Here is a 44,617-nt window from a genome sequence, read left to right on the forward strand (position 1 = left end):
TTTTCCACTATCTTTGAAGCGAATACCAACGACAACCGGCATAGTGTATCTTTCCTTAAGGAATGTCTTTCATTCCTATAATCGTGGTAGTAGTGCACTTGCTGCACAATTATGGCCCGGTATAGGCAATCGTTGCCTGTCCACCTGGTTTAGATCGTCGTCCTAGCACTTTATAAGCACGAACCCGTTGCTGCTTCCCCTTCAATTGCAGCTCACCCATCTCTTGCAGTTCAAACTGGTCACTAACCAGACGTGCCGTATCTTCACCGATAAACACGGTTCCCGGTTCGGCGGCTGATTCCAGGCGCGATGCTGTGTTGACCGTATCGCCGATGGCCGTGTACTCTAGCCGATGACGGGTACCAAAAAAGCCGGTAAACGCCGGGCCGGTATTCACCCCAATCCGAATGGTAAAGGCTTTATCAGGATCAAGTTTGCGTACCAGTCGTTGTTGCGCCTGTTGCATTTCAACCGCCGCTGACACTGCACGGAACGCATGTTGTTCATCGAGCGGATCTTCCGGTAACCGTGGTGCACCGAAGATCGCCATAATGCCATCGCCGATATACTTATCAACCGTGCCATTGTAACGGAAAATGACATCGGTCATTTCATGTAAATACTCATTGAGCAAGTCTTGCACTTCACGCGGCGAGAGACGTTCAGAGAGGGCCGTAAAGCCCTTAACGTCGGCAAAGAGAACGGTGACGATCTGTTCTTGCGCTTCCCAGAGTTTCCCGTGTTGGGCGACGTAACGGGCCAGGGCCTGGGCAACATTTGGCGAGAGGAAACGCTCGAGATTCTGCCGCACCTGACCCTGTACTCGCAATTCTTCGGTCAGACGGGCGCGCTCGATGGCAACGGCAGCCAGATTCGCGATAGCTACAACCATATCACGGTCGCGTACGGAAAACTGTTCACGGCCAGGCGAATCGAGCAAGATCACCCCAATCGCTCCGCCCTGGGTCAGCAACGGCGCACAAATAGCTGAACGGATGTTAGCGGCAATAATGCTCTTTGAACCGGCAAACTCGATCCGGGCATCGTGGGTCAGAACAGCTTCACCGCGTTCTATCGCTTTGCGCACAATACTCCCGGCAATCGCCACGTCACCGAGGCCGGGTGGGAAGATGACACGGGGAACCAGTTCATCGCCCTTTCGCAAGAGTAAAAAGCCACGCTGCGCGGGAACTAAGCGGATGATCTCTTCCATCACCAGATCGAGGAGTTCGCGGTAGTCTAGTGCCTGATTGATCCGCATACTGATCTGGTAAAAGGCCTGAAGGTCAGATGGTTGCAACTGCAACTCATGAGCTGCTACCACTCGTGATTCCGACGTTACCGGAAAATAGCGGTTATCGTCAAGAACAACACTTTGCGCAGCGCGGTCTTCGTAAATCAGCTCGAATGGGCCGATGCCGATCACATCACCATCGTTCAGTTGCTCTTCTTTTACCCGCAGCCGGTTAACCGTTACGCCGTTACGGCTGTTGAGGTCGATCACCCAGGCGCGATGACCACGCAGTTCGATCCGGGCATGCTTGCGCGAGACAATCGCGTGGTTGAGCACTATCTCGTTATCGAGCTGCCGGCCAATAGTCAGGCCGCGCTCGGTGATCGGGAAGGTATGCTGTTCACCCTGAATGGTGACCGTAACCCGCGCCATTCGTTCTACTCCAGCCTCTCTCGTAATCTGGCGGACAATCTTGCCAGGTAGCGATTACTGCTCTTCTTCAACATCACCCCAAATGAATTCGGCGATATGGGCTGGAACGGTAATCGACAGACCTGGCCGCTGCAATGTGACACCGATGGGAGTAGCGTTGTCTGCTATGGTGAAGCGTGCGCCAGGTACCAAACCGTTGGCTTCGAGAAAGGCTACAATTGGTGTCTCTTCCTCGGCCTCTTCGGCGATCCGCCTGATCGTAAAGACCTGACCAGCCTTCGTTGTATCGAGACGGATTTGACCGGCATACCCTTCATTCTGACCAGGGATCGGATTACCGTGCGGACATGTTGTTGCCTGGCCGACCAGCGCCATGATCCGTTCTTCCATCACCGGTGAAAGGGCGTGTTCAAGGCGAACTGCCTCCTCGTGAATCAGGTGCCAGGGTAATCCCATGACATCAACGAGGAATCGCTCTAATATTCGATGGCGGCGAACCATCGCTTCGGCTAATTGCAGGCCGCTCGGTGTGAGCGTGATTTCACCGTGTGCGTTACGCTCGATAAAGCCCTTTTCAAGTAAGCGGGTAACGATATGAGTCACCGTTGGTGGTTGAACCTTCATCCAGCGTGCCAGGCGGGCCGCGATCACCGGCTCGTTGCGCGACGCAAGATAATAGATGACTTCAAGATATTCCCGCTCTTTTGCGGTCGGCTCGCCAGCAGTACTGATGTGGCGGCGACGCAAGGTGGTGGTCGATTGCGAAGTACTCACACCTGCCTCCTTTTCGTCAGCAGTGTCGTTCTGACGCCAGCTCAACAGCGGCACGATCCACAATGTTGGCCGGGATTGAACGGATAAATAATACGCTGTTTTCCATTATAGCAGACGCAAAAGGCTTGCGACAGAGTGGTATACTGAAGTTGTCCAGTTTTGGCGCACATAAAGAAAGGGGCCTGAGATGAGTTCAGCCAAGACACTTGTCGACTTGATCCGCGAGAAGACGGGCGTAAGCGCCGAGCAGGCGCAGCAGGCGATTGATGTGGTGGTTGGCTTTTTGAAGGAGAAGCTACCCGAACCAATTGCTGCTCAGGTCGATACGGTGCTCAAGAGTGATGTCAGTGCGATTGCCGATCAGATCGATGCCGCCAAAACGATGTTAGGTGGATTGTTTGGGGGTAAGAAGGATTAATCAGAGGAATGTCTGACTTCCTCTTCCTTTCCCCTTAAGTCGGAGAGGAAGAGGATGGAATGTTGAGTTTCTGTAAATTGCTTTATCTATTTTTACGTGATCAACAATCAGTTTTTGGTATTTATTCGGTAAATAGTAAGGCGGATGATTCTACTTATCATGTGTTACAGGTTTCTGAGGAATTCACATGAGTGTACTTGTTTTCATCGGAATAGTATTATTAATCTTGTCTGTTCCCTTCTTGTTTGTAGCTCGCGCAAATGCCAAGTTGCTACACAGGCTTAATACAGTAGAAACATACGATGCAGCTACGTTAGACGAAATCCATCGTCGCATTACCACATCGCTGGGAGCAAGTTACTTTATTCGACCTTGTGAAGTCACCGGTATTATTGAGTGCGACACTCCTTTGATTGGTCCTGTCTCCGGTAGAGCATTTGTTGCGTACAAGTACAATGTTTACGAAGAGGGAGGAAGTCACAACGAGAGATGACGAAGGTCGTGAATCTACTACCACCGAGCGGCGTAGTACGTCAATTGAATCGGAAGAACGGTGCATACCGTTTTTTGTCCGTGATGATACCGGTAGGGTACTAGTATTACCGGATGGTGCAACTATTGATCTCATTGAAACGGTGAACCGTTTTGTCACAACACCGCAGTCACCGTCGTGGACGAGTTCCATCAATACGCTTGGGTGGCGTCAGATAGAGCGAGGTCTTGACGTTGGGACGCACGTGTTCGTGTCTGGAGTCGCAATTGACCACGATGGAAAACCTGCTGTTGCCAGCTACACACCTTATGGAAAGCAACCGCTCTTGATTAGTCGCAAGAGCGAGCAAGAATTAGTTGCTTCAGCAGCATTTTGGGCACGTAGTATGAGTTTTGCTGCTGTTGCCAGTGCGGTAATTAGGATGGCGCTTATCGTCGGTAGCTTTCTGATGGGTTGGTAGTGGTCTGTTCTCGACCTATCAGTTTGAATAAACGTACTGGCATTCAGGCATCTGGCTTCACCAGCACATACTGGCTTTCAGATCGGATGAAATCTACGACCACATAGTTCGCTGCGAAAGCTGCTTCAGCACAGGCCCGCACGTGATAGCGCCACGCCTGCGCTGCTGATGGATCATGCTGTTGGAGCTTAGCAAAGTCAGAAGGAATACGCAATCGCAGTATCGGCGCACCGGTGATGTGCGGTGGCGCGTCGAGTGAAGGATTGATCAGCGGCGCTGTGGCAATCAGCTCGGCTGCGGGACGAGTTATTGGCGATTGTACCAGCCACCATTCAACTTGGAAACGATCACTCGGTAGGATACCATCGACCAACTCTGGCTCAGGGCCATAGACATTTCGCAAATAGGTGCGGCAGATCGCACCAAGCTTGTGAATATTAAAATGGGCGTTGCGCGCCAGCAATGGATCGAACGTCCACGTCATCAATTCAAGGTCTTGCGCTAAGGCAAACTCCCGTTGTGCCCGTTTGAGCCGTTCACCGATCCGAGAGTCGCGCAGATCAGGACGAACTGCGGCCATATGCGAGGCATGCTTGAGCCGACCATCAGCAGTACGGGCAAGAAAGCCAAAGACGAACCCGACCAGCTCTTGACCGATAAATGCTCCTAGCACCAGCCCGCCGTTGCGTTGCACGGTGGTCAATACGTTCAAAGGGACGACAAATTCATCTCCCCAAACCAGTTTCTGTAGTTGTTCACACGCTCGATATTCGGCATAGGTTTCGATTGGTCGGATATCAATGTGCATAGGTATCCTCGTGACGGCTATTCATGAATACAGTATCAGAGCAGCAACGGGCGCGACGACGAAACGTTCTGGGTCTATTATACGCGGCCACTTCAATTTGTTTGTCAGTGGACAGCTACGTTGTAGGACTTTCAACGTTCTTTTCCTACACAGATAGGATAGAGGGGTAGGGCGGGTTTGGAACTCGCCCCTACAGTGAGGGAAGCGCCGCATCGCCGCGTCCCTGGTGGTGGTATCTCGGTTATTGAACGTAGCCGATGTGTTATAATCCAACTCTCGGTAGCTGCATGTATGAGGCGGGCACGACTATCGTGTTCGTCAGGGAGTCTTTGGTGCCTGCACGTCCATTTCTCAAGTGGGCTGGTGGTAAAAGTCAGCTTCTACCAGAGCTTTCGCGGCGCATTCCAGCGCGCTTTGGCCGCTATTATGAGCCGTTTGTCGGTGGTGGCGCCTTGTTCTTTTATCTCTGGAATAATGGATTGTTACGGCAAGGGGCATCGCTGAGCGATCTCAACGCCGAACTGATCGACTGTTATATTGCCGTTCGCGATGAAGTTGACGAGTTGATCGAACTCCTCTATCGTCTGCGTCCTTACGCAACGGATCGCGATTTCTTTTACGAGATTCGCAGTTGGGATCGCCGACCGGATTTCGGTCATCGGCCACGGGTAGAACGTGCAGCGCGTACCATCTTTCTGAATCGCACGTGTTACAACGGCCTGTATCGGCTCAACAATAAAGGCCAATTCAATGCCCCCTTTGGTTACTACAAAAATCCACTGATCGTTGATAGCGAGAATCTTCGTGAAGTAAGCCGGGCCTTGCACAATGTTGAACTACGAGTTGCCGACTTCGCTACGGTGCTTGATACGGCACAACCGGGCGATTTCATCTACTTTGACCCACCGTATGTACCGGTTAGTTCAACAGCATCGTTTACCAGTTACACCAGGCGCGGCTTCGATGAAACCGAGCAGCGTCGATTAGCACAGGTTTTTCACCAACTGGCTGCCCGTAATTGTCTCGTCATGCTCTCCAACTCGTCAACCGCGCTGGCTCGTCAGTTGTACGCCAATGCCTGCCAGGTCGATGTTGTTTTAGCCAGTCGTAAAATCAATTGCAACGGTTCTCGTCGCGGTATGGTTGAGGAGTTGATTGCCTGTAGCTTCTCTACCGCATCTCAGAGCCAGTATGCGGACGACACCCGCGTGGCCCTTCTTGCCGGTGACTGAACCACGTTGATCGTTGACTAGACTACTTGTGACCGTATTTGTTCCAGATAATGACTGAGAGGTATCCGGCAACGCCAATTGCGACTCCAACTGGCCACGAGTTACTGACCTGCGAACCGACCAATCCGACCAGCAAAGGACCTACTGCCGCCAACAGTGGGCGTAGATCGTCATCTGGAGGCGGATGCAGCCGCGGGCGCCGTGGTGCTGGCGGCGCCTCTTCAGCCTGCCACTCCGGTGCTGATGAATCCTCCTCGTCTTCATCCTCGTCGGTCTCAAAAATTGCCGGCGGTAAGGGATTATCTACCGGCGGCTGTTCACGCAGCTCTGCCCGATATGCCTTGCGCCAACGGTAAGTTGGTCGACGACGGGTTTCGTACAGATGGTAGGCAGCACGCTGTAAGAAGGCCGGTTGACCGGCACTGAGCGCCATAAGTTCGCGCACCTCATCGGCGCTAAAGAGTGGTTCACCTTCGGCGAGGTAACTGTCGAGCAGCAAGCGAGCTTCGGCGAAACTGAGCGGACCGAGACGCACCGTGGCGAAGGGTTCACTCAGCAATGGTGGCGTGCCACGCACAGCACCTACGACCATCAGATCGTAGGCCAGGCTCTGACCGGTTGGCCCGGCTACACCGTGGTAGCCAGGAGCACTCCGTCGGGCCAGTCGGCCTAGCCGTTCGAGCAGTTCGGTTCCCCAACCGGCAGCAATCGCCGATTCTACACCGTCAAGACAAATCAACACCGGACGACCACTGGCTGCCAGCCGTTGTTCAAGGACGGTGATCGTCGGTTCGTTGCCACCGAGGGCACGCACAATCAGCCCATAGGTAGTAGTGGCATCGGGAAGCAGTGACAGATCGAGGTAAAACGCATTGAGGTTAGGAATTTCCAGCACAGCGCCTGCCGCCTGAGCCAGATGAGTCAATAACGATGAACGGCCACTTCCGCTCGGCCCGTACAGCAACAGTGGCCGTCGCCGTTCGAGCTGTTCACAGGCAGCACCTAACTCGCGCCATCGCCCAACAAATCTGGCAGGATCGGTAATCCGTCCACGTTCACTGAAGGGATTGGTCATTCCTGTCTGCCTCCACCGGTGTTACCGAATATACCAGCGCTCAATATTCCACAGATAACGCGGCGTGGTCAGATCGATTGGCCCGTCAAGCGTGTGCAAGCGGGTATCGACAATGACTGCCGTGCGGTCAACCCACAAATACAGATACGGCAACGTCTCGGCTAGTCGCGCCTGGATCTGAGCAATCGCGCTACGCCGTTCGTCGCGCGTGTAGAGCTGACGGGCAATCAGGGCCTGCTCATCGTAGATCGAGTCATTAAAACCAACGAAATTCCGTGTCGCACGGGTATCTCCCGGCCCTTGTTCGAGCTGACTGGAATGGAAGAGAGCAAAGTCATCGGGATCGTAGAACATAGTATCAGCAAACAAGGGATCACCGGCGCCATTAATCCAGCTTCCCAGCAAGAGATCAAAATCGTAAGGCGCAACGTAACGCGCTAAAATCACTGTTGCGAAATCAGCCGGTTCGACCACGATCTGAATGCCAATGCTGGCCGCAATTTCGGCAATTCGGCGTGCTGCTACCAGTCGCCGTTCATCATCGTTGCGGACATAGAGGCGGGCAATTAAGGGCACTCCTTCACGTTGTCGTATCGTGGCGCCAGAGGGGAGCGTCCATCCCGCCTCATCAAGCATAGCGCGTGCAGCAGGCAGATCGCCGCTGGGAGGCGGTGGAGTGACATCGGCCCAACTTCCAGGCAATGCGCCATTGCCAACCGGAATCCCAACCCCTTTCGTCGCAGTTTCGACCAGTCGAGGCAGATCAATGGCAGTTGCCAGTGCCTGGCGCAGACGTACATCGGCAAATGGTCGGCCCGGACGCAGATTGAAGGCCAAAAAATAGACACCATTTTCAGGAATGCTACCACTGCGCAGGGTGGTCACATCGCCGAGCGCGTCTTGGCTTCCCCAGGGTAGCTCAGCCACCTGCAATTGCCCATCACGGAGCGCACGTTGACTAAGGGCAACGTCAGAAACAACTTTTAAGATGACTCGATCCAGGAGTGGTGTGCCATGGTGATACAGATCGAATCGTTCGAGCGTGAGACTCACACCGTCCTGATGTGCAGTCAGACGAAACGGCCCACTCCCGATAGGTTGATCAAGAAAATTGATCTGACTCAGATCGCGTTCGGCGAACAGGTGACGTGGGAGCACCGGCACAGCCAGCAAGCTCAGGATAGGGGCATAGCGGCTGCGCAGCTCGATAATGACAGTGCGCTCATCAGGTGCGAACGCGGTGGCGATGTAGCGCAAATCGGCCAGCAGTGCTGTACTGGTTTCAGGGATGTTACGCAATGCTTCGAGCGTAAACAGCACATCGGCAGCGGTAAGCGGTTCGCCATCGTGCCAGCGCAGATTTGGGCGTAAGGTAAACGTCAATCTGCGTCCGTCGGCATCGATATCCAATCGCTCGGCCAGATCGGGCGTTGGCCACAGATCGGCATCGAGTCGCATCAGACCGTTGTACAGTAAGCTGATAAGATGCTCTTCATCACGTGAACGAGGTTGCCACGGACGCAGGCTGGTAATGTCGGCGGCGATGCGGATCGTTATTGTTCCACCACGGGGGAGCGGTGTTGCGGTTGGCGGCGGGGTTGCCGTTGGTAGAGGGGCAGTTGGTGTTGGCGGCAAAGGTGTCGTGCAGGCAGTCAGCCAGAGGCTCAACCCAATCAGCCAGATCAGCAGTAGTCGGTTGTGATTCGCAAACAAATGATGATCCATACGATTATTATACCAATGCTCATTTTATCAGGCTGCATGTACCGAAACCTTGTGGTACAATACAGTAGCAACACAGCAACAACAATCCGGCCAGATACCAGGGCACGGAAAGGGAACGTACTATGACGTCACGGTTGTCTGAGTCAGAAGCGATCGTCTGGGAACGTCTGCGACATCTCGGTCAGGCACAGTCATTTCGCAGACACAGTACAATCTACACGCCAGCCCAACCGGCCCAAACCCTTTACCTGCTGGTAAATGGGCAAGTCGGTTTACACCTCGCTTCACGTGAGGGGCGATTGCTCACCGTGCGCGTCGTTGAGAATGGGCAGCCTTTCGGTTTAAGCGTCGTAGAGCGTGATGTAGCCTACGATACCTTTGCCGAGGCCTTGACGCCAGTGCGGGCATTAGCCGTGCCACGGGCTGAACTACTGCGCGTTTTAGCCAGCGATGGCGTGCTGGCGACCGCAATGCTTGAACTGGTTGGTCAACAACGACTGGTCGTAAGTCGCCGGATCGAAGAGGTGGCCTTCAAGTCGGTTCCGGCTCGCCTGGCCTCAGTGTTGCTCGAGATGTCAGAGACTCAGCAGGTTGCCACCCCCCAACCTCCACGTTTACCGCGGCGTACCCATCAGCAGCTTGCCGACATGATCAACGCTTACCGCGAGACGGTTACTAAGGTTATCAATCAGTTCCGTGACGCACGGCTGCTCGATGTCGATAGTTCAGGAATTACATTACTTAATCCGTCGCGGTTGCGCGAACTGGCTCAAAGTTAGGAGCGCGCTTCCTCGACGGCGGCACGTTTCTTCCGCTTGCGCATGTGTTCGCGCCGAACGACTAGCTTCCACCACAGCCCAATAAGTTGGACAAAGGTGCGCCACAATCTTGGAAAGTTAAAGAACTGGCTCTTGCCATACGTGCGATGATAATGGTGCACCGGTACTTCGGCAAAGCGGTATCCGGCATCCTGTAATTTCTTGACCAGTTCAAGACAGATCGTTCCGCTATCCGACTCCAGTTCAATATCGTCGAAGACATGACGTCGAATCAGACGGAAATCACAATCAACATCCCGCAACTTAAAGCCGAAGAGCAATTTAACCGTGTGATGATAAATGCGCCCAATGATGATCCGATGGAGCGGATCACCTCGATCAATCTTCCAACCATTCACCACATCAACATCATCGCGTAACGCCGGTAGGAGCAGTTTCAGTTCACGCGGATCGTATTGTGCATCACCGTCGGTGTAGAAGATCAGGTCTTTCGTTGCTTTGGCGAAGCCCACTCGCAATGCACCACCGTAGCCTAGCGCTTGACGATAACTGTATACTTTCAATCGATCATAATGTTTCGCCAGCGACTCGAGAACGTCTAGGGTGTAATCGGTACTGCCATTCTCGACCACAATTACTTCGTAATCATCAGTGAGTTCTTCCAGCGTCTCGATAGCCGCTACAACCATACTGCCAATGGTACCGGCATCGTTACAAGCGGGAAAGAACACGCTAATACTTGGTCGGTTTTCCATGCCTGAATACTCCATATGTCTGATAATCGCTCGCTGATTATAACATAGACGATTTGCATTTCATCTCAGACTAGGTGGATTCAGGTATTTTCAACGTTTTTAGTGATCAAGGAAGCAGTGTGGTGGAAGTCAGCACAACCTACGCCCATTCTGGATTGCTGAAGCATAGGCTTCGCAGTTTGAGAATGATGTCTGGTATTAACCACTCCAGAGTCACCAGTGCACATTCTAGCGAGTGAATGAGGAACCTGTCCTTCCTGCTCACTCCTCTTTCCTACATCACCACTGACAAGGAGAGAAAGAACGTTGAAATGCGCTGGAGTGTGTTATCATGCCCTTAACAACTCGAGTACAAAGTCTAGGGGGCACGTATGGCTGATCTCCTTTCCTGGTTACTGATCTTGATGATCCTTGTATCGGTCTGGTATATGGTGGCCTATACGGTTGCCTTCTTCCATATACGCGAGCGGATGTTGCTCTTACCGGTTGGCCAATGGTTACTGGTGGGAATTGGCCTTGGCTCAATCGTGTTCAACGATGGTACGCCAGTACTGGTCTGGGTGATGACGCCGTTGCTCATCGGTCTGGCGCTGGCCGGTATCTGGCGGCGTCATCCGCGTGGGCTAGCGCTTGTGTTGCGCTCGTACCCACGAGGGACCTTTGATATTCTCAGCTTTCGTCGACCGGTTTTGGATTTGAAGCGTCGGGTGCGGACAAAATGACGATGCGTGATAATTTGATAGCTGCCCTACTCCAAGTTGTTGATCCATCGATCGTTTTGCGTCGTCCTGAAGAGCTGATGCTCTACGAATACGATGGATCGGCCCTTGATCAAGGAATGCCAGAAGTGGTTGTGGTGCCTCGTACAACGGCTGAAGTAGCTGCATGTGTGCGGGTTGCCGCGCAGGTAGGTGCGCCAATCGTTGCCCGCGGCGCCGGTACCGGTCTGGCGGGTGGCTCGGTTCCTGAACAGGGTGGTCTGGTCATTTCGCTGGCCCGTCTTAATCGTATTTTAGCCATTGATCCGGTGGCGCGCACTGCTCGCGTACAGCCTGGCGTGATCAACACCGATCTGAGTCTGGCCGCTGCGCCCTATGGTCTCCACTTCGCCCCTGATCCCAGTAGTCAGCGCGCCAGTACAATTGGTGGCAACATTGCGACCAACGCTGGCGGCCCCCACTGTCTCAAGTACGGCGTAACAACCAATCATGTTCTGGCGACGACTGTTGTTTTAGGTGATGGGCGGGTGATCGAGGTGGGCAGTGCAACACTCGATGCTCCCGGGTACGACTTGTTAGGGGTGGTTGTCGGGAGTGAAGGCACGCTGGGTATTATTACCGAGGCGTTGGTAAAGTTGACACCAAATCCTGAAGCGATCCAAACCTTTCTCGCTATATACGATGATCTCGACGCGGCCAGCGCCACAGTGTCGGCTATCATTGCCGCCGGGATTATTCCTGCGGCACTTGAAATGTTAGTCGGGCAAGGGATTGCTGCCGTCGAGGCCGCAGTACAGGCGGGCTATCCAGCCGACGCACGGGCAGTGCTATTGATCGAAATCGATGGCTTACGTGAAGAGGTGATCGTGCAGGCGCAGCAGATCGAGGCGATCTGTCGCACGTTTGGAGCGCGTGAGCTGCGTGCTGCTCAAGATGAAGCGCAGCGCGCCAGGTTGTGGGCAGGCCGTAAAGGAGCACTGGCCGCCTGTGCCCGTATTGCGCCCCACTACCACATCCAGGATGGTGTGGTTCCGCGGTCGCGTCTCCCTGAATTGCTCCGTCTGACTGAAGAAGTGGCGAAACGCCACCAAATCACTATTGTCAACATTTTTCACGCCGGTGATGGCAATTTGCATCCGCTCTTACTCTTCGATCTCCGTCACCCTGGTGCGCTAGATCGAGCAGTTGCGGCCAGTGAAGAGATTCTCCAGGCGTGTGTTGCGGCCGGCGGGACGATCAGCGGCGAGCACGGTATTGGTATTGAGAAGCGTGATTACCTGGGCTGGATTTTTGGCCCGGCTGATCTGGCGGCTTTTGCCGATATTCGGGCAGTGTTTGATGCAGGCAACGTGATGAACCCGTGTAAACTGTTGCCAAGTGGTAGCAGTTGTGCTGATATTCGCTATGCTCGTGGCGCGTTGCGGGCAATCGACCGTGGAGCGTGGATTTAACCCATGGTTCAGAGGGTGTCGTCCGCTACCTCTTCCACGAGTAGAGAGGCAGTGATGCAGCAGAAGGTGAAGGGAGCTGAATGAGCCGACCTGCACGAGCATACTTGGCTAAAACCGTTCACGTCAGGACGCTGGTCAGAGGATCATGCTCTCGAATTAGAGGCGTGTTGTTTTTCAGAAACTTGCTTAGAGGCAGTGATGAATGCATTATCTGACCGGACAATACCGTTGCCGGCAACGTATACCTTGGGGGATCGCCAGCCGCAACGAGTCGTGCAACCTGCAACCATCACTGAAGTTGGTGATCTGCTGGCGGAAGCAACGCACATGCATACTGCGGTCATACCATGGGGAGCCGGTACGCGCCAGTTTATTGTTGATCCGCCACGACGATACGATGTGGCTCTCGATTTACGGCAACTGCATCGCGTGATCGAGTATCACCCTACCGATCTGGTGGTAATGGTTGAAGCCGGTATGTCACTGACAGCCGTTCAAGCATTACTGGCTGAACGTGGTCAGTGGCTACCCTGGGATCCACCAGCACCCCCTACGGCTACGATCGGTGGTCTCCTGGCAACCGCCGCCTGGGGGTCGCTGCGGTTGGGGTATGGTGGCCCGCGGGAATGGATCCTCGGTATGCAGGTCGTGCTCGGTGACGGACGGATCGTGCGCAGTGGAGGACGGGTAGTCAAAAATGTTGCCGGTTATGATAGTCACAAATTGCATCTCGGTGCATGCGGTACGCTCGGTGTGATCGCGAGTGTAACTTTCAAGGTTGCACCGTTGCCAGCACAGATGGCCGTGCTGCACGCCACAGTACCCGACGTTCCCTCGGCATGGCGCCTTGCAATGGCTATGCGCCAACCTCCCTTGCAGCCGGTGGCTTTGGTTATCGAGGTTGCCGATACCGTCACACTGATGGCACGCTTCGCCGGTGTAGAAGCTGCTGTCGAGCGGCAATTGGCGCTGGCAACTGCCGCTTGTTCCGACGCTATTGCACTGATGACACGCTATGAAGATCGCACGCTGTGGAATAGTGGTTATCAAATGCCAACCACCGATCTGTTGTTACGGATCGGTGTACCTGATAGCATGCTACCCAGGGCCATTGATGCGCTGACACTGTTAGCCCCTGCTCGTACGCTGGTCTTTCCCGGTCTTGGTCTGATTGTCACCGGTTGCGCCGAGACAGCGGCTGCGCACCTGCCTGCTCTACGACAAACCCTCGGCGGGATAGGAGGGTATGCGGTTGTCGAACGTAGTTCAATAGGCGTTGATCGCTGGGGTATTGTGCCACCAACCATCGATCTTATGCGGGCTTTGCGTCAACGCTGGGATCCGGCTGGGATTCTCAATCCAGGCCGGTGGTTGATTGAATGAAGGGGAGCACGCTCCGTTTGTTGCTCGTGGAGGCAACTATGGCTTTACTCGGTTCTCTGATCGCATTGGGCGCAGCACTCGTGTTTGCTGTTCTGGCAATTACGACACTTTGGGGCGGTTGGCAGGCAATTCAGCGTGAATTACTGCGCGGCTTCATCAGTACAAACCCCTCATCTGGTGAGCGTGTCTGGAGTCTCTTACTGACCGTTGTTCCATTGTTGGGTGTCGCCCTGCTCGGATTGCTAGCAGCGTGGCGGATCGTACAAGTCGCGTTGGGTTTGGGATAAGGAGCACATACAATGACACGTCCACGTCCGGTGGTATTAATCATCATGGATGGCTGGGGGATTGCACCACCCGGCCCCGGCAATGCGGCCGATCTGGCCGATACGCCGCACGTTGATCAGTGGATGGCAACATGCCCCTTTACGACGTTAGGGGCTTCGGGTCTTGATGTCGGTTTACCAGCCGGGCAAATTGGTAACTCTGAAGTTGGTCATCTCAATATCGGCGCTGGCTTTGTGGTCTATCAAGAGCTGACCCGGATTAGTAAAGCGATCGCTGATGGTGATTTTTTCACGAATCCAGCTCTGCTTCAAGCTGTCGAACACGTGAAACGACACAATTCGGCACTGCATCTGATGGGATTGTTTGGCCCCGGCGGGGTACATGCTCACGAAGATCACCTGCATGCCCTGCTCGAACTGGCTCATCGCCATCACCTTCAGCGCGTCTACTTACACCTCTTCCTCGATGGGCGTGACGTTCTGCCACGGAGTGCATTGGGTTTCCTCGATACGTTGGAAGGTGTGATCGCCCGGCTGGGAGTTGGCACCATCGCTACCGTCGCAGGGCGCTACTATGCGATGGATCGCGATAAGCGGTGGGAACGTACCGGACGGGCATACGCTGCATTGGTTAACGGTGTGGGTGAGAAAGCGCTTTCGGCGCGGGCCGCTATTGAAGCCGCCTATGCCCAAGATATTAGCGATGAGTTTGTCTTACCTACCGTGATCGTCACTGCCAACGGTGAACCGACGGCAACGGTGCGCGATGGCGATGCAGTTATCTTCACCAACTTTCGCCCTGATCGCGGGCGGCAGTTGACCCGCGCCTTCGTTGATCCGGAGATCAACGAGCGTATCCGACAGCATTATGAACGGCAAAAGGCCGAAGGGCAGCCGCTACCGTCGCACATCTGGCAGCGTGAACGGCAATTACGCGATCTCTGCTTCGTCACAATGACCCAGTACGAAGAGGGATTACCGGTGCTGGTTGCCTTTCCCCCTCGCTATGTCACCAGCCCACTGGCCGCTGTCATCAGTCAGGCTGGCCTTCGCCAATTCCATATCGCCGAGACAGAGAAGTATCCGCACGTGACCTTCTTTCTCAACGGAGGGCGTGAAGAACCGTTTCCCGGCGAGGATCGCCAGCTTATTCCCTCACCGAAAGTCGCCACCTACGACTTGAAGCCAGAAATGAGTGCCCCTGAAGTAACCGAGGCGTTACTGGCAGCGATTCGTAGCAATCAGTATGATTTCATTGTCGTCAACTATGCGAACCCCGATATGGTTGGTCATACCGGTAGTATTCCAGCCGTCATCAAAGCCTGTGAAGCGGTTGACGCTGGTCTGGCACGTGTGGTTCCGGCCATCCTGGAACAGGGTGGCGTGGCGTTGGTGATTGCCGATCACGGCAACGCTGAACAAATGATCGATCCAGAGACTGGTGGGCCACACACGGCCCATACGACTAATCCGGCACCCTGTTTTCTGATCGGTGGCCCTGGTTACGGTAAAGAAGCGATCACCCTGCGCAGTGGTGGGCGCCTGGCCGATGTCGCACCAACGTTGCTTGAGTTACTGGAATTGCCGCCTGCTCCTGATATGACCGGTCAGAGTCTGATTGTACGTCACACGAGTTCGGTGTCGTGAGGGTATAGCGTTACAGACATCGTTCACCGCCAGATGATGAGGCCGCTGGTGTGCGTCGTGTGGTTATGCTGGGGCAGAACTCTTCAGGGGGCGAGTTCCCTCACCCCCTCGAAGCTCCTCTGGTGGGAGCGGAAAGGGGGTAGGAGAAGGTGTACCGTCGCTGCAAATCGCTGCTCCTCCCCACGTGGGAGAGACAAGTTTCCACACCCACTCCCTTCTTCTCGTTGAGGGGTCGCCGTAATCGCAGGCAACTGCGTCTGAAAATTGTTGCAAACCTCTACGAGCCTATCCGAATAATTGTCTCATAGTACAGCGGATGAAACCTGAGAGATGTACAGGCGCAGCGCCGCTGCGCCCCAACCGAATCTTCTTCTGCGACAGGGTATTCCGGGTAGGCTCTTAATTTCTCTGCATCAATTTACGCACTAGCTCACGTAAATCATCACGGCGATACCGTCCCTTTTGCAAAACGACCGCTCCTGCTGCGGCAAGCGCTTCCAGTTCTTCTTTCTGTAAAAGCCGTGCGGTGACGACCACAACTGGCGTGTTCAATTCGTTGCGTATTTCACGCAAGATTGCTATCCCGTCAGTATCAGGGAGTATCAGATCGAGAATAACCAATTGTGGTTGGGTTGTGCGCCACAGCATCGCACCGAGCTGACCGTTACCTGCTTCGATTACCTTCCAACCGTCAATCTCTAGGGCGCGTCGGATAATGAGGCGCGTCGATATTTCATCCTCAATGACGAGGATATGACGAGCGGATGGTAGTGTCGAGCGGCGGGATAACACTGTCTGGAGGGTCTGGATAACGTTATTTGGGTCTCCAGGCCACAATGCACAGGTGGTACTGCTATCGTCAATGTCGTTGGTTAACCAGATGACCGGCACCTGCTGCCAACCGGCCGTGGATAAGATACGTTCTGCCAGCTCCCGCTGCTCTACGTCAACAAGAAGTGCTGTTGGCGGTTCAGAAAGGTTCGTGATAGCGTCGGTAAGCGTTGTTTCACACTGTACTTGCCAGCCAAGTTGCTCTAGGGCAGCCTGCAACACATGAGCGTCCGTTTTAGTAATCACTAATACGTCGGCTTGGGACAGGAACGTTGGATACATCGGCTGAACCGTCTCGTCGGCACTGTTCACCGGGATACGGATATGAAAGGTAACACCGCGCGGTCCAGATGAGGTAAGCTGAAATGTTCCCCCCATTAAGGTACACAACTGATAGCATAGTGCCAGGTTATGACCGGTATCGATAGGACGAGGTGTTTCTGGTGGAGGAGCAAAAGGAGTGAGCAGCGCATTTATCTGCTCTTCACTTAGGGCAGCGCCGGTATCGCTTATTGTCACCTCTATGATCGCGCCGTGATCGTCGTCGGTAGAGCGTTGAACGCTTAGGGTAATGACCCCAAGCTGTGTTGTGGTGGCGACAAATTGTAAGGGATAGAGCAGTACCTGCCACAACCGGTTCAGATCGGCGACAATGGTTCCTACTTGTGGTGGACGTTCAATAGCGAGTCGGTTACGCTGTTGACGGATAAGCGGTGTCACCTCGGCCAACACCTTATCGAGCAGCGTATCGAAAATGAAAGGTTCTGGTCGTAACTCAAACGTGCCAGTTTCAATTTTGGCGCTATCGAGAAGTACGTTTAGACGTGCAAGCAAGCGCCGTCCGGCGTTGCCGATTTTCGCCAAGTCTTCGCTGAACACTGAATGTTCGGCGAAAGAATCACGCAGGGTTTCACTCAGGGCGATAATGGTATTCAGCGGGTTACGTATGTCGTGATCGAGACGCGCTAAAAGTTTACTACGTTCACGATTGGTTTCTTCAGCCCGTTCTTTGGCTTGCCGCAACGAGGCGATCAAGCGAATGCGAGTCAATGCTTGTTCGGCCAGTCGTGCGGTGATGCCCAGATGGTCAATTTCGTCATCGGCAAAGGCATGGGGCTGTGGACGATAGACGACGAGCAAGGCCTCTGGGTAGGGGTCGGTCGAGAAGACAATAAATATTGCCGATCCCGATACACCAGTCAAACTTTGCACCTCATGCTGTCGTAAGTCTGGGATATAGAATGGACGGTGTGCCGGTAGAGTGGACACCGGTAGGTGCAATACAGTTGATGCGTGTTGTTGATAGCCAACGACGGCGCGAGGTACCCATTCGACGCCATCTGGCTCACGGGTATATATCCCGATGCGGTCTTCGGTCTCTTTTGCAGTAGCCAGTGCTTCAACGACACGTCGGTATACTTCAGCAGCGTTAGGGGCTGTGCTCAACCGTGAACCGAGTTCAACCAGGGCCTGTGCTCGCCGCATCCGACGCTGTTCCTGTATCAAGAGTGCATCTTTTTCATTCAGGGCACGCCGTAGCTGAGCGGTTCGCTGTTCGATACGCTCTTCAAGGCTGGCAATCGTGTCATTTAGCGTAGCAGTCAGTCGGGTCAGTGCTCGTGCCAGATTGCCAATCTCATCGGTACCAATCAGGGGGATCGGTGTGTCACGCCAGCCGTCGGCTACCCGTTGGGCAGCGGTGGTTAATTCGATCAGGGGTTTGGTGAAATAGCGATTAATCAATCTACCAAGCACGATAAAGATCGTGGTACTACTGAAAACCATCCATAACACTAATCCTAAACCGATCCAGTTACTGGTTTCTGAGATATTCGTGATTTCACGTTGTTCATAACTAAGAATTTGATCAATGTTTTCTACAACTTTTATTAAATCTTCTGTTTGATACTCTAGTCGTGAAGTGTAATGAGATAGCTGTTGATCGAGTTTGGTCAACTGAGTAAACAATGATGTATAATCGGCAAGCTGCCGTTGCACAACCTGTTGCTCAGAATCGGGTAAGAGAGAAATGAATGCTTGTAAATTGTTGATCTGAATCCGAATATTATCAATGTATTCCTGGCGTCGTGTTGAGAGATAAGCTTGCTCTTCAAGTGCAAGTCTGATCAAAAATGTATTGCCCCCATTCCGTGCAAGGCTTTGCCAGAGTTCGCGACGCGCCTGGCGTAATGTTTGTTCAATGCCACCATTCCGCTGGCGCAGGTCGATCTGGTCAGTAATCTGCTTCACCGTCGTCTGATACTGATCAAGCAGATGGTTAAGCTGCTGCCGATACGATTCAAGTTCCGGCAAATCACTACTGACGGTGTTGAATCGCTCTACCGCGGCCCGTACCTCTGTCAGGGCTGCTGTGTGCTTCGCTATTACGGTTGGCTCCGACAGATTGTGGCTGACAATCTCGATAAGCTGATAATCATACTGATGAGCGATCAGAAAGACCGTTTTGAGGTTAAGCATCGCTTCACGTATCTGAGCGAGATGATGCTGGCGCTGCACCATCTGCTCGCGGAGTTTGAACTGCCAGCCTAGCCCGATCAGCGTGATCAGCAGCGAAATTGCAATCGCGCCAATGATGCTAATGCTAAGGCGACGACGAAGGGAAGGAGTTGGCGTTGTCACTGTCGCACCTCAGCCCAGGCAGCGCGGTAGAGTTCCTGTATCGCAGGTTCAACATCGGTCAGGTGAAATAGCAAACCAGCTTGCTCTTGAGCTATATACTGAGCGAGGGAGGCACGTAGTTCTGCATCGATAAGCGGTAATGCCGTTCGGTTCGGCGTACCGTAACGACTCATATTGACAAGCGCAGCGCTGTGTTCAGGTGTGAGAACGAAATTGATAAACTGTTCGGCAATAGATTGATGCACGGCATTGGCCGGTACACAGAGACTATCAGTGATAAGGATAGAACCCTCTTCCGGAATCGTAAATCGGATGTCAGCATCGTCACGGGCTATTTGCAATATATCACCACTTCGTGCCACGACAATATCAAGCTCATCACGTTGCAACAACTCCTGCTCATTACTGGCGGTAAAGCGATTGATCTGGTTGGCCACGCTCAACCACCAGTTGCGAGCAGTGGCAATTGCTGCCGGATCACTGGAGTTTGGGCTGAATCCTGATTTGATTAGGGCCATCCCTATGCTCAACCGTACCTCATCCGGTACTCCTATGCGATCAGTGTATGCGGGATCGAACACATCATCCCAATTGCTGATCGCACGACCGGTTGCTGATTGCCGGTGACCAAATCCCAATACGCTCCACCGGTGCGGAACACAGAAGCGATAATCTGGATCACCACTCGATCTGGCAAACATCGGATCAAGATGGACAAGATTCGGTAGTTGCGTATGGTTCAACACAGCCAACCGTTGTTCACGACGCAGCCGATGAACCAACGTATCGCTAACAATTATCACATCATACGCTTGATCCGCTGTGGTCAGAAAGCGGTACGCTTCTTCGCTCGTTCTATACAGATGAGACGTGATTGTGATCCCGGTTTTGGCACTGAATGTATTAAATACCGGCAGATCACTGGTCGAATAGCTGTCGAGCAAGTGTAGCTCAGACAGAATGGGAGTCGGTGAAGGTACTGGTGGTGTTGTTGTGCATCCCGTCAAGATGTAGCACAAAAGGATAGATGTCAAGATACGTGGCAGCATAGGCAAAAATAGGTGTAATTTTTTGTTGTAATGTACGATTCATATCATAGTACATCAATATTACCAGTACCGACAATCATGCGTGCAAAGGTCAGCAAATGACCGATCTCTGTTTGGGCAAACTGTATAGTATGCTCCTCACGGCAGTCCTTCGACGAGTAGCAGGTGGCGACCGGCCATGGAGGGCGCTTCAGTACTCCTCGGTAACCTCGTGGATTAGGGTGAACGATGTTTACCGCAAACCCACCAAAACCTGAAAACGCTGAACAGACTAACAAGAAGAGAGAAAGGGGGAGAATGACCAGGGAAAGAACGTCAAGTACCGCTCACTACCAGCAAAGAGAATGCTCTGCCACACGCTTAGCCTCTTCGGCTATACGAAAACGACGTATAATAATCACCGCTTGCTAGCGGGCACCTTGCTTCAGGAGAAGAGATATGTCAGCGCGCCGTCAGCGTTGGGAAATCCGTCCGGCAGCACCTGCTGCGTTTGTTGAACAACTCGGCCTTCATCCGTTACTCGCCACGCTCCTCTACCAACGGGGTTTGCACGAGCCTGCCACTGCCAGGGCTTTTCTAACCGCCGATTACAACACTGGTTTACACAATCCTTTCACAATGCGTGGCATGGCTGATGCTGCCGGCCGCATTGCAGAGGCTATCGAGCGCGATGAACTGATGGCCGTTTACGGCGATTTTGATGTCGATGGAATTACCGCTGTGGCATTACTAACCCAGGCGATCAGTGCCATGGGTGGACGGATCCGCCCCTATATTCCTCATCGTGCCCGTGAAGGCTACGGACTCAACAATCTGGCAATCGGTCAGTTAGCTGCCGACGGTGTCAGGCTGTTGATCACGGTTGATTGTGGTATCTCGAACTACGCAGAAGTCGCCGAGGCCAATCGCCTTGGCCTTGATGTAATCGTGACTGACCATCATCACCCGCCGGCCACGTTGCCACCAGCATTGACCGTTGTGAATCCGCGACAACCCGACTGTGCGTATCCCTTCAAGGGATTGGTTGGAGTAGGGATTGCGTTCAAGCTGGTGCAGGCCCTGGCTCGTTACGGAAAACGACCGGCCAACCTGCGCGGACGTGATCTCCTCGATCTGGTCGCCCTGGGTACAGTTGCCGATATGGGGCCGCTGTACGATGAGAATCGAGTATTGGTTCGTGCTGGTCTGATTGCGCTCAACGAAAGTAGTCGTCCGGGTATTCAGGCACTGGTGGCGGCTGCCGGACTAACACCGGGGATGATCGACAGTGGCGCGATTGCTTTTGCGCTGGCGCCGCGCCTCAACGCTGCCGGGCGGTTGGCCGATGCCCGACGTGCTTATGAATTGTTACTGACGACCGATCGTACCAAAGCAGACGTGCTGGCTGCCGAGTTAAATGCCACGAATCGTGAGCGTCAATCGCTTACGCGCCAGTTACAAACGACGGCTGAAGCATTGGTGTCTCAGCACGGTCGGGCAGATCATCCCTTGATCGTGATTGCCCATCCGAGTTTCAATGCTGGCGTGATCGGTTTAGTCGCTGCGCGCCTGGTCGAGACCTACCATCGACCGGTGGTCGTGATCGAGCAAGGAGAGGAAACTTCCCGCGGATCGGCGCGTTCAATTCCCGGTTTTAGCATTATCGATTTGTTTGATGAGTGTGCTGAACTGTTCGTGCGTTACGGTGGGCATGCGGCGGCGGCAGGTTTCACGATTGCCACTCCTCAGATTGCGATACTTGAGCAACGGTTACTGGCACTGGGCCGACAACGTTTGTCGGATGAGCAACTTGTTCCACGCCTGCTGATTGATGCCGCTGTGCCCCTGAGTGACATCTCATGGGAGCTGTACGCTGCCTTACGTCAGCTCGAGCCATTTGGTCAGGGGAATCCGCAGCCTGTACTGATGACTCCGAATGTGACTGTTATTGATCCGCAGCCGACCAGCGACGGTTCGCACTTACGGATGCGAGTACGGGTTGGTGATACGGTACTCGATGCTATCGGCTTTCACTTCGGACGTTTTGCCGAACCTTTACGGCGCCATTCCCAGATCGATCTGGCTTATCAGTTAGAAGCTGATGAATGGAACGGCCAGCGCCGGTTGCGCTTACTGATACGTGATTTTCGGCGAGCTGGACAAGCGGAGATGTCATAGGGGCGGCAGTGATGGGATGTTGCCGGAGAGGAAAAATGAGAAGTGCCAGTTGTGCCCCGATACGCCCGACGGGGCACGACATCGCTTGTGGTTTGTAAATGCCTCCGGAATACTCTGTCGCAGAAGAAGATCGGTTGGGGTACAGCGCCGCTGTGCCCGTACATCTATCAGGTGTCATCCGCCGTACCGTGGGACGATGATTCGGATAGGCTCTATGGTGCTGTCTCACTAGAATAAATCGCTCGCTGATCACGTCAGGGCGCCTGCGAGCAATGTAGGCGAGTCATGTCGAACTGACGATGGGTGCCCGATTACACTCTATGTGATCTCGTTCGTTACACTCATCACAGTCAATGATCGCTGACGCATACTTACCACTATGATTATTGCGGTCATGAAGAGGTAGACCAAAATACTTACCGCATTAAGCATGCCTCCCCAGCGTCGCCATTCGATTACCGGCAGCAAATCACCGGCAACACGCAAGAGCAGCGATAGGTGCAATAACCCTAATGGGACGTATGTCCAACCGCTAAAGCGGACGGGTAGGTTAAGTAGCGCCGGAATAATGATCGGTGCATGACCAAAAATCATGGCGAACACAAAACCAACAAAGATGCTATGCAGCACTGCATCGTAAAGGAGGCCACCGTAGGTTCCACCGACAATCGTCATGAGTAGACCGCCAAATGCGAGCCAGGCGCTGCCCGAAAGCATGCATGCCGCGCTGAAACGGGGTAAACCGGGACGATGAATAGTGCGTCGGCCAATGTCGTATGTTAACAGCCACAAACCACTACCGAGTAAGCCTGTTCCTGTTATACGTGATCCGTTAATGTAGTCAAACAACCCCCAGATCAGGCCCAGACCGAGCAGGCATACGCTCAGGCTAAAACTCCAGAAGGCACGGGTTGGTAATTGGCGTAATCGTCCCAGCTCGAGCCGCTCTCCGAAGATGGTTAGGGTAAGGAAGCCAACCCACCAGAGTGAGGCAACTGCTAATGGTTGACCACTGAGCCAGAGCAGGTTCCCACCAAACCATGCTAGTGCGCCAAGAGCCATCGTGATCAGAAACCGGGCTGGCTGGCGCTTGAGCAACAGTGCGAAGATGACCAACAAGCCGAGGCTTCCACCACTGATAAGCAGTGCACTAAAGGTCATCGGCAGGCCAGCCAGCAATCCTAATCCACCGAGAAGGGTCAAGATTGGTCCAGCAAACGCCCAGGATCGACCAATGGCAATGGCCCGCTCCAGCCCTATCACAGTTCCCAGCATCCCACCGATAAAGAGCTGTCCGTGCATTCCGGCCACTGACGATAGTGGGAGCGCCCATCCGATGCGCAGTAGTCCGGCCCAAAGCGCACTAACCATCATGACCATTACGCTGGCCGCAAATACGATTCGCCATACGATAACGTATATCGAACGGTTCATCATCAGCACCTTTCCCTCGAACTTGGAACCGTTTTGGGTTCGGCTAACCAATTCTGCTAGACCGATCTTGCGCCAAGGTCATCCACAAGTATAAGTCAACATAGCACTTCTTTCTGTGAAAAATGTCACATGGATCATTGGTCGGCCATTAACGTTACGTGGTCATCCAGGGTTGGTACGACCATAGCCGTTACTGCACCAAGCGTAACGATTCAGAGCTTGAATGTTCCGTATACAGGGACGAGACCAGTTGATCGACGATCCTGGTACGTGCGGTTATCATTGAGAAAGATCGATCTGAGCAATTTTTGTTGGTGATAGGGTAGAAGGAAGGTATGATTCTTAAGTTAGTTCAGCGACAGGAGTTCACTGCAACAACTTACCCCAGAGCGATAAGGATTCTCAAAGTTCTGTCTCGATACCGCAGTAGTGAAAGAGGAGAGATGAGAGTTCTGAGAAGAGCAGGAGATGCAGGTTCCCAATCCGTCTAGCAGCACGTTTCCGCACGCGCTGCTCCTAGGCGCGACGGCAATCTGCGACCAAACTCCATTATTCTCGTCGATTATACCTGTCAATACAGCGGTGGGGGCGGGTTTCCAGCCCGTCCGCGGCAATGCGGTTTTCTAGAACATCAGCCCATCAGCGCCTCAGAGAGACAGGTTTCCAATCCGCCCGATAGCGCGCTGATGAGCCAAACAATGATTTCCGGCCATGGACTGCACAGCGTGGGCTAGAAGACCGCACTTCCGGAGAAGCCTGTGGGTCGCGGATCATCGTGAATAGGTGTGTGATGTTGGTCGGCGTCGCTCCGTTGTTGAACCATTTCGAGCCTATCCGAAATGTTTCGCTCCAGAACATGCGGGTAAGCATCGTGGTCATTGTCGATGCGAGGGTGGGCAGCTCCTACCGGTAGGGGCGCAGCGCCGCTGTGCCCCTACCCGAGATGACATCGGTGCCAGGTCAGTCGTCCATCGTGTGGGAGCTACTGACAGGGTGACAGGGTTCACCACGTCGTGGACGTAACGACAAGATGTTCGGAGAGGTACTTAGACATGCGACTCAAGACCGCTGTAGGCGCTGCGGTAGCATATCTCTCTTACGGTACGTTCAAGCCTGAGATGCGCTGCGACGATCCCTTCTCCCTACTACCGGTTGGCCGATGACGATCCTCCTTCGCGGATGGGTACAGTACTACTGTGACGATGCGATCTCATGTTGATCGACCGTCTGCCTTCTGCTCCACAACGTCTTACCCACGCAGCTTCAGCAACGCCTCAACCGGTGCAAAATCCCATGGTTCCCCCATCCCGATAATGATATGGGTTGCCCCTGCTTCGAGGTACGGAGGTACGGCTCAATGGGTTCGCCGGCACGAGGTGATACACTGCGTTCAATAGTTGCCGGGTCACGGCCAATTTGGGCGCACCATTGATCGAGGATTGCATTCTTGCGCTTAAAGTTCTCAATCGGGCCAAAACCATGCCAGATGTCGGCATGTTCGGCTGTGATCCGCAGCGTCACTTTTTCGCCACCACCACCGATCAATATCGGAATCCGGCGTAGCGGGAGTGGTTGATCGACAGCCCAGCGCTCTTTAATAATTGGTAACGCCTTTCGCAGTGCTCGCAAGCGGTCGGCGGCTGTACCAAATTCGTAACCAAACGTCGTATAATCTCGTTCAAACCAGCCGGCGCCAAGACCAAGGATCAGCCGCCCGCCACTGATATGATCGACCGTCTTTGCCATATTCGAGAGTAATGCCGGATTGCGATAGCTGTTACACGTCACCAGACACCCAACCTCGGCCCGCTGAGTGATAACCGCCATTGCCGTAAGCAGAGTCCAACCCTCGAAATGGGGGCCATCGGGTGGGCCATAGAGAGGGAAAAAGTGATCCCAGTTCCAGATCGTATCACAGCCAATCTCTTCGGCGTAGCGAACAGCATTGCGGTACGATTCCCAGGTTGTGTGCTGGGGGTGGAGTTGAACACCAACGCGAAAGCGAGCCATTGATCATCCTTTCCTTCAGCTTCCATAAAAAATAAAATGACACTCTAAAAACCATTCACAAACTGCGTTTATGCTGTAAACTGTGAGATGCAGTGCTGTATTTCATTGTGCATCTGGTTTTATCAGCACGAAACATTGCATGGACGCATCCATGAGAGTTCGTATCTGGGGCACCCGTGGCTCATACCCTGTCGCTCATGCTCACATGTTGCGATATGGCGGTAATACAACCTGCGTTGAAGTCGAAGCAGAAGGTCACTGTATCATTCTTGATGCCGGTACCGGTCTGCGAATGTTGAGTGAGGCGTTGCAGCGATTGCCCGCGCAGCCGCGCCAGTACGATCTCTTGATAACACATACCCATTGGGATCATATCATAGGTTTTCCCTTTTTTGCACCGCTGTTTGATCCCAATGTGAGCCTCGATATCTACGGTCTGGCTCGCACGCAGTCGAGTTTACGAACTACCCTCGCGGGGGCTTTAAGCGATCCGCTCTTTCCCCTTCAATTCGATGACTTGCGTGCACAACTTAACTTTTTTGAAATTGGCGCCGGGTCTGAGTTCGAATTGGGACCAGTTAAGGTACGTACTGCGCTCGCCAATCACCCGTACCGCGCACTGGCCTATCGTCTTGAAACATCACGAGGTGTACTAACCTTTATCCCTGACACCGGCCCGTTTCATACCGTCTTGTTTGGCGAACAACGGATTGAGTGGGCCGGTCAACCCACAGCCCGCAGTCAAAGTGAATTGCGCGAACTGGCGGCAATGAAAGAGGCTATCCTCGAACTGGCTTATGGCGCCGATTGGCTGATCTACGATGCCCAGTTTACGGATGCGCAATACGCCCGCTTTCCGCACTGGGGCCATAGCAGTGCCTCTCAAGCCCGTGAAATTGCCGAAGCAGCCCAGGTGCGTCAGTTAATCCTGTTTCACCACGATCCTCATCGTACCGATACCGAGCTAGATCAGATCGTTGCCAAACAACAGTCGCTGGCTGCACCGGGATTACTGGTTACGGCAGCGTTCGAGGGCATGGAACTGGAGAGGAGACCATGAAGGTGCGCTTCTGGGGAGTTCGCGGTTATGTTCCAACACCCGATGCCGCAATGCTACGTTACGGCGGCAATACCTGCTGTACCGCAGTAACCGGTGATCAGGGTGAACTGATTGTCCTCGATACCGGTACCGGCTTTTGTATGCTGGGTGATGAACTGATGCAGGGCGAATTTGGCCGTGGCCGTGGAACGTTGACCTTGTTGATCTCTCATACCTATTGGGATCATATTCTCGGTCTCCCTTTTCCCGGTGTCGTGCATATTCCCGGTAATCGCCTTGACATCTATGGCCCTGATAGTACTCGTGGCTCGTTACAGATGGTCTACGACGGTATGCTCTCACCGGTCTATTCGCCGGTTTTTGGACTTGCTCATATCGGTGCTACCCATCGCTTCACGCCCATTTCTACTGAACCATTCATTGTTGGTCAACTGACTATTCGCGCCATGCCGCTCTCATACCGTCCGCACTCACCGATCTGGGCCTACCGTCTGGAAGAACGTGGGCGAGTGCTAGTCTACATTACCGATGTGCGTTATGGCGAAAGTGGGATTCGCGAAGCTGCGATTGCATTTGCCCGCAATGCCCACGTGCTGATCCATAGCGCCCCATACCTGCGTGCCGAGGAAGTGGAAGATTACGGTCACAGTCGGATCGAAGATGCGATTGAAACGGCTCAAGCCGCCGATGTAGAACGTCTAGTACTGTTCCACCACGCCCCTACCCGCACCGACGATGAACTGGATGCGATTGTTGACCGCTTGCGCCAAATGCTGGCTGCGCAGGGAAGTGCATTACAATTGCTTGCTGCTGCAGAAGGTATGGAGTTGGTAGTATAACTGCAATATTACTGCACAGTGAACAGTTTCTCACTGTTCGTATCTTGCGAGAGCAGCGATCGCGTAGTAGAATACGGTCAAAGCTATTAGATGAATGCTACGGAGTGGTAGCTTTCTCTTGAGACATGAGGCCTTATGACCACATTGGTCAGCCTGATAACCCAACTGATATCCTTTTGAGAAATAGCTCGGTCCTCGCCGCGCTGACGGCGGGGGCCGGGTTGTTTTTTATCGCCCTGCCCATCGTTGTAGATGGGCCTCAGCGGATGGAGGACACGATGGAACTAACTATCAAGAGCCGGAACGGCAAGATTTCAGATCGTCAACGTGCACATATTGAAGAGAAGCTCGCGAAGCTCGAGCGTTATCTTCACGGCATTACCAGTATCACCGTCGAAGTACAACACGAACAACAACGCAATGCTGGTGAGGTCTATCGTGTACAGACGACACTGGTTGCCGAGCACGGCGTGATCCTGCGGGCTGAAGAGCGTGCACCTGACCTCTATGCCGCAATTGATGAAGTGCAGGAGGTGCTGCAACGCCAGATTTCACGCTACAAAGAGAAATATTGGCGACGTAGCCGCGAACAGCGCCGTGCCTCGAACGGTCTGACTCCGGCTGAAGAAGTTGCTATCGCCGAGGCAGAAGCTGCGGCTATTGCTGCATCAGGTGAGGCCGAGGCCACACCTCGCATTATCCGAACCAAGACGTTCCGTCTCCGCCCGATGTTTGTTGATGATGCGATTGAACAGATGGAACTGCTCGGTCACAACTTCTTTATCTTCCAGAATGCTGAAACGATGCAGATAAATGTCTTGTATCGACGACGCGATGGAAATTACGGGGTGATTGTACCGGAAGTTGGCTAGTACTTTAACTTCCTACACGGCGAGATGGCTTGCCATCTCGCCGTTTTGCTTACAGATTAGCCCCCAACACGATGGCAACGAATATACAGAACCCCAGTACCGTCAGTACGAGATGTGCAATACCCTAATGCCATACCGGTGAGTGCAATGCCCCGACCAGTCACGGCGCCATTCCCACGCTTGACTGCGCTGTGTCCCAGGTGACCACAGATGACGGCTGGAATTGCCAGCAAGAGGGGGATGAAAAAGAGAATCCACGTCATCACGCCACAAATGAGGCTAGCAATCGCCATTCGGCTATTGTGCGCCGGTACGAGCGGTATCGTGGTGTTGATGGCCGGTGAGAGGTTGTCTTGATGGCTATGTAGTCGATGACCACAAGCCGGACAAAATCGCTCCGTGCCGCTTATCGTCTGACCACAGTCAGGACACCGTTGCACTGCTGTTACTCCTCGCTCCTCACTTCCAAATGTTGCTCCTACCGGGTCAGTCTAATGACTGATACGGTGTGAACGTCTCAGTACATCAAGCACTTGCTAGCATCCGTACCTGGGCCCCGATGTCAGATGCCGTAACCAATGCTTCCCCGACTAGGATTGCGTCAGCGCCGTAGCTGCGTACTTCGGCAACATGGTCGGGTGTGAAAATACCACTCTCGCTTACCAGGATTGGTCGCTGTGGCCCAACCGGCAAATGTTCTGCTATCACCTTAGTGGTTGTACGGTCGGTGACAAAACGATGGAGGTCACGATTATTCACCCCAATGATAGGAGGATGTACCTTCAGTGCTCGTTCCAGTTCATCAACGGTATGTACCTCGATCAAAGCATCCATTCCCAGTTCGCGGGTGAGGGTAAAGAGATTCACCAGCGTTTGGTCATCGAGAGCAGCTACGATCAACAAGATTGCGTCGGCGCCATAGGCTCGCGCTTCGTAAACCTGATACGGATCGATTATGAAATCTTTGCGTAGCAATGGCGTCCCCGCCGTTTGTACTTCGGGGAGCGCACGGATACCGGCGAGGTATGTCAGGCTACCCTGAAAGAACCGCTGATCAGTGAGCACTGAGATCGCAGCCGCACCATTGGCGACGTATGTACGGGCCAGCGCGAGATGGTCGAAGTTGGTCAATAACACACCGCGGCTAGGTGAAGCCTTTTTGACTTCGGCGATGAGTGCTGTGGTCGGTGTGCTCCGGAGAGCAGCCGCAAAGTTGCGAACCGGTGGTGCACGCAGAATTCGCTCTTGCAACACATCGAGGGGGATTTTAGCCTGTTGACGTTGTACCTCAATGCGTTTGTGCGCCAGTATCCGTTCCAGGATGGTTTCACTCATGGATCTTCACCTGCTAAAAAAGGTCGGATTTTGCTATGTGCGAACGCATGGTAGCTCTCGCCACCTTCCGCTGTGACTCGCGTCTCGCTCGCTGATACGTTCTATCGCGAATGTCTCTGCTGCCTCTGTGTAACAGATCGCACGAATATCGAAGAAGGTGATGAGTTTCACCTGCCGTCTATTCGGCTCTTATTGTATCACCTGAATCCTTTCCCGGAAATGCCGGAAATGGTAATCGTCATTAAAGGAGGGCTGAGCAGAGTGCCTGGTTTTGGGTTACATTCAATGAATAAACGATTCGACAACAGTGCGATACCGACGAACCTCACGCATTGCTGCTGATGGCACCCATTGCACACGGTTTTCCTGGGAGCGCGGGCCTCTGGCCCGCATCCTGCGCTGGCCATTGTGGAACCTGTTGTTTGGCGCATCAGCACCTCATCGCCCTCCCTATGCTCCTTCGCAAGCAGAGGACGTGAAGGAGAACCCGTCCTACCGAGACGTTAACGGGCACAATCGGCGAGCAACCGGGGGTAGCGTACCGACGAAACAAGAAACTGTGCACACTCTTAACGATTTGCAGAAAGGTTGGGCAACCGCCGCTCCTGCTCTCTTTCCTCCACCCTCTCTTCTGTTACCACCATCAGGCAGGCTAAGAACGTTGCAAAGCTCCAACTCCTGACTTCTCGCGCCGTTATCAATGAATTGAGCCAAAATCCGTCGTACATCACCGACACATTTCCAACCAGTCTGCGCTACAATAAAGAAGAAATATCTAACAGGAATCTTGCCATGATTGTACTGAATTATTCTCATCCCATCACACCAGCCCAGCAAGAGCAGATTGTCGCGCTTGTCGGGCAGGCTATTGAGCAGGTGATCGATATTCCCAGTCAGATTGATCAGCAACAACCGTTGGCGCCACAAATTGTCGCGATGGCTGATGCAGCGGGATTGTCAGCTCAACAGTGGCAAAGCGAAGCCATTTTGATCAATCTACCGGCTCTTAACTTCAGTGCTGCGGCGCTGTTGGCCGAACTGCACGGCCGTATGGGCTATTTTCCGCCAGTATTGCGCATTCGGCCGGTTACCGGTGCTATGCCACCTCGCTATGAAGTAGCTGAAATTCTCAACCTCCAGGTACTGCGCGATGAAGCACGTACTCGCCGATCCCAGTAATTGATGGCGGAGAGATGCTTATGCACAATCGTCTGATCTACCTCGACCACGCTGCCACCACACCGCTCGACCCACGGGTTTTAGAGGCAATGCTGCCGTTCCTCTCCGGAACAAGTGGCAACGCTTCCAGCATCCATCAGGTAGGTAGAGCAGCTCTGCAAGCGCTGGACGATGCACGTGAACAGGTCGCGCTCGTATTGGGGTGTCAGCCGAAAGAGATTGTCTTTACCAGCGGTGGCAGTGAGAGTATCAATTTGGCCCTCAAAGGGGTGGCGATGGCACTTCGTGCGCAAGGGAAAAACCATCTCATTAGCAGCACAATCGAACATCACGCAGTTTTGCACGCGCTCGATTATCTCGTTGAATACGAAGGTTTTCGCGTAACCCTCTTACCGGTTGATCGCAATGGCCGGGTGAATCCTGCCGATCTTAGTACCGCCCTCCGCCCCGAAACTGCACTGGTCTCAGTTATGTACGCCAATAACGAGACCGGTGTCGTCCAACCGATTGCTGACCTGGCCGCTATCTGCCGCGAACGTGGTGTGCTCTTTCACACCGATGCTGTGCAAGCACCTGGTCAATTGCCGCTTGATGTCAACGCGCTGGGTGTTGATCTGCTTAGCCTGACTGCGCATAAGTTTTATGGTCCGCAAGGCGTAGGGTTGCTCTACCTGCGTCGTGGGACGCCGTTGGTTCCGCAGATTAACGGTGGTGCTCAGGAGCGCCGTCGTCGTGCCGGTACCGAGAATATTGCCGGGATTGTCGGCTTAGCCAAAGCATTGACGATAGCCGAGAGCGAGCGTACAACCCACGCTAGCCGATTGCGTGCGTTAAGTGAACGACTGATTGATGGGGTACTAACTCGCATCCCCCAATCGTGGCTGAACGGCGATCGTGAGTCGCGCTTGCCGTCTATCGTGAATCTGGGTTTTGCCTGCATCGAGACTGAAAGTCTCTTGCTATTGCTCGACCAGCGCGGTATCTGTGCCAGTTCCGGCAGCGCATGTACCTCTGGTTCACTTGAACCGTCGCATGTTTTACTGGCTATGGGGTTATCGCCTGAGGAAGCGAACGGTTCGATTCGTTTCTCGTTGGGGAAACAAACAACTGATGAGCAGATCGATATTGTGCTCGATCTGTTACCTGACCTGGTAGCACAATTACGAACAGTGACTCCGTGTGCGTAATGGTTGCCGATATACTACCGGTAGCGCAGATGTTGCGAGGACAGGGGACTACTGCGGGCGGGTCGAGAACCCGCCCCTCCTCCAAGATCAGGCTTGCGAGGCATACGTCGCCAGAACTGCCCCAGCTTCGACTGTTGAACCAACCTCGACCCGAACCTCGCCTATTGTCCCGCTGTGCGGCGCCGTGATCTCGTTCTCCATCTTCATCGCTTCTACGATAAAGAGTACCTGACCGGCCTCTACGGTCTGACCGTGAGCAACCCGCACCGCAACAACTCGTCCCTGGATCGGGCTGATGACACCATCAACCGGCGCCACTAGCTTTGTCTTCTTGGGTGTTGTCCGGCGCGGTAGGGCTGCGCGTGCTGCCGCCTGAACTGGCGCCACGCTCGTACCATTGCCGAAAACGGCCACTCCGAAGCGGCGACCATTCACTTCAACGGTAAACCGACGTGGCTCTGGAGGTGGCTCAGGCGTTACCACTTCCGTTGATGTCGGCATAAGCTCAGCAGTCCGCGTGAAAAGTTCAGGGTGACGGGGGATGAAATTTACGGTTGCTTCACCGGCCACAAACACCGGATGCTCGAGCGCTGCCCGATGGAAGGGAATGATCGTGGTAACGCCCTCAATGCGATATTCGGCCAGTGCTCGCCGCATACGGGCAATGGCTTCCTGCCGGGTGCTGCCCCAGGTGATCAGCTTCGCCAGGAGCGAGTCGTAGTGCGACGGTACTGTATAGTAGGCACGTACTCCGCTATCTACCCGTACACCTAACCCGACCGGCTCGCGATACTCGCCAATCGTTCCCAGTGCCGGACGGAAGTTGTGAAGCGGATCTTCGGCATTGATCCGACATTCGATCGCGTGACCACGGGGTGTTAGCTCTTCTTGCCGGAGCCAGAGCTTCTCGCCTTGCGCAATGCGAATCTGCGCTGCGACCAGATCAACACCGTAGACCATCTCGGTCACGGTATGCTCGACTTGAATGCGCGTATTCATCTCGAGGAAGTAGTAACGTCCATCTTGATACAGAAACTCCAGCGTTCCGGCGCTCACATAACCGACCGCTTTTGCCAGCCGTACTGCGGCAGCCCCCATCTCCGCCCGAAGTTCAGGGGTCAGGGCTGGCGAGGGGCATTCTTCGATCAACTTTTGATGCCGCCGCTGCACCGAACAGTCACGCTCTCCCAATGCTACCGCGTTCCCGTACTGATCGGCTAAGATTTGTATCTCGATATGGCGGGGATCATCGAGATACTTCTCAACGTACAGTTCGCCATTCTTGAAAGCGACTTCAGCTTCACGACGTGCTGCGGCAAAGGCTTCATCAACCTCGGCCGGCGAACGCACCACGCGCAGCCCACGTCCGCCGCCCCCGCCAACAGCCTTAATGGCGATTGGATAACCAAATTCCTTGCCCAGGCTGCGCACCTCCGCCGCACTGGTCACCGGTTCGAGCACGCCGGGTACGACTGGCACCCCAGCAGCGGTAGCTTCCCGCCGCGCAGCCGTCTTACCACCCATCCGCTCCATCGCTTCAGCAGGGGGTCCAATGAAGATCAGACCGGCCGCCGTCACCGCTCGTACAAAATGGGCATTCTCGGCCAGAAAGCCATAGCCGGGATGAATCGCCTCGGCGCCGGTGGCTTTGGCTGCGCGAATAATTGCTTCGATGTTAAGATAACTCTCTGCTGGTGATGGCGGACCGATCAAAAATGCATCATCGGCATACGCCACATGCGGTGCATCGCGATCCGCTTCCGAATAGACGGCTACGCAACGCAAGCCCAATTCCCGGCAAGCGCGCATAATGCGCAGGGCAATTTCACCACGATTAGCAACCAATACTGTCCGAAACATTGCAGCCGCTCCTCAATGCTGCTCTGCGTCGCTTCAACGCTGTGCGACATTAACGCCAATTTTAGCATAGCGCATCGTGTTACACTGATGGTGCAGGTCGTCCTGACACTTGCTCGGCGGCAAATGCAGCACGGAGGAGAAGCGATTCGTGCCACGGACGAGCGATCAACTGTGCTGCACGGGGCAAACCATCATCACCTATACCGGTTGGCAGGCTAAGCGCTGGCCAGCCGAGAAAGTTCCACGGCCCGGTAAATGAGGTTGGTGTCGGTACACCCAATGCAGGCGCCGGTCCTGGTGTCACCGGGGTGATCAGCAGATCGATATTATGCAATCGCTCTGCTACTCGTCGACGCAGCCATGCCCTCGCCTGCTGCACGCGCGTGACATCAGCCGGTGAGTAGATGAACGCGGCCAGAATCCGATGGCGCATGAACTCACCGTAGTCATCAAGCCGACTGCGCAACCATGGGAGATGTAACGCAGCCGCTTCCATTGCCAGCAGGGCCTGGTTGAGCAACCGCAGCTCTTCCAGTTCTGGCACTTCAATCGGTATGACATGAGCACCCTGATCGGCCAGAGCACTGGCTACCTGCTGCATCGCTGCCAGTTCTGCGGCGCCGGCCATCGCTTGTCCGCTCCCATCGGCCGTGAGCAATCCTATGCGTACATCACGGACTCCACCGGTCAGGCGACCAATCGCCGGCTCCGGTGCCGGACGTAAGGTGCGCGGGTCACGTGGGTCAGGCCCGGCAATGATCTGGAACAGTGCAGCAGCATCGGCAACCGAACGGGCCAGCGGGCCAGCATGATCGAGTGACCACGAGAGAGGAAATCCGCCAGCCAGACTAACCCGACCGTGAGTTGGTTTGAGACCGACCACCCCACAATGTGCGGCAGGGATACGGATGGAGCCACCAGTATCGGTACCCAGCGCAGCAAAGGCCATACCGGTGGCTGTTGCTACCCCACTTCCACTGCTGCTACCACCACTATCCCGTTGAGGATCATAAGGGTTGGCAGTTGGCCCATAGTGAGCATTGTTTGATCCAGGCGAGTAAGCAAATTCCGACATGCGGGTCTTGCCGATGATAATAGCCCCGGCTGCCCTCAAGCGGGCCACAACAGTCGCATCCTGCGCTGCGATAAACCCGGCTCGAATCCGCGATCCGGCTGCGGTTGGATATCCAGCAACATCAAACAGGTCTTTCACCGCGATCGGTACGCCATGCAATAGGCTACGAACTTTTCCAGCAGCTAATTCAGCATCGGCAGCACGTGCATCGGCCAGCGCACTCTCGGTCATCACAATCTGAAAAGCATTGAGCGCAGCATCGTGGTTGGCAATCTGTTCCAGCGCCTGTTCAACCAGTTCGACCGCCGAAACGGTGCGTTTCCGTAATTGCCCGGCAATGCCCAAAATCGTGGTTGGATCATCATTCATTGGTAGTTGTTCACCTTCGGAAGACGTGGGCATTGGCGGTAAGCTTACTGCATCGAGCATATCGGGCAACTGTTCATGGTCAACCGTGTTAAGCAACCGTTCCACATCAGGAAACCGACTGAGAAACCCTTTTTCAATGATTCCGGCAAAGTCGGTTTCAGTGGCCGGGATACCGGCAGCCTGGAGCGCTGCCCGCAGTCGGTCTATCAGTTCCATACCTTATTCCTTTCCAACTCGTTTCGCGCTAGCTTTTCGATAGCAAGACGGAATGAGACATAACTGATTATCGTTCCAAACGACTAGCCGGCGTTCCGCTTGTCCTCTTCAATCGTAAACCGCCAGCTGCCAACCCAGACAAGAGGTTGTGCAGGAAGCTGGGTGCGCGGGCCTGTGGCCCGCCAGTGCCGGGCGCCGCAACGAAGCTGGGTGCGCGGGCCTGCGGCCCGCCAGTGCCGGGCGCCGCAACGAAGCTGGGTGCGCGGGCCTGCGGCCCGCCGGTGCCGGGCGCCGCAACGAAGCTGGGTGCGCGGGCCTGTGGCCCGCCAGTGCCGGGCGCCGCAACCCGCTGCCCGCCGACCCAGACAAGAGGTTGTTCAGCGTGTATCTGCGAACTCCTTTCAGAACGTGGGATTTCGATGATCTGCTGAAGCATCGCTTGGCAGTCCATATAATCCCGATGCAGCTCAGGTAAGAGAATTTTCAGACACTCGCAGACATACTAACAGAGACACTCTCTGGCCGCCCGGCGGCCACTATCGATAGCGCCATGGACTGTCTGCGGATTACTGTCGTAAGCGGTGGCCTCGCCCGCAAAATGCAGACGCCCCTCTGCTGCTGCTAACGCTGGTCGGGCCCAGGCTAGCCCCGGCGCAAGATGCGCATACCCACCACGAGCATACTCGTCGGTAGCCCAACGATAACGTCGAAAACCAACACATCGTGCTGGAACGTCATCACGCCCCAAGAGTTTGCTTAGTTCAGCCAGACCGAGTGAGCGCACGATCTCTGCCGGTAACCGATCAAGCACCGCTGCCCGACTCGCTGTTACATAACAACAGAGCAGTGGTGCACGTACATCGGGATGGGCCGGTGTCCACCATCGAGCAAACAGACCCGAGTGAGCAGCGTAGGCAAATCCTTCATCCCAGAGTGGAGCATCGAACCAGAAGAAGTGTTTAGTTGCCGGTCGTGTGCGAAATGCGGCAATTGCTGCCTGTTTTGATGCTGACAGCGGTGGCGTAAATCGAATCAGGCCCGCTGCCAAAACTGCTACCGGCACCGTGACGATACAATGGCGGGCACGCAGTGCAGTAGCTGATACCTCGACGCGCACTTCGTTATCGTGACTAATAATTGCCCGCACCGGCATACCCAACCGTATATCAAGCCCCTGCGCCAGCCATGACAACAGGGTATCGTACCGTTCACGCAGGCGAAATTCACGAGGGCCAGCGCGATCGCCACGCTGTTCTCGCGCCAGATCAACACAACTGAGCGATTCCAACTCTGCACAACAGGTCTGCGCCAACACGACATCGGCAATCGCCAGACCTGCCGGATCAAGCCCGAAATGATAAAGATAGGCGGCTAAAGAGCGGTCTGGCGTGTGATCGGTATAACGAACGGCCAACGTCTTCCAAAGCGCACGGGCCTGCTCAATGGCTCGGCGCTGCGGATCGTCTGATGGCAACGCACTCAGCAGTCGGGCCGGTGTTCCCCAACGCAAACCGTTGTACCGATCTACTTCATCTAGGGTCAGACCGGCCATCATCGCCAGCTCAACGGTGCTAGTCTGTGCACCGTGGATCAACTCGGCGCCCAACTCAATCGGATACGGCCCACAACTGCGATCTGTCCAGATCCGTCCCCCTATCCGTGGACGCGCTTCCACAACTACGACCCGTACACCGGCATCGTGCAGGGTGCGGGCCGCTGCTAATCCGGCAGCACCGGCCCCTACCACTACCACATCAAACGTCTCAGATACCGATTGAGACATACTTAATATCCAGATACTCGTCAATCCCGGTTGGCCCACCTTCACGGCCAATCCCGCTCTGCTTCACCCCGCCAAACGGCGCCTGCGCAGTAGAAGGGATTGGATCGTTAATCCCGATGATACCGTATTCCAATCCTTCGGCCAGCCGCCAGACCCGACCCACATCGCGGGTGAAGGCATACGCTGCCAGGCCATACGGCGTATCATTAGCCATACGGATCACTTCTGCCTCATCGTCGAACGGAATCAGTGGCGCTACTGGGCCAAAGGTCTCTTCACGAGCCACCAGCATATCACTACGGGCATCGAGCAATACTGTCGGTAACCAGAAATTGCCACCCAGTGGTGCTGGTCCACCACCAACTAACAATCGTGCACCGCCGACGAGTGCATCGTGCACGTGACGCTCAACTTTCTGGCGTGCTTGTTCATCGATCAGGGGGCCGATATTGACCCCCGGCTGCAACCCGTCGCCAACAGTCAGACGGCTCACTTCGGCGGCAAACCGCTCGGCGAAGGTTGCGTAAATCGGACGCTGGACAAAAATCCGGTTTGCGCACACACAGGTTTGCCCGGCATTGCGAAATTTCGAGGCAATAGCACCACGCACGGCAGCATCGAGATCGGCATCGGCAAACACGATAAACGGTGCATTTCCGCCTAGTTCCAGCGAGATCCGTTTCAGCGTATCTGCCGAACGACGCATCAATTCCTTGCCAACCTCAGTGCTACCGGTAAAGCTAATTTTACGCACGCGCGTATCGGTGAAGATCGTATCAGCGAAGGGACGCGGATCGCGGCAGGTGATGATATTGACTACGCCGGGCGGCGCACCGGCTTCGGTGAAGAGCTGACCCAGTGCCAGCGCCGAGAGCGGAGTTTGTTCGGCTGGTTTACAGATGACGGTGCAACCAGCAGCAAGTGCCGGCCCCAGTTTGCGTGTGATCATTGCGCTCGGAAAATTCCACGGCGTAATCATCGCTACGACACCTACCGGTTGGCGCAGCACCAGAATGCGCTTGCTATTCGTCGAAGCGGGAATCGTCATACCGTAGATTCGTTCGGCCTCACCGGCAAACCAATTGAGAAAGCTGGCGGCGTAGGCGATTTCACCACGCGCTTCAGCCAATGGTTTCCCCTGTTCGAGCGTCATGATTGTTGCCAGCTCTTGCTGGCGTTCAAGCATCATCGTAGCAACCCGCCGTAACAGCGTTGCCCGCTCACCTGCTGGTGTGGCAGCCCAACCGGGCTGGGCCGCCACCGCTGCCGCAATTGCCGCCCGTGTCTCTTCTACTCCGGCATCAGGGACATACCCCAGCACCGAACCGTTGGCCGGATTGGTAACGGCAAAGGTTGCACCGTTGTTCGCTTCACGCCACTCACCGTTGATCAGCAGACGAAATGGCAGGGTGGTAAGTACTTCTTCGCCGGTTAGCGTCATTGCTTCCTCCTTTCTGCGTGCGTACCATCTACGTACCAGGGATGAACGTGGTTAAGCGTCGCGTGGGTTTCACATCTGAATTGCCTGGTTGCCAGGTGTACTGGTTTCTGACCTGCATCTTATTGCAGCTTCGCTAAATGGATCGAGATACCTGCGCTGCGTCGTGTGCCATTCCCATTCCTGGTCGCTATGACTCGCGCCACACGACGTTGTCTGTAGTCTCCTTTTTCCCCGACGGAGCAAGAAGAATAGCTGAAGACGGAATGGAACAAACGTTTCTCCTCTTCTGTTCCACCCACAGCGATTGTAATCGTACAATCTCTATTGTACAGCGTTTGCCGGACAGGTATACTGATGATACCATTCATCGCGGTTCTCTGGCATCGCTAGCCATCTGAAGATAAGTGCACAAGTCTCCTAATATCAGGATAGAGGTCGTATGCAACCATTTTCATCCATTTACCGGCACGGCCTGGCCCGGTTAGCAGTTGCCATTCCGGCAGTACGGATTGCCGAACCGGCCTTCAACGCTGAACGCACCATTGCGCTGGCCCGCCGCGCTGCTGCTGAAGGAGCGATACTCGTTCTCTTTCCTGAACTGGGCATCTCAGCTTATAGCAACGATGATCTCTTTCAGCAGACCACGCTTCTCGACGCGGTTGAACATGCACTGCAAACGATTGTGCTGGCTTCGCAAACAATGAATGCCATCCTTCTCGTCGGAGCGCCGCTCCGCCATGAGGGGCGTCTCTTCAACTGTGCTGTAGCAATTGCGAATGGGCACATCATTGGTGTCACCCCGAAGAGTTATCTGCCCAATTATCGCGAATTTTACGAAAAACGCCATTTTGCTGCTGCCCGTGACGCCATTGGCGACACAATCCGCGTCAACGGTCAGCACGTTCCATTTGGCACGAACCTGATCTACGACGTGGCAACCATCCCCGGCCTGGCAATACACGTCGAAATCTGCGAAGACCTATGGACTCCCCTCCCACCCAGTACCTTCGCAGCGCTGGCCGGTGCAACCGTCCTCTGCAATCTGTCAGCCTCGAACATCACCATTGGTAAAGCCGACTATCGGCGGGCATTATGTATGAGCCAATCGGCGCGCGCCATTGCCGCCTACCTCTACTCAGCAGCCGGGCTAGGCGAAAGCACCACCGATCTGGCGTGGGATGGTCATGCACTCATTTGTGAAAACGGTGAGCTACTGGCCGAATCACGGCGTTTTTGCGATGACGAACAGATCATCTTTGCCGATGTTGATCTCGAACGACTACAACAAGATCGTATGCGCCAGACCAGCTTCAGCGACTGTATCAGAGACTACCTGGCGTACCTTCGGCAGATGCGGCGCATTCCCGTGACTATCAACCCACCAATTGTTAACGACCTCCGCCGCACGATTGCCCGCTTCCCATTTGTTCCAAACGATCCGGCCACCCGTGATGAACGCTGCTACGAAGCCTACAACATTCAGGTCCACGGTCTGATCCAGCGCATGCGCAGTGCCCGCGTCGAAAAAGTGGTTATTGGTGTCTCTGGTGGCCTTGACAGCACCCAGGCTTTGATCGTCGCATCACGAGCGATGGATCGCCTAGGACTACCCCGTCAGAACGTCCTGGCCTACACCATGCCCGGCTTTGCCACCAGCAATCAGACACGACGCAATGCCCATGCGCTTATGGCCGCGCTTGGTGTCAGCGCCAATGAGATCGACATTCGGCCATCAGCACTCCAGATGCTCCGCGATCTAGGTCATCCGGCTGGCGAAGGTGAACCGATGTACGACGTTACCTTCGAGAACGTGCAGGCAGGCGAACGCACCTCGCATCTGTTTCGCTTAGCCAACTACCACAATGCCATCGTCATCGGCACCGGTGATCTAAGCGAACTTGCGCTCGGCTGGTGTACGTATGGTGTTGGCGACCAGATGGCCCACTACAACGTAAACGCTTCAGTACCGAAAACGCTCATCCAACACCTGATCCGATACATCATTCGGAGCGGCGAACTGGGAGAAACGGCTAATCGTGTGCTCGAATCCATTCTGGCGACTGAAATCTCCCCAGAACTGGTACCGGCGGCAGCCAACGGCGATGACAAACCGGCGCAACGTACCGAAGAGATCATCGGGCCATACGCCCTCCAAGACTTCAACCTCTACTACATCACCCGGTACGGCTTTCGTCCGAGCAAAGTTGCTTTTCTGGCGCTTCATGCGTGGGGTGACGCCTCAGCAGGGGAATGGCCGGAAGGTCTGCCAGCGAATGAGCGCCGGTCGTATGATTTGCCAACCATCCTACACTGGCTGAAAGTCTTCGTTTACCGTTTCTTCCAGATCAGCCAATTCAAACGCTCGGCCATGCCAAACGGCCCCAAAGTCGGTTCGGGCGGTTCACTCTCACCTCGTGGCGACTGGCGCGCACCAAGCGATTCCAGTGCCGCAACGTGGTTAGCCGAGATCGAGCGGTTGGAGGGGGAGGTGGGGTGAGATAACGTGTGCCAAACAGAGTTTACATTGAATGCTGCAAAGCAATATTTTCTGTGTCCTGGTTAGGCTGAAAGAAATGATAAGTACCCTAGTCGCCAGTTCGTGATGAAATTACTTTCGGAGGAGGACACGGGGTTTTTGCCAACGGTAAGCTTCTGATTAACGATACGTGTTATTCTAATTAATCCACAATGTTGCTCTATCCAGCCTCTGTCTCTGAACCAAGAATACGTCGTTTCTGAAGCAACATTGCGATAGGGTTCCCGAAAATCACTGAACGAGTAACACTATTCACACGCTTCAGAATTTGTCTAAAGCACGTGACAAGTGAAATCAATGCGAGTCTCTGTGTAACGGGAAATTACTTGCCGAGTATGCCAATCAAGATCTGCTTGTAGTCAGTTTTTTTTATTTTTGTTTTTGTAGAAACTGTTTGATTTTTTTGCCGCCATTTTCTATTAGATAGGATGGCTTCTTTGCAAAATCTATACAGCTTACCATCGGCTGTTTTTATTGTAGCATACTATTGCTGTGTTAATTTGGTATGGTTAATCTTTGATCAGTTATCTTTTGCACCGATATTTGCCATAGATTGAAAACGCCGAAAAATAAGGGCAGAACCTGGAATTAATGACTTGCTCTGCCAGGAAATCGGTAGGGATATAGATAATGATATATCTTCATTTCCTTGCTCAGCGGGTTCAACGGTGCAATAACGCATATAACCAGCGACGTACAGCTCGTCCGAACATAACATAAGGATGTGATTCTATTTTGTAGAGACGAGCGAGAGCGGCATCACGTTCGGCTCGCAAGGTCACAACATCCATATCCCTTAAAAATTGTCGGTTTGCTTGTTGAGGATGTACGATCAAAAACCAGCGCAATCCCACTGGATGTGGCCAATGAATTGGTATGCAAGTCATACCTTCCTCCTCAACTAATCTACACATAAAATCTAGTGTATAGTATGATCCACCGGGATATACCCAATCATGACCGGTATAGTTTTCATTACTTTCGACAAAATTAGCCACAAAGATGGCATCAGGTTTCATAACCTTTTTGGCTGAAGCGACACATGTTCTGATCTGTGAGGCTGATGCATGTGAAAAGATCGATTGTGCCAAAAGAAAATCAAACGTTCTTCCAAATACTTCAAGATTAAACGAGCGATCATGGGCGAAAGATGGCTGCTTCACTGCAAGAATGGATTCTCCCAGCTCATGTTTGATACCTTCCTCAATTAACCATTGTTCTGGTTCAATCCCGAAATAATGACCACTCAGCAAATATGGAATGAATAAGCGCCCACCACGCAGTGATCCGCATCCAATATCAAGGAGATAGTGATGTTCACGTAATCCCAGTGAAGTAAGCAGATTGAATTGTAGCGCCGCAACAATATCATAGTTGTCGGGATGACTCACAAAAGCACGATAATGACGATCACCTGGCGAAAGGTGCTTACCTAAACAATCATCAATTGGATTGATACTCATAGTCGATCCTCCTGGATGGTGCTATAATCGCCGTGTATAATATCAGCGGCTTGAAGATACTGCAAGTCTGACATCAAGAGATAAAGGTTGACAGTGAACGTATCGATTGTCATTCCTACCCTGCATTCTCCAATAATCCGTGACGTTATTATGTCGTTAGACCGACAAACAGCGAGTTCTTGCATTCGTGAGATTATTGTTGTTGGCCAGTGTACTTCTGATAAAGTCATTCCACCAGCACGATTTGTTCCAACTAGTCGTCCAGTTGCTGCTGCAGTAGCTCGAAATCTCGGTGCTCGGATTGCAAGTGGCGATGTGTTACTATTCATTGATTCCGATTGCATTGCGCATCCCTATCTTGTAGAATGTCATCTTGCCCACCATATGCGTGGGCAAATGGTGGTAGGAGGTAGCATTGCCGTTGAAAAAGATGACGCATACTGGCGATTATGTGATAACCTTCTATCGTTTACTTCCTTCTTGAACATAATGCCGTCAGGTGAGCGATCGTATTTGCCAAGTCTAAACTTGAGCATAAAGCGCTCTCTCTTCATAGATATTGGCGGCTTCGACGAGCAATTTGGTGGAGCGGCAGGGGAGGATATTGATTTTAGCCTTCGGCTACGCGAGAAAGGATATCGTTTATTCTTCGATTCCGATGCTATCGTGTATCACCGTCCTCATCGAGTTAATGTCGACGCGGTTATCAATCACTTGCGTTCGTTTGGTCGGATTCAGGTTATACTGCATCAGCGTCATCGCCAGCTCGGTCGGTCGGCGTTGCCCAGTTGTCTGCGGCCGTGGGTATGGTTGTTACTATCAGTCGCGCCGCTTCTGTCAGTAACGGATGTGTTACGACTATACTATCGCTATCCGCAGCTTCGGTCGTTTTGGCACTGCCTATTTGGAATGGCATTAGGAAAAAGTGCATGGTACTGGGGATACGGCGAGATGCTGCTATTTCATAAGGAATGATCCTGTATGACAACAAATCTTCGTGCGGAAAAGCTATTAATCATTGGCCTTGATTGTGCAGCACCAGAGCTAATCTTCTCACTCTGGCGTAATGACCTGCCAGTCCTACGTTCCTTGATGGAACGTGGTATCTACGGACGTATGGAGAGTTGCATTCCAGCGATTACAGTTCCAGCCTGGACTTGTATGATGAGCAGTCAGGATCCCGGCCAACTTGGGATTTATGGGTTTCGGAATCGGGCTGATCATAGTTACACGAGAATGGCAACAGCCACGTCGCGATCTGTTCCTATTCCTCGTTTGTGGGACATCCTTGGCTCAGCAGGTAAACGAGTTGGTGTTATTAGTGTTCCCCCTACCTACCCCGTTTCACCTGTCAATGGTGAGTTGGTTAGTTGTTTCCTGACGCCAAACGCTCAAAGCCAGTTTACCTATCCATTAACTCTGCGTGACGAGATTCTGAGTTGGCTTGGTGAAGAGTTCCTGGTTGATGTACCAGATTTTCGTTCTGCAGATAAGCCGAGAATTCTACGAAGTATCTACCAGTTAGCTGAGCAGCGTTTCACAATCTGCCGTCAGTTGCTCAAACGCCAGTCGTATGATTTTCTTATCATGGTTGAGATGGGTGTAGATC

35 protein-coding genes and 1 pseudogene are annotated in these 44,617 nt (G+C 53.7%); 18 read left to right on the plus strand and 18 right to left on the minus strand.

Annotated features, from left to right (window positions below):
• Positions 1-109: 109 nt before the first annotated feature.
• Positions 110-1,666 carry an adenylate/guanylate cyclase domain-containing protein gene (locus JE47_RS0106885; RefSeq protein ID WP_031459050.1) on the minus strand — a complete coding sequence of 519 codons (1,557 nt, stop codon included), beginning with the start codon at positions 1,664-1,666 and terminating at the stop codon, positions 110-112.
• Positions 1,667-1,720: 54 nt separating this feature from the next.
• Positions 1,721-2,440, minus strand: coding sequence for a metal-dependent transcriptional regulator (locus tag JE47_RS0106890; protein WP_031459051.1), 720 nt, complete (start codon positions 2,438-2,440; stop codon positions 1,721-1,723).
• A gap of 187 nt (positions 2,441-2,627) precedes the next feature.
• Between JE47_RS0106890 and JE47_RS0106895 the strand changes: the two genes are divergently transcribed.
• A complete protein-coding gene (locus JE47_RS0106895; protein WP_031459052.1) occupies positions 2,628-2,858 on the plus strand; it encodes a hypothetical protein in 231 nt (76 codons plus the stop codon).
• A 440-nt stretch (positions 2,859-3,298) separates the two neighbouring features.
• Complete coding sequence (locus JE47_RS20405; protein WP_236631155.1) at positions 3,299-3,811, plus strand: E3 ubiquitin ligase family protein; 513 nt, start codon at positions 3,299-3,301, stop codon at positions 3,809-3,811.
• 43 nt (positions 3,812-3,854) lie between these two features.
• On the opposite strand, the gene JE47_RS0106910 is transcribed toward JE47_RS20405, so the two are convergent.
• On the minus strand, positions 3,855-4,619 hold the full coding sequence (locus JE47_RS0106910; RefSeq protein WP_031459053.1) for a hypothetical protein: 765 nt from the start codon (positions 4,617-4,619) through the stop codon (positions 3,855-3,857).
• A gap of 332 nt (positions 4,620-4,951) precedes the next feature.
• Between JE47_RS0106910 and JE47_RS0106915 the strand changes: the two genes are divergently transcribed.
• Entirely contained in the window at positions 4,952-5,851 is a 900-nt protein-coding gene (locus tag JE47_RS0106915) for a DNA adenine methylase (RefSeq protein WP_051871087.1), read from the plus strand.
• A 22-nt stretch (positions 5,852-5,873) separates the two neighbouring features.
• Here the strand turns inward: JE47_RS0106915 and JE47_RS0106920 are convergent, their stop codons facing one another.
• Positions 5,874-6,926, minus strand: coding sequence for an ATP-binding protein (locus JE47_RS0106920; RefSeq protein WP_031459055.1), 1,053 nt, complete (start codon positions 6,924-6,926; stop codon positions 5,874-5,876).
• Positions 6,927-6,947: 21 nt separating this feature from the next.
• Positions 6,948-8,651, minus strand: coding sequence for a peptide ABC transporter substrate-binding protein (locus JE47_RS0106925; RefSeq protein WP_031459056.1), 1,704 nt, complete (start codon positions 8,649-8,651; stop codon positions 6,948-6,950).
• A gap of 122 nt (positions 8,652-8,773) precedes the next feature.
• Here JE47_RS0106925 and JE47_RS0106930 point away from each other — a divergent pair, with 122 nt between their 5' ends.
• Positions 8,774-9,430, plus strand: coding sequence for a Crp/Fnr family transcriptional regulator (locus JE47_RS0106930; RefSeq protein ID WP_031459057.1), 657 nt, complete (start codon positions 8,774-8,776; stop codon positions 9,428-9,430).
• On the opposite strand, the gene JE47_RS0106935 is transcribed toward JE47_RS0106930, so the two are convergent.
• Positions 9,427-10,185, minus strand: a complete 759-nt coding sequence (locus JE47_RS0106935) for a glycosyltransferase family 2 protein (RefSeq protein WP_031459058.1) — start codon at positions 10,183-10,185, stop codon at positions 9,427-9,429. The two genes, JE47_RS0106930 and JE47_RS0106935, sit on opposite strands and share 4 nt — an antisense overlap.
• Before the next feature lie 371 nt (positions 10,186-10,556).
• Here JE47_RS0106935 and JE47_RS0106940 point away from each other — a divergent pair, with 371 nt between their 5' ends.
• The 5 genes from JE47_RS0106940 to gpmI all read left to right on the plus strand — a co-directional run bounded on the left by JE47_RS0106940 (position 10,557) and on the right by gpmI (position 15,672).
• Entirely contained in the window at positions 10,557-10,907 is a 351-nt protein-coding gene (locus tag JE47_RS0106940; RefSeq protein WP_031459059.1) for a hypothetical protein, read from the plus strand.
• Between the two features lie 2 nt (positions 10,908-10,909).
• Positions 10,910-12,355, plus strand: a complete 1,446-nt coding sequence (locus JE47_RS0106945) for an FAD-linked oxidase C-terminal domain-containing protein (protein ID WP_031459060.1) — start codon at positions 10,910-10,912, stop codon at positions 12,353-12,355.
• Between the two features lie 198 nt (positions 12,356-12,553).
• Positions 12,554-13,738, plus strand: a complete 1,185-nt coding sequence (locus JE47_RS0106950) for an FAD-binding oxidoreductase (RefSeq protein WP_031459061.1) — start codon at positions 12,554-12,556, stop codon at positions 13,736-13,738.
• Positions 13,739-13,776: 38 nt separating this feature from the next.
• Positions 13,777-14,025: a hypothetical protein gene (locus JE47_RS0106955; RefSeq protein WP_031459062.1), complete on the plus strand. Its 249-nt coding sequence runs from the start codon at positions 13,777-13,779 to the stop codon at positions 14,023-14,025.
• Positions 14,026-14,037: 12 nt separating this feature from the next.
• Positions 14,038-15,672, plus strand: a complete 1,635-nt coding sequence (gene gpmI / locus JE47_RS0106960) for a 2,3-bisphosphoglycerate-independent phosphoglycerate mutase (protein WP_031459063.1) — start codon at positions 14,038-14,040, stop codon at positions 15,670-15,672.
• Between the two features lie 399 nt (positions 15,673-16,071).
• Here the strand turns inward: gpmI and JE47_RS0106965 are convergent, their stop codons facing one another.
• The gene (locus tag JE47_RS0106965) at positions 16,072-19,143 is read right to left on the minus strand and encodes a response regulator (RefSeq protein WP_236631156.1); all 3,072 of its coding nucleotides are present in this window, start codon (positions 19,141-19,143) and stop codon (positions 16,072-16,074) included.
• Positions 19,140-20,177 carry a polyamine ABC transporter substrate-binding protein gene (locus JE47_RS0106975; protein ID WP_236631157.1) on the minus strand — a complete coding sequence of 346 codons (1,038 nt, stop codon included), beginning with the start codon at positions 20,175-20,177 and terminating at the stop codon, positions 19,140-19,142. Before JE47_RS0106975 ends, JE47_RS0106965 begins: the two co-directional genes overlap by 4 nt.
• Positions 20,178-20,630: 453 nt before the next feature.
• On the opposite strand from JE47_RS0106975, the gene recJ reads away from it, so the two are divergent.
• Positions 20,631-22,349 carry a single-stranded-DNA-specific exonuclease RecJ gene (recJ, locus tag JE47_RS0106980; RefSeq protein ID WP_031459065.1) on the plus strand — a complete coding sequence of 573 codons (1,719 nt, stop codon included), beginning with the start codon at positions 20,631-20,633 and terminating at the stop codon, positions 22,347-22,349.
• 318 nt (positions 22,350-22,667) lie between these two features.
• Here the strand turns inward: recJ and JE47_RS0106985 are convergent, their stop codons facing one another.
• Positions 22,668-23,783 carry a hypothetical protein gene (locus tag JE47_RS0106985; protein WP_051871088.1) on the minus strand — a complete coding sequence of 372 codons (1,116 nt, stop codon included), beginning with the start codon at positions 23,781-23,783 and terminating at the stop codon, positions 22,668-22,670.
• Positions 23,784-25,032: 1,249 nt separating this feature from the next.
• Positions 25,033-25,793: pseudogene (locus JE47_RS0106990) on the minus strand (LLM class F420-dependent oxidoreductase).
• Between the two features lie 151 nt (positions 25,794-25,944).
• Between JE47_RS0106990 and JE47_RS0106995 the strand changes: the two are divergent.
• The 3 genes from JE47_RS0106995 to hpf all read left to right on the plus strand — a co-directional run bounded on the left by JE47_RS0106995 (position 25,945) and on the right by hpf (position 28,564).
• Entirely contained in the window at positions 25,945-26,853 is a 909-nt protein-coding gene (locus tag JE47_RS0106995; RefSeq protein ID WP_031459068.1) for an MBL fold metallo-hydrolase, read from the plus strand.
• Positions 26,850-27,692 (plus strand): MBL fold metallo-hydrolase, encoded by an 843-nt coding sequence (locus JE47_RS0107000; RefSeq protein ID WP_031459069.1) that lies wholly within the window; start codon positions 26,850-26,852, stop codon positions 27,690-27,692. The genes JE47_RS0106995 and JE47_RS0107000 overlap by 4 nt, the downstream gene beginning before the upstream one ends.
• A gap of 278 nt (positions 27,693-27,970) precedes the next feature.
• Positions 27,971-28,564, plus strand: a complete 594-nt coding sequence (gene hpf / locus JE47_RS0107005) for a ribosome hibernation-promoting factor, HPF/YfiA family (RefSeq protein ID WP_031459070.1) — start codon at positions 27,971-27,973, stop codon at positions 28,562-28,564.
• Between the two features lie 56 nt (positions 28,565-28,620).
• Here hpf and JE47_RS21280 read toward each other — a convergent pair whose 3' ends face one another.
• The gene (locus JE47_RS21280) at positions 28,621-29,004 is read right to left on the minus strand and encodes a DUF4190 domain-containing protein (protein WP_236631159.1); all 384 of its coding nucleotides are present in this window, start codon (positions 29,002-29,004) and stop codon (positions 28,621-28,623) included.
• An 85-nt stretch (positions 29,005-29,089) separates the two neighbouring features.
• On the minus strand, positions 29,090-29,899 hold the full coding sequence (gene trpC / locus JE47_RS0107015) for an indole-3-glycerol phosphate synthase TrpC (RefSeq protein ID WP_031459071.1): 810 nt from the start codon (positions 29,897-29,899) through the stop codon (positions 29,090-29,092).
• Between the two features lie 792 nt (positions 29,900-30,691).
• Here trpC and csx15 point away from each other — a divergent pair.
• Both csx15 and JE47_RS0107025 read left to right on the plus strand, forming a co-directional pair.
• Entirely contained in the window at positions 30,692-31,078 is a 387-nt protein-coding gene (gene csx15 / locus JE47_RS0107020; RefSeq protein ID WP_031459072.1) for a CRISPR-associated protein Csx15, read from the plus strand.
• 20 nt (positions 31,079-31,098) lie between these two features.
• Positions 31,099-32,265: a cysteine desulfurase family protein gene (locus tag JE47_RS0107025; protein ID WP_031459073.1), complete on the plus strand. Its 1,167-nt coding sequence runs from the start codon at positions 31,099-31,101 to the stop codon at positions 32,263-32,265.
• Between the two features lie 87 nt (positions 32,266-32,352).
• On the opposite strand, the gene accC is transcribed toward JE47_RS0107025, so the two are convergent.
• The 5 genes from accC to JE47_RS0107050 form a co-directional block, all read right to left on the minus strand.
• Positions 32,353-34,125 carry an acetyl-CoA carboxylase biotin carboxylase subunit gene (gene accC / locus JE47_RS0107030; RefSeq protein ID WP_031459074.1) on the minus strand — a complete coding sequence of 591 codons (1,773 nt, stop codon included), beginning with the start codon at positions 34,123-34,125 and terminating at the stop codon, positions 32,353-32,355.
• Between the two features lie 79 nt (positions 34,126-34,204).
• Positions 34,205-35,785 (minus strand): amidase, encoded by a 1,581-nt coding sequence (locus JE47_RS0107035; protein ID WP_051871089.1) that lies wholly within the window; start codon positions 35,783-35,785, stop codon positions 34,205-34,207.
• A gap of 67 nt (positions 35,786-35,852) precedes the next feature.
• The gene (locus tag JE47_RS0107040) at positions 35,853-36,221 is read right to left on the minus strand and encodes a hypothetical protein (protein ID WP_160173276.1); all 369 of its coding nucleotides are present in this window, start codon (positions 36,219-36,221) and stop codon (positions 35,853-35,855) included.
• Positions 36,222-36,287: 66 nt separating this feature from the next.
• Positions 36,288-37,568, minus strand: coding sequence for a flavin monoamine oxidase family protein (locus tag JE47_RS0107045; RefSeq protein ID WP_031459077.1), 1,281 nt, complete (start codon positions 37,566-37,568; stop codon positions 36,288-36,290).
• Positions 37,549-39,009: an NAD-dependent succinate-semialdehyde dehydrogenase gene (locus JE47_RS0107050; protein ID WP_031459078.1), complete on the minus strand. Its 1,461-nt coding sequence runs from the start codon at positions 39,007-39,009 to the stop codon at positions 37,549-37,551. The genes JE47_RS0107045 and JE47_RS0107050 overlap by 20 nt, the downstream gene beginning before the upstream one ends.
• A gap of 439 nt (positions 39,010-39,448) precedes the next feature.
• Between JE47_RS0107050 and JE47_RS0107055 the strand changes: the two genes are divergently transcribed.
• Positions 39,449-41,506: an NAD(+) synthase gene (locus JE47_RS0107055; protein WP_031459079.1), complete on the plus strand. Its 2,058-nt coding sequence runs from the start codon at positions 39,449-39,451 to the stop codon at positions 41,504-41,506.
• Positions 41,507-42,207: 701 nt separating this feature from the next.
• Here JE47_RS0107055 and JE47_RS20965 read toward each other — a convergent pair.
• On the minus strand, positions 42,208-43,008 hold the full coding sequence (locus tag JE47_RS20965; RefSeq protein ID WP_031459080.1) for a class I SAM-dependent methyltransferase: 801 nt from the start codon (positions 43,006-43,008) through the stop codon (positions 42,208-42,210).
• 93 nt (positions 43,009-43,101) lie between these two features.
• Between JE47_RS20965 and JE47_RS0107070 the strand changes: the two genes are divergently transcribed.
• Together JE47_RS0107070 and JE47_RS0107075 are read left to right on the plus strand one after the other, a co-directional pair.
• Complete coding sequence (locus JE47_RS0107070) at positions 43,102-43,983, plus strand: glycosyltransferase family 2 protein (protein ID WP_160173277.1); 882 nt, start codon at positions 43,102-43,104, stop codon at positions 43,981-43,983.
• Between the two features lie 6 nt (positions 43,984-43,989).
• Positions 43,990-44,617, plus strand: a 628-nt coding sequence (locus JE47_RS0107075) for an alkaline phosphatase family protein (RefSeq protein WP_031459082.1), incomplete at its 3' end; no start/stop codon positions are given.

The sequence above is a fragment of the Chloroflexus sp. MS-G genome (assembly GCF_000735195.1).
Classification (GTDB): domain Bacteria; phylum Chloroflexota; class Chloroflexia; order Chloroflexales; family Chloroflexaceae; genus Chloroflexus.

Coding starts and splice junctions, on each gene's coding strand:
- JE47_RS0106885 (WP_031459050.1), bottom strand. CDS start 1,666: ATGGCGCGGGTTACGGTCACCATTCAGGGTGAACAGCATACCTTCCCG.
- JE47_RS0106895 (WP_031459052.1), top strand. CDS start 2,628: ATGAGTTCAGCCAAGACACTTGTCGACTTGATCCGCGAGAAGACGGGC.
- JE47_RS0106910 (WP_031459053.1), bottom strand. CDS start 4,619: ATGCACATTGATATCCGACCAATCGAAACCTATGCCGAATATCGAGCG.
- JE47_RS0106920 (WP_031459055.1), bottom strand. CDS start 6,926: ATGACCAATCCCTTCAGTGAACGTGGACGGATTACCGATCCTGCCAGA.
- JE47_RS0106925 (WP_031459056.1), bottom strand. CDS start 8,651: ATGGATCATCATTTGTTTGCGAATCACAACCGACTACTGCTGATCTGG.
- JE47_RS0106930 (WP_031459057.1), top strand. CDS start 8,774: ATGACGTCACGGTTGTCTGAGTCAGAAGCGATCGTCTGGGAACGTCTG.
- JE47_RS0106935 (WP_031459058.1), bottom strand. CDS start 10,185: ATGGAAAACCGACCAAGTATTAGCGTGTTCTTTCCCGCTTGTAACGAT.
- JE47_RS0106940 (WP_031459059.1), top strand. CDS start 10,557: ATGGCTGATCTCCTTTCCTGGTTACTGATCTTGATGATCCTTGTATCG.
- JE47_RS0106945 (WP_031459060.1), top strand. CDS start 10,910: ATGCGTGATAATTTGATAGCTGCCCTACTCCAAGTTGTTGATCCATCG.
- JE47_RS0106950 (WP_031459061.1), top strand. CDS start 12,554: ATGAATGCATTATCTGACCGGACAATACCGTTGCCGGCAACGTATACC.
- JE47_RS0106955 (WP_031459062.1), top strand. CDS start 13,777: ATGGCTTTACTCGGTTCTCTGATCGCATTGGGCGCAGCACTCGTGTTT.
- gpmI (WP_031459063.1), top strand. CDS start 14,038: ATGACACGTCCACGTCCGGTGGTATTAATCATCATGGATGGCTGGGGG.
- recJ (WP_031459065.1), top strand. CDS start 20,631: ATGTCAGCGCGCCGTCAGCGTTGGGAAATCCGTCCGGCAGCACCTGCT.
- JE47_RS0106985 (WP_051871088.1), bottom strand. CDS start 23,783: ATGAACCGTTCGATATACGTTATCGTATGGCGAATCGTATTTGCGGCC.
- JE47_RS0106995 (WP_031459068.1), top strand. CDS start 25,945: ATGAGAGTTCGTATCTGGGGCACCCGTGGCTCATACCCTGTCGCTCAT.
- JE47_RS0107000 (WP_031459069.1), top strand. CDS start 26,850: ATGAAGGTGCGCTTCTGGGGAGTTCGCGGTTATGTTCCAACACCCGAT.
- hpf (WP_031459070.1), top strand. CDS start 27,971: ATGGAACTAACTATCAAGAGCCGGAACGGCAAGATTTCAGATCGTCAA.
- trpC (WP_031459071.1), bottom strand. CDS start 29,899: ATGAGTGAAACCATCCTGGAACGGATACTGGCGCACAAACGCATTGAG.
- csx15 (WP_031459072.1), top strand. CDS start 30,692: ATGATTGTACTGAATTATTCTCATCCCATCACACCAGCCCAGCAAGAG.
- JE47_RS0107025 (WP_031459073.1), top strand. CDS start 31,099: ATGCACAATCGTCTGATCTACCTCGACCACGCTGCCACCACACCGCTC.
- accC (WP_031459074.1), bottom strand. CDS start 34,125: ATGTTTCGGACAGTATTGGTTGCTAATCGTGGTGAAATTGCCCTGCGC.
- JE47_RS0107035 (WP_051871089.1), bottom strand. CDS start 35,785: ATGGAACTGATAGACCGACTGCGGGCAGCGCTCCAGGCTGCCGGTATC.
- JE47_RS0107040 (WP_160173276.1), bottom strand. CDS start 36,221: ATGCTTCAGCAGATCATCGAAATCCCACGTTCTGAAAGGAGTTCGCAG.
- JE47_RS0107045 (WP_031459077.1), bottom strand. CDS start 37,568: ATGTCTCAATCGGTATCTGAGACGTTTGATGTGGTAGTGGTAGGGGCC.
- JE47_RS0107050 (WP_031459078.1), bottom strand. CDS start 39,009: ATGACGCTAACCGGCGAAGAAGTACTTACCACCCTGCCATTTCGTCTG.
- JE47_RS0107055 (WP_031459079.1), top strand. CDS start 39,449: ATGCAACCATTTTCATCCATTTACCGGCACGGCCTGGCCCGGTTAGCA.
- JE47_RS20965 (WP_031459080.1), bottom strand. CDS start 43,008: ATGAGTATCAATCCAATTGATGATTGTTTAGGTAAGCACCTTTCGCCA.